Genomic DNA, 56,942 nt, shown 5'->3' on the forward strand with positions numbered 1-56,942 from the left:
AAGATCGCGGTGCTCGAGGACTACTCCGGTCGGCTCCTCGCCTCTGACGGTGTCGACCACGTGTCGGCGTGGCTGCACACGGCCAAGGAGCAGACGTTCTACGCCGACACCTTCGGCTCGTCGATCACCCAGCAGCGGGTACGCGTGCTGCCGCGCTTGGACGTCGTCACCGTCGACGCGGCAGCCGGGTCGTTCGACACCATGAGCACCCTGGCGCCCCCGACCGGCCGCGGCTGGGAAGCCGTCGTCGGCGACGAGGTATGGGATTGGACGGGTGAACTCGCCGAACTGCCGTCGCTGCTGGCCGAGAAGGCCAAGGCGCCCAGCGTCGTTGCCGGGCCCACCGATCTGGTCATCGACCCGACCAATCTCTGGTTGACGATCCACGAGTCCATCGGGCACGCCACCGAATACGATCGCGCGATCGGCTACGAAGCGGCGTATGCCGGAACCTCGTTCGCGACGCCGGACAAGCTGGGCCGGATGAGGTACGGGTCGCCGGTGATGAACGTGACGGCTGACCGCACCGTCGAGCACGGTCTGGCCAGCGTCGGCTTCGACGACGAAGGGGTGCGGGCGCAGAGCTGGGATCTGGTGCGCGACGGGCTGTTCGTCGGCTATCAACTCGACCGGGTGTTCGCGCCCCGGCTTGGCGTCGGTCGGTCCAACGGGTGTTCCTACGCCGACTCCGCACACCATGTCCCGATCCAGCGGATGGCCAACGTCTCCCTGCAGCCCGGCCCCGACGACATCAGCACCGACGAACTGATCAGCAGGGTCTCCGACGGCCTCTACATCGTCGGCGACAAGAGTTGGTCGATCGACATGCAGCGCTACAACTTCCAGTTCACCGGGCAGCGCTTCTTCCGGATCAGGGACGGCAAGCTCGACGGCCAGGTCCGCGACGTGGCTTATCAGGCAACCACCACCGACTTCTGGGGAGCGTTGGAAGCTGTTGGCGGGCAGTCCACCTGGCGGCTCGGCGGCGCATTCAACTGCGGCAAAGCGCAACCCGGCCAGGTCGCCGCGGTCAGCCACGGCTGTCCATCGGCACTGTTCCGCGGCATCAATGTTTTGAACACGCGTGAAGAGGGCGGGCGATGATCGGCGCACAACTGGTGATCGACGCCGCGCTGGCCGAAGCGCGCCGGCTGGGCGGAGCCGACGAGACCATCGTGGTGGTCACCGACCGGGTCGATGCGTCGCTACGGTGGGCCAACAACACGATGACGACCAACGGCGAGTCGACGAGCCGTTCGACCACCGTCATTTCGATTGTGCGGCAAGGGGACAACGCCCACGTCGGGTCGGTGCGCTCCAGCGCGGTCGACCCCGCCGTCGTCACCGATCTGGTGGCCGCGTCGCAGAGGGCCGCGGCGAGTGCACCTCCGGCGCGTGACGCTGCGCCGGCGCTGCCCGCCGGTGATCCCCCGTCGGACTGGGACGACGTGGTTCCGCGCACGGGTGCCGAGGCATTTGGGGGGGTTGCGAACTCCCTGACTCGCGGCTTCCGGGGCGCGAACACGTTGTTCGGCTATGCGCGGCACATCCTGGAGACGACGTTCGTGGCGACCTCGTCGGGTTTGCGCCGGCGGTTCACGCAGCCGAACGGTTCGGTGGAGATCAACGCCAAGCGTGACGGTGCCAGTGCCTGGGTCGGTGTCAGTACACCGGACTTCATCGACGTGCCAACGGATTCCATGCTCGACGAGCTGGGCGCCCGGCTCTCGTGGGCGAGCCGAACTGTCGAGCTTCCCGCCGGACGGTACGAGACGATCATGCCGCCCTCCACAGTGGCCGACATGATGATCTACCTGACCTGGACGATGGGTGGCCGGGGTGCGCAGGAGGGGCGCACCGCCCTGGCGGCGCCCGGCGGCGGAACCCGCGTGGGGGAGAAGCTGACATCGCTGCCGCTGACGCTGTACTCGGATCCCGCTGCGCCCGGCTTGGAATGCACGCCGTTCGTGACTGCGACGAGTTCCTCGGAGCGGTCCTCGGTGTTCGACAACGGCCTTCCGATCGAGAGACTCGACTGGATCCGTGACGGTGTCATCAATGCGCTGGCCTACCCCCGGGCCGCGGCCGCGGAGTTCGGCGCTCCGGTGGCGGTCGGCGCGGACAACCTGCTGATGACCGGGGGCGAGGCGAGCCTGCAGGACATGATCGCGGGCACCGAGCGCGGTCTGCTGCTCTCGACACTGTGGTACATCCGCGAGGTCGACCCGTCGGTGCTGTTGTTGACGGGCCTGACGCGCGATGGGGTGTATCTGATCGAGGACGGTCAGGTCACCGCCGCGGTGAACAATTTCCGATTCAACGAGAGCCCGCTGGACCTCCTGCGGCGCGCGAGCGAAGTAGGCGTCAGCGAGGTGACATTGCCGCGGGAGTGGGGCGACTGGGCGACTCGCGCGAAGATGCCGTCGCTGCGAATCCCCGACTTCCATATGTCTTCGGTCAGTCAGGCGCAATAATCACCGAATGACTGATGAGCTGTCCGCACGGCTGGCGCGGCTGGTCACGCTGTCCTCGGGAGACGAGCGCGCCGACACGCTGATTCGGCTGACGTGCGGGCGGACGCTGTCACTGCCGCCGTTGCCGTCTCCGGCAGATCTGCCCGATGGGCGCACCGACGCGGAAGCCGTCCTGGTGGCGTTCGCCGAGCAGTTCACCGTCGACGTGACGGGGATCGGGGACAACCAGCGCGCACGTTTTGTGGAAGCGTTCGGCGACAACGCTTTTCGGATCGTGGTGGCGATCTTCATCGCCGACTTCGTGCCGAGGGTCTGGGCGGGGTGCGAGGCCCTCGGCCTCGGTAAGCCGGGATTCGCCGTCGGCGTGGAAATGGACCGCGAGACGGATCTGGTAGGCAAATTACTGGGTGGGTTCGTGCCCGCGGTGGCGCGCCTGCACGACGTCGATGCGGTGACCACCGAGGTGGTCCGGCTGCGGGGAGCCGAGGCGCACAACTGCAGGCTGTGTAAGTCGCTGCGGGAAGCGCATGCGCTGGACGCGGGCGGGTCCGAAGACATGTACCAGCAGATCGCCGACTTCGAATCGGCCGCCGATCTGACCGAGTCGCACAAGGCGGCGCTGAGGTACGTGGATGCGCTGATATGGACGCCGTCGCGGATCGAGGCCGACGTCGCTGACGGGATGCGCAAGCATTTCAGCGAGAAGCAGATGTTCGAGATCACGCTCGACGTGATGCGCAATGCCTGCAACAAGATCGCGGTGTCGATGGCCGCTGATGCGCCTCGGGTGGCTGAGGGCACGGAGCGCTACGAGGTCGACGAGCAGGGGCAGACGATATTCGCCTGACACGGTGTGTGCGACCATGATGGCCGCGTTCTGCGCACTGGGGCGGTAGCTCAGTTGGTTAGAGCCGGGGACTCATAATCCCTTGGTCGCGGGTTCGAGCCCCGCCCGCCCCACTTCAAGCGTGTATTGCGTCGGGTGATGGGTGACATTTCGGCTTTGGTTGATGGCCGACAGTGTTTCGGCTGATGCTTGACAGTTGCTTCGGTTGATCCTTGACACTCCCTAAATGGGGGAGTTGAGCGTGGCCGAGCAGCGGTATCAGGCTGTGTGCTCCTACAAAAACAGGGCGCCGCTCGAGGCTTGCAGATGGCGACCCCGACCCCCGTTTGTCGCTGAGCATGCAGCGGACACAACGATGGTGGCGCTGCCATTGGCGGAGGGTCTAGGCGCCTCACGCGCCGGCTCGGACTGGATCAGCCGCAAGGCCACCAATGTCAGCTCGAAGTCTTCGATCCGCTAGAGGATATTTATATTTACGCTAACTTCAAATTCGGCGGCGGCAAACTGCGGCACCGAGTCGAGGCGGGGAGCAGACCATGCGTGATGTCAGGACGATCGGCCAGATCGGCGCGGCAACGGTGGCTCTCGGGTTCGGTCTGGCCGCGTCTCTACCGGCGGGCGCCTCGCCGACACCGCCCACGCCGGGGCATCTGGCCATCATGACCGCGCGCGGCGGCGAAACCTATGGCACCGCGCGCGCCGAAGTGGCCGGCTCAGCCAACGCGCGGGCACGTGCCACCGGCATCGACGCCTACGCCCTCGCCTTGAACGGGACACTCACGGCGATAGCGACCGGCGACGGGGCTCAGGCGGAGGGCCGGGGCAAGAACGGCCACATCGAAGTCGTGGGCGCCGGTGCGTCCGGAGTGATCGCGTTCGGTTCGCCCGACAACAAGATCGACATCCGGGGCGACGACAGCCGCGCGAACATCACGGGTGCGCGCAACAGCGTGACGATCATCGGAGTCGGTAACTTCTTCAGCGTCATCGGTTCGCGCAACACCGTCTATCTTGCGACGGACCACTTCCGAGGAGGAGTCGCAGGGGACGACCAAACCCGCTGCTATCCCGCGGGTTGTGGTGGTAGCGCACTGGCCCGCTCCGGCGGCGGCGACCGCGCCGGAGTCGGTGCCGCCGGGGTGCCGATGGGCCCAATGTTCGGATTGTTCGGCAACGGCGTCGATGCGTCCCCGGACTGCGTCGGCGCGGCGTGCGATGGCGGTCGCGGGGGCCTGTTGTGGGGCAGCGGCGGGGCCGGCGCCAACGGCGGATCCGGCGGTGCGGCAGGACTTTTCGGTAACGGCGGGCGCGGTGCGGATGCCGGCGAGACCACCGCCGCAGGTGCCGGCGGGCGCGGTGGCCTGCTGATCGGAAACGGTGGCGCGGGCGGCAACGCCAGCGACACGTTCACCACCGCGGGCCGGGGCGGTGACGCGGTCGGTATCGGTCGCGGCGGGCGCGGCGGCGACGCGCCGGTGGCCAACGGCGTCGGCGGCGCGGGCGGCAACGGCGGAATCATCGCGGGCAACGGCGGCGCCGGCGGCGATGCCCGAGGCGACAACGGTATCGGCGGCGAAGGCGGTCACGCCGTCACCATCGGTGACGGCGGCGCGGGGGGCCACGGCGGATCACCCGACGTCGGCGACGGCTTCGGCGGTGACGGCGGAAACGGCGGGTCTCTGGCCGGCAACGGCGGCGCGGGTGGCGCCGGCACCGGCATCTACACCGGCTGGGGCGGCATGGGGGGTGACGCATTCGGACGTGGAGACGGCGGAGACGGCGGCGCCGGAACCGCCTCCGATCCGTTCTCCGGAATGGGTGTCGGCGGCGACGGCGGCTACGCCGGCCAACACGGGAAAGGCGGTAACGGCGGCAGAGGCAGCGGCCCGTTCGGTGGCATCGGCGGTGACGGCGGCAACGGCGGCAACAAGTCCGGCCGGGGTGGAGACGGCGGCGACGGTATCTCGGACCCGGACATCGGAATCGGCGACGGCGGTGATGGCGGTGACGCCGGAAATCTCAGTCGGGACGACGGCGGCGCAGGTGGCACCGGCAGCGGCGGTAGCGACGGTGTCGGCGGCGCCGGGGGTAACGGCGGTGGCCGGGGCGGCAACGACGGTGCCGAGGGCGGCGGCAGCAGCGCTGGTGCCGGAGGGTCCGCCGCCGACTGACAGCTGGGCCCTAAGCTGCCAATTTCTCGGTGATGATGACCGACTCCAGTGCAGGTGGCAAGCCTGCGCAATCGTTCTGGATCAGTGTGCGCGTAAAGGGTTTCGACGGAGGCGTACACGATGGTCTGTTCGGGCGTCGTCCTCAGTGTGGGGCCCAGGACGTATTGGGGCGCAGACGGACTCTGAAGATACCAAAGGCAATAAGCTTACAAATGCATATTCACCATGCATGTACCGCTAGTCGCGCTTGCTAACCGCATGGTCGAGTAGCTTGGCAACCTGAGTATGGACGCGGCCACGGCCCACATAGCGGTCCTGGGTCATGCTGGCTGACGCGCGGCGCCGAAGCTGGTCGGTACCGATACGTGCTGACAAGCCTTCGTCGTCGATGAGGCGATTGCGACGGTCGTGCAAAAGCTATGCGCTGTATTTCACAAAGATTGTGTTCGTCCCGGCGAAAACTGTTGCGAAACGTATGAGCCGCGTGTCGATCAGTTGTCGCGCAAGATCGGTGAATAACGCCGGTAGTCCGGCCGCACCGTGATGGCGCTGGCAGTCACCGCGCTCACGTCGGTCCACAGTGCCAGGAATGTACCTCGGTGGCGCCAGCGCAACAGCGCGGCCACCAGCGCGGGCTGGCGGACCTGAGATCGTTCGTAGCCGAGGAACGAGGAACGGGTGCGCGGGCTGACGACCAGTCCGAAGACCGTGGGTGGCTCGGGTCCTCGGTTCACATCGCCGCTGACAGCCAGACGCACGTCGATCACGGTGCCCAGGCGCCGGTCTGTCGAATCGTGGACCGCGACACCGAGAAGTTCACTGAGCTGCATGGCGGCCCCCGGGAATGCGGCCGATGACGTGGTGGCGCAGCCAGTGTTCGACCCATTGCCCGTCGGTGGGTTCGGCGCCGCTGTGCAGGTGGATCGACGTACCGATCTTGGCTACGGACCGCCACGACACCATGGACAGATGGGACCGGGGCGGTTGTCCCCCGAAAACTCGGGTGAAGAGGACCTTGCCGGTGAGGATCGCGGTCACGCGGGGACCGGTGGGCGGTTGGTCGGCGGTGTTGTCGGTCAATTCGAGGTCGTCGACGATGCCGACGGGTTCGCCGTCGGCATCGAGGAGTTGACGGTCGAGCAGATGGAGCCGCGCATCGAGCAGGGTGATCCCTGGCGGGCGGGGCGCGTCGGGTAATTCGTTGTCTCGGTGTCTCATTGGCCTGCTCCGGTGACGATCATGAGGGGGATGGCCGCCAGGGAGGCGGCCAGGATGATGACGAGGTAGATCGAGGCGACCGCGTTGACGAGGCGACTGTTGACGTAGTCGCCCATGTAGGCGGGGTCGTTGGCGACGATGAGAATCGGCAGGTAGGTCAGAGGCAGCGCGATGGCGGAGAACACCACGGAGTATTCGGTCACCAGGATGGGATCGACACCGGTGAACAAGACTGCGCTGCACACGAGCAGGGCCACGAGCATCACGGTGTGGAACCGGGCGGCTTGTGCGGGCCGGCGGAACTTGCCCCAGGCCCAACCGAAGTACTGGGCGACGGTGTAGCCCGAGGACAGGGTGGTCTCCAAGGCTGCGCCGAAGGTGGCGGCGACGATGCCGATGATGACGAAGGCCAGCGCGAGTTTTCCGCCGGCTTCGATGACCGGCAGGGTGATCTGGGACAGCGAGGTCACTTCGATACCCGCGGGCATCAGGACGATGGCTGCGCAGGCGGCTATCGCGATCGACAGCAGTCCGCCCAAGGGGAATCCGACCAGGACGTTCAGTCGCGATGTGCCGAGATCGTCGACGCTCCAGCGCTCTTCGATCGCGCCGGAGGAGAAGAAGAACACCTCATACGGTGTCATCGCGGCGCCGAAGAGGGCGATGGCGAAATACCAGTACGTCGCCGCGGATTCGGTGCCGGGAATGATCGGGGTGAATGCCTGGTCGGCGAGAGCTGTCCAGTTGGGTTGCAGCAGAAACACGCTGACGGCGAAGACGATGAGGCAGAGGCCGAGGATACCGGTCACGTTCTCCATGACCGAGAACTTCACGCGCCAGATGACGATCCAGATTGCGAATGCCGCCACCGGTATCCACAGCAGCGGTCCGACGTCGGTCGCCAGCTGCAAGGCCAGAGCGACGCCGCCGATCTCGGCGGTGACGGTCATCAGATTGATGAAGAAGGAGGCGCCGAGGTTGGCGGCCGCGACACGTGGCCCGAGGCGCTCACGGATGATCTCGAAGGTCGCATGTCCGCTCACCGCTGCCACGCGTCCGGCCATGTTGGCATAGAGGCAGATGCCGAGCACACCTACCGGGATGACCCAGGCCAATCCGAGCCCGAAGCGCGACCCCACCACGGCATTGGTGACCATGTCGCCGATGTCGAGGAAGCCGCCGATGGCGGTGAGGACACCGAGTGCGACGGCGAAGAGCTTCTTCATCAACGGTAGTCGCGTTCCAACGCGGCGTCGGCGTCGACGAGGACGCCACGCAGCACGGCCGGATCTGCGCTGTCCGGTAGGGCGCGGACCGCCGCGTTGGCTTGGTTGAGCGTGGCGACGATGTCGGTCATCGATCGTGTCAGCAGGTTCTGTCGCGCCAGGTCCGCTGGGTCTTCGGCTTTCAGCACAGCGATTCCGTCGTAGGCTTTGGCCACCTCATCGCGGGCATCGGCAAGCTGCACCGCGACAAGCTGGCGCGTCGAGCGGTCCCGCTGCCACAGATCGAGCGCCAGCACCGCAGATCGGGTGGCCGACTGTGTCTCGTCCTTGGCGCTCGCCAACTGCCCGGGCATGCCGTCGCGGTTGGCGGGGCAACTTGTCAACACCAGCGCCAGAACCGCAACCAGGAGCGCTGGTAACGCGACCGCACGCGCCAGAGTGGACGGCGTCACTGAATTTCGCTGCGGCACATCGGTAGCCGAACCTTAATGGCCGAACCCTCTCCACTGCGAGTTCTGACGTCCTTGAGAATTTACTTCCTTCGCGGTGCTGCAGCCTGGTCAAAGAGTACCGTCGACGCGCCGGCCGAGCCTGTGATTCGGCTGCGAATCTGTGCGCTAATTGAGCGGGATGGAATGTACGACAGTGTGTTTGAGGTGACAGGTCGCTTCGCGAAGAGGCGCGCTCAGCGCATCTGCGAACGCTGGCCAAATGTGTGGGACACGATGGACGTCAACCGCATCGCACCGACAACGGGCTCTAACCGTTCGCCTGCCCAATTTGTGTACCAGGCACGGAGGTGTCAGCCGCCGTCTGCTGAGTTACCGCCCCGGCGAGGAGCCCGGATTGCCCGAACAGGGACCCCGCGGGACCCCCGAACAGCGCGCTGTCGATCGACGTGTCGAACGCCATGGTGGGTCCTGATCCCCTTTCGCTGCCGTCCTGCCGCGGTATTGCCGGGTTTGTGGACGGCTAATCGCTGTCGGCGTTAAATACCTGTGTCGGGCAGCGTGTGTTGTACAGCCTTCGAGTTCACCTGCTGCGGCGTGATTCTGAGGGCAACCCGGGGCTTGGGGCCTCGGGACAGGATTGCCTCGATCGTCGTGATGATGCGGACCTGAACACCGTATTTATCGCGGATCAACTGCTCGACTTTCGACACCTCAGCCGGTGACTCTTCGACGACAGCCGTGCCGAGAAGTTCGGGATCGACCGGATCGACCTTGCCCATGCGGCCGGAGCGGATCACCACGACGCGAGGATCGCGGCGGACTCGCTTGACCTTCCAGGCATCTGCGGGAGTCCAGACGACGAGATCCGCGCCGTCGGAAGCCACCCACATCGGTGACCCGACGGGAGTTCCGTCGCGCTTGAAGGTCACCAGAGAGACGAACGTCGTCGCCCCCAGTTGTTTCGCCAACGCCGTCGCGGTGGTGGTTTCGTCAGGCATGGGCTCAACATGCCCGTATCGGCCTCCGTCGAATCGCCGATCGCCTAGCTTTCATCTCCAGCAAGTTCGGCTGCCACACGTCGGCAAGACGCGGATCGATCTCCCTTGGGGGCGTCGTGAACAGACTGCTGAATCGCGCCTCGTAGCTGGGCGCCCCAGCGGCCGACGCCATGCGCGCAGCCGACTCCGGAAAGAGGGTCGCTCTCAGCGCAAATCAATCGATGCGGTGGCAAATATTTCTTCGACAATCTCCCAGCAAACTTGCTGCCGCCGCCGTACGATCCTAGCGACCCGACCGCGTTACCCGGGTGTCAATTTACGATCGTTGGGGGAACAGCTATGTCGCAGCAGGCTTCGTCGCGCCGATTTGAGGGAGTGGGATCCGAGAAAGCGCAGGGCGAGGTCGCCAGGCCCTCGCGGCGGAAAGCAGGAGCGCACCGGCGTCGGCGAGCCGCGGACTACCCGGTGCGACGCTGGCTGCAACTCGGCGCGGTGTCTGTCGGCGTCGGCACCGCTGCGATCGGCTTCTCGGTGCTCGGCCCGCAGGTGGCCGCCGCTGCGGCTGATAGCGGAGACTCGAGCGCATCGTCGTCGACGGCCGATTCGAACTCCGAGGCCGCTGACTCGACCACCAAGAAGTCGAGGACCGGCGCCCCGTCCTCCAAGAGAGACTCGGCGGATTCCGGCGACGAGGATTCCGCTGCCGCGGAATCAGCAAGCGACGACGACCCCGCCGATGACCCTGCCGACGACGTCGATGACGGTGATGACGGCGGGAACCTCGACGGCGACAGCGACGCAGGCGGATCGGATAGCGAGGACGTCGCCGAAGACACCGATGTCGAGGGCGCGCCAGAGGATGCGACGGCAGCAGTCTCGGTGATCCACGCAGACCGCAGGTCTGAGTCGGTGGCCGTCGCACCTCGCGGCGTGGCACCCCAGACGCCTCCGGCCGCAATCCTCGCCGCGCCGCAGGCTGTCGCGACACCACAGGACCGCTTTTGGCGCGTCTTCTTCGGCGACGGCACGGCAGACAATCCGAACGCCGGCATCATCATCGGCAACGGCTTCGACTGGACCGCGGACACCTGTGCTGCCGCCGTCCAGTGCAACGGCGGCAGGGGTGGCCTGTTCGGTGACGGCGGCGACGGCTGGAACGGCGGCAAGGGCGGTAACGCCGGCTGGTGGGGCGACGGCGGCATCGGCGGCAGCGGTGTCACCGGGATCAACGGCGGCAACGGAGGCGATGGCGGCAGAGGCGGCCTCATCTACGGAGAAGGCGGTGAGGGAGGCAAGGGAGCCCAAACCGTCGCGGGGTCGGCCGGCGGGCGTGGCGGCTCGGCGGGTCTGGCCGGACACGGGGGACGGGGCGGCAAAGGCGGGACGTCGACCGGTGCGTCGAACGGAGGCGTCGGCGGTCGAGGTGGTGACGGCGGCGCCTTCTGGGGTGACGGCGGACTCGGGGGTGACGGCGGGAACGCCATCACGCACGGACAGGTGGCCGGTGCCGGTGGGCGAGGCGGCAACACCGGCCTCGTGTCGCTGTGGGGCACAGCGGGCACGGGTGGCATCGGAGGGGCGGCCACGTTCGGTGGCCGCGGCGGCGACGGTGGCAGCGCCGGATCCCTGTCCGTGAACTCCACCGGAGGCGCTGGCGGCGAGGGCGGCGAGAGTCCCGTCAAGGGCGCCGGCTCCGATCATGGCGGCGACGGCGGCGATGGTGGTGCAGGCGGACTTCTGTTCGGCGATGGCGGTGCCGGCGGTGCGGGAGGCTTCGGGGGCGGTGACGGCGGGCGCGGCGGAAATGCCGGATTCCTGTCCCTCATCGGGCGAGGCGGAGTCGGCGGAGACGGCGGTGAAGGCCAGCAGGGCATCCCCGGTTTCAATGGCATCACCGGAGACATCCACGGCGGCACGGGGGCGACCGGCGGCCTCGGCGGAGAAGGCGGTGACGGCGGCAACGGCAGCCGGATCTTCGGCCGTGGAGGCGACGGCGGCAAGGGTGGCGAAGGCGGCAAGGGCGGCCAGGGCGGTTCCGGGGCCAACGGGACGAGAGTCGATGTCGGAAACGGTCTTTCGGGCGGCAACGGCGGCAGCGGCGGCACCGGCGGTGCCGGTGGAGCCGCGGGTGGTGAAGCCGGTACGGGCGGGTTCCTCTTCTTCGTTCCGCGTCATGGTGACGACGGGATCAGCGGTGCGGGTGGCGATGGCGGCGACGGCGGTGCCGGCGGCTGGGGCGGTTCAACGCGGGATGTGACCGCTGCTGGTGGCAACGGGGGCGACGGCGGAAAGGGCGGCGCGGGCGCGGTCGGCGCAGTGGGCAGTGCGGCAGGAAAAGGCGGTGCCGGCGGCGTGGGCGGTGACGGTGCCGATGCGACGGCCTCCGGTGGTCGTGGCGGCAACGGCGGAGATGCCGGAGTCGGCGGCGCAGGTGGACCGAGCTCGGGGAATGTCCAGGCCGGTCAGGGCGGACCGGGCGGCAAGGGTGGAGCCGGCGGCAACGGCGGTTGGGCTACAAACCCGGGTGCAGGTGGCGACGGCGGTAATGGTGGTGCCGGCGGAACGGGCGGCGCCACAGGAGGTTTGGGCGGTGTCGGCGGTGGATTCGGTGTCGGCGGGGTTGGCGGCACGAACGAGGAAGACCAGAGCAAGGGCGCGCCCGGTGATAACGGTCAGCCCGGCGCAACAGGCGCCCCGGGCGAGAGTGCGTCGAACGCTGTCACGCTTTCCCTGGCAGCCGCCTCTGCGGATGCCCCGTCTTCGGACTTCAATCTCTTCCGACAGGTCGCCTACATCTTCTTCAACAAGGCCCCGAGCATGGATCCGTCACCGGGAGTCCAGGACAGCTCGGGAACGATCACCGGTGACCTGAACGGTGAGAGCAACAACGGCTTCATCCCGACCTACACCGTGACTGTGGAGCCCAAGTACGGCACCGTGACGGTCCACGACGACGGGACGTACACCTACGTCCCGAAGGACGTGATGGTCAAGCCCGGGATCAGCGACTACTTCCGCATCACGATCGACAACGGGGCGTCGACCAAGCTGCCGGGATTGGCAGGCATCGTTCAGGATCTGCTGCACAAGTTCGCCGTCAGCATCGGCTTGGCGAAACCCGACACCTTCGAACAGGAAATCACCGTCACGGTGGTCGGTGACGGACGTTACGGAGACCCGGTGAAGGGCGCCGAATACTGGATCGGACAAAGCTATTCGAACTGCCAGCTGCAGGCAGCTGCGGCCGCGGTGGCGCAGGCCACGCAGAACGCCTACAAGCCGACCGAAGCGCAGATGGTGGCCTGGGCGAAGGAAACGCCCAGTGTGCAGAAGCCGGGATCGTTCATGTATCTGAGTGAGCGGACCAGTGAAGGTATCGGGGACGTGGATGCCAACGCCCTGTTGGAGATGAAGTTCCCCGTGACCACGACGTTCACGCGGTATGGCGAGTGGGACGAGTACAACAAACTGATCACCCCGCCGACCCTGGAGGACGGCCAGCGGGCGCTCAACGACCTGATGGCGGCACTGGCCGAGGGTAAGGCTCCCATCATCGGTTACCCGGTCGCGATCGTCTGGGCCGCTGTCACCGACTTCACGCCTTCGGAGGACACCACTCGCGACTACGCCGACCACGCCGCCGTCGTCACCGCGATCGACTGGAAGAAGGGCATCGTCTACGTCAACGACAGCTCGATGACCTACCGAGGCCAGAACAACGGGCAGAGCAAGGCGATCCCGTTGAACGTCTTCATGGAAGGCTGGCGGGTGGACAACTATCAGTTGATGACCGTGGCGGCAAAGCCGGCGGCTTCGGCGAGCGGTTCGCTGGCCGCCTGATCTGATCGAGACTGCGTCCGAGGTCGTGGATGTACGAGATCCACAGCCCTGGGCGCAGTTTCGTCATTGCCGACGGATCCTAGGCGGCGGCCGGCGACTTGGCGCGCATCGCCATCACACCGCCGCCGATGACCAAGGCCATCCCCAGATACGTGCTCGGCGACGGCGCATCGTCCCAGACGATCCAGTCGATCACCGCAGTGAAGACGATGACCGTGTAGATGAAAGGGCCGACCTTCTCCGCGGAGGCGTACCGGTAGGCCACCACGATCAGGATCTGTGAGAACAATTGCGCGAAACCGAGTCCGACGAGCCAGGGCCACGCAGCGACCGGAACCGGCGCCCAGTCCGCGACGGCAATGGGAATCGAGAGCAGCGTCGAGAGTGCGAAGTAGTAGAAGAGAATTCTGGTCACGGGTTCCGTCGCACCGAGCCAGCGCACGGTCATCATCGCGACCGCCAACAGCAAAGCGCCTGACACAGCGGAGATTTCACCGATGCTGAAGCCGTGCCCCTGTGGTTGCAGCACCAGCATGACACCGACGAAGCCGAGTCCGGCGCCGATCCAGGTGGCTGTGGCGACGCGGTGTCGCGTGACCGCCCATGCGATCAACGGCATCCACAGCGGCGCGCTGTAGGTCAGCAGGGTCGCGTTGGCGAGCGGGATCCGCTCGATAGCGAAGAAGAGGGCGTACCAGCACGCCGTACCGGCGCCGGCGCGCAACAGATGCAGACCGGCCCTGTCGGTCCGAAGGGATCGCCATCCGGTCCTCAGCGCCAGTGGCATCACGAACACCAAACAGAGGGCGTTCTGAAACAAAAGCAGCACACCGGTTGACGTGTACTGTCCCGAAACTTTCGCGAGAGTGCCCACCAGTGCGACACAGAAGAACGCCGCGGTGGTGAGAAACGCTCCCAGGCCCAGGTTTTCGGCGCGGTAGCCTGTTCCCTCAGCGGAGCTCACGGTGTTCCAGCTGCGGGGTGGAGCGCTTCATGACGCCGTTGAGCAGACGCGGAGACACGATGTCGAGCGCACGCAGGGGCAACATCTTGCGTGGCGCGATGCGAACCGGGCGGGTGCGCGCGGCCAGCACCATCCATTCGGCTGCTTCCTCGGCGCTGAGCGCGGCCAGTCCGTCATAGGCACGCGTAGGCGCGATCATCGGCGTCGCGACCAAGGGATAGTAGATCGTCGTCGAATGCACGCCGAACTCGGCCAACTCGTTGTCGATCACCCGGCTCACGGCGCTCAGCGCGGCTTTGGACGCGTTGTAGACACCGAAGAGCGGAGACGATTCCGGCATCACCCGCCAGCTCGAGACGTTGATGATGTGCCCTCCGCCCCGCTCGACCATCCCCGGGGCCAGTCCTCGGATCAGCCGAAGCGGCGCGTAGTAGTTCAGTGCGATGGTGCGCTCGACGTCGTGCCAGCGCTCCAGCGACTCCAGCAGCGGCCTGCGGATCGAGCGCGCCGCGTTGTTGATCAGGATGTCGACGGGGCCCACCGTGCGGACGAGGTCGTCGACGGCCTCGAGGTCGGCCAGGTTGGCCGGCATCGCGATCGCGTTGCCACCCTGTGCGGTGATCCGCGCGACCATGTCGTCGAGCAGGTGCCCGCGACGCGCCACCACGATCATCGTCGCGCCGCGAGCCGCCAGCTTCTCGGCAGCGGCTTCGCCGATGCCCGAGGATGCGCCCGTCAGCAGAATTCGCTTGCCGCGCAAATCGATTGAGGTCCGCGCCGGTAGGTGGGGAAGCGGTCGCATGCCGGTGAGGCGCAACGCCTTGCGCAGGCGATGGACGGTTTCCGTCCCCACGAGGACCCCCCTTCTCGCGGCGCGACGTGCGTCGCCCGCTCGCCGACCATTGTCGAAGATCGGGGGTGGTGAGGACGCGGAATCGCCAGTTGCGGCGTGCGCGGCGAGGGCGAAGGGCCACGACGGGAGACGGATGTGATGCGGCCCCATCGATGTTCGCAATACGTAATCACCCGGGGGTTCGCTCAGCGTGTTGCTCGGCCGTCGCGTGGCTGACAGAATCTCGGGCCGAATCGTTCCGCGGGGGAGCGGACCAAGCAAGGACATCACGATCACCGAGAGCCGCAACTATGACGACGCCGAACCGGCGCGGCTTGAGGCGGTGCACCGTTACCGCATCATCGACACGGCGCCCGGAGCAGTGCTCGCCCGCATCGCCGGATTGGCGGCACGTTCCCTGAACGCGCGAATGTCAGTCGTGTCGATCGTCGGCGAAGACGAGGTGTCCCTGATCGCGACATACGGCCTGGGTGACGACCCGCCTACTGTCCTTCCACGAGATCCCCTGCTGGTTTCCGCGATGACCGACGCCGTCGTCCTCGGCGACGCGCACACGGATCCGAGGAGTGCGGGCAGCCGATTCGTCCTCGACTACGGGATCCATCTGTACGTCGCGGCGCCGATCCTGACCTTCGACGGCCATCAACTGGGTGCTGTCGCAGTCATGGACACCGAGGCCCGGCAGGTCACCGACAACCACCTCATCATCCTGGAGGATCTGGCCGCGGTCGTGATGGAGCAGCTCGAGCTGCGCCTGTCCTCGCTGGATGCCGTCAGCCTCGAACGCCGCTTGCGTGGTGCCGCCGAGACAGCCCGCGACGCTGCCCGGCGAGATCGTGACACCGCCGAGACGGACCGCGACGTCGCACAACGGGACCGCGACAGCGCCGAAGAGGGCAGGGGTGCCGCTGAACGCGATCGCGACGAAGCCCGCAGGCAGCGGGACCAGGCCCGGACCGACCGCGGGATCGCCGAACGCGACCGCGACTCGATCGAGGAGTACGCCACCGCGCTGCAGCGCACCCTGTTGCCGCCGTCGCTTCCCCGCATCGACGGGCTGGCAGCGGCTGCCTATTTTCGTCCGATTTCGTCACGGCAGGTCGGCGGCGACTTCTACGACCTGTTCAGCCTGGGGGACAACCGGTGGGCGTTCTTCATCGGCGATGTGCTCGGTCACGGTGTCGATGCGGCGGTGGTGACCTCGTTGATCCGCTACACGCTGCGGTCGGCGGCACTGCACTACGACAATCCGACCTCCGGACTCTACGAACTCAACGCCGTGCTGCTGCGCGAGGTCGAACCGCGACGGTTCTGCACGGTGCACTTCGGAACTCTGCAGCCTGCTGCGGACGGCGACGGATTCGACGTGACGATCGCCACCGGGGGACACCCGCCGGCTCTACTCGCCGATCCGGCCAGTGGACGGGTCCAATCCATCCGGCCCGGTGAAGGAATGCTCGTCGGTGCACTGCCGAACGCCGTCTTCGACGTCTGTTCGGTGACGGTGCGTCGCGGTCAGGCCCTCGTGTTCTTCACCGATGGGCTGATCGAGGCGCGCCTCGGCGATGCCCCGTTCGACGAATCGGCGCTGTCGGCGTTCGTCGCTGAGCGGGCGGGGATGGGCCTGCAGGCTCTGATGGACGAATTCGCCGTGCTGGCACCCAAACTGGACCAGCGCGACGACATTGCGGTGCTGGCGTTCGAGGCCGTGGCCGGCATTTCCGCGTAACGGGGACGCCGCCGGCGATTCCGTGTACAGCTTCTAGTCGACAATCACGCGACCGAGGAGCACATGTTGACGACGAGATCGGCGATCGGCGCCCTGTTGGCGGCGGCGCTGCTGCTGACCGGATGCCAGGAGTCCGAACAGCCGCCCGCCGCGCCCGCCTATCCGTCCGGGCCGGTCACCATGACAGCGGGTGCGAATCCGGGCAGCGGATTCGACATCACCATCCGCGCGGTCGTCGACGCCCTCGAAAAGGAGGGGATCGTCGATGTGCCACTGCCGGTCGAGAACCGACCCGGAAACATCGGTGCCGACTTCCTCGCAACGATGGTCGACCAGTACCGGGGGCGCGACGACCAGGTGTCGGTGACGTCGCTGTCGATGATGATGAACGAGTTCCGCGGCATCTCCGAGTACGGATACCGCGACGTCACGATGATCGCGCGCCTGATGACCGAGTACTACATCGTCGTCACCGCACCCGGTGCGCCGTACCGGAACCTGAGTGATCTCCTCGACGCAGTCCGCGCCGATCCTGCCGGTGTCTCAGTCGGTGCCGCCACCGACGATCAGGCCCCGTTCGATCTCCTGGTGTCCGCGGCGGGCGCAGATCCGGCACGCATCAACTACGTCAGCTTCGAGGGCGGAGCGGAGCAGTCCGCTGCGCTGGCCGGTGGCGAGATCGACGTCGCCGTCACCGGTGTCAGTGAGGTGGTCGAGGCCGTCACGTCGGGCACCCTCCGGCCCCTGGGCGTCCTGTCCGAGGAGCGGTTGCCCGGGCTCGACACACCGACGGCACGGGAACAGGGATTCGACGTCACACTCTCCAACTGGCGCGGGCTCTACGGCCCTCCGGGAATGCCGCAGGTCGCCGTCGAGTACTGGCAGTCAGCTCTGGGCCGGATGGTGGACACGTCCACGTGGAAGCAGATCGCCGACCGCAACCAGTTCACCACCACGTTCATGATCGGTGACGAGTTCCAGAACTTCCTGGCCGAAACGCAGGCCGACCTCGATGCCGCTCTGGCGAGTTAGCTTTGCGCGTCGCCGAAGAGTTGATCGAGGGCGTTGTGTTCGAGCTCGATCCATCGGCTCACGTGGCGCCGCACCTCGGCGATCTCCTCCTCGCTGAGATGCTGGGCGCCCTCGGGTGTGATCCGGCAGATGTCCATGGGGCCGCCGACACTGGGCGAGGAAGCGTCCAGGGCGTCGAGGACACGTAACGCGGCGACCACACCGTAATCGACGTCACGTTCCGACATCCGGAAGGACGCGAGCAGGGCATGGGCCTGCTGGGCCATCGCGGCCCCACTGCCGACGGCCTGAAATCCCGTCTCTTCGTGGTGGCCGATCAGCCCGTTGGGATCCACGTCGATGATGAACGGGTCGTCTCCGTCATAGCCCGCCGCCAGCACGTACGTCGCCGGGGTTCCGCCGGTCTCCTGGCCGGGGACGTCGGCGATGAAGGTGTCGTAGTGGTGCTTGAAAATCGGCAGGATCCTGGCCTGAATCGCGTGCCCGGTGTTCTTGGCCTCCACGATCGCGTCTGCTTCATCGTTGAACACCTGCTCGATGTCGTACAGAACAGCCCGTGATCCGCTTCCTCCCCACGCCGCGTGCTCGCCCAGCGGGTGCAACTTCTGAGCCGGGTAGGTGAGCCCCCGTCCGGGATCGGTGATCTGCGAATCAGACGCCAGGACAACTCCATTTGCGCATCGCAGCGCGAGAACAACGGTCACCTCTTGATCGTGCCACGGCCCCGGCCGGGCACCCGGGGCCGTGCGGGGGTGCGCAAGGACGCAACCCCGCCGCCGTATGGTGGTAACACATGGATGTCTCTCTCTTGGCTTTCGAATGGACGGACACCAGCCGGCATTGGCTCATCGAAGTCCCGATCAGGATCGTCGCCTATATCGCCGTCGTTCTCGTCATTCGGTACGTCGCACACCGGATGATCGATCAGATGACGACGGCCCGGAGCCGCAAGGAGCGTGGCGCCGCCGAGGACGGACGGTTGTCGCGGACTCCGCCGATCGTGCGCCGTCTGCGCGACCGCGTGCCGTCCTCGGCAACCAGTGATCAGGTCATCGCCCGTCGCCAGCAGCGTGCCCAGACCATCGGCTCGGTGCTGAAGTCGACGGTGTCGATCGTCCTGTTGGTCTGGGTCGTGCTGGCAGTGCTGAATGTGCTCGGCGTGAACATCGCCCCGTTCATCGCGTCGGCCGGCGTGGTGGGCCTCGCCATCGGCTTCGGCGCGCAGAATCTGGTGCGCGATTTCGTGACCGGGGTGTTCATGCTGCTGGAGGACCAGTACGGCGTCGGCGACACCGTCGACCTCGGTGACGCGGTGGGCGAGGTGGAAAGCGTCGGGCTGCGGGTCACCACGGTCCGCGACATCGACGGCACGCTCTGGTACGTCCGCAACGGCGAGATCGCCCGGGTCGGAAACATGAGCCAGGAGTACGCCGTGGCCCGTATCGAGGTGCCGGTCGCGCTGAGCGCCGACGTCGACCGTGCGGAGCAGGTCGCCGTCGAGGCCGCTGAAGAGGCGGTCGCGGACCCGGCCCTGGCCGGCAAGGTCCTCGGCGAGCCCGAGATGCTCGGTGTGCAGGAACTCTCGCCGGACCTCATCAAGCTGCGGATGACGGTGAAGGTGCGCCCGAACGCGCAGTGGTCCGTGCAACGCAAACTGCGGCGCGCGATCCTGCGCGCCTATGACGAGCACGGTATCGACCTGCCCTACCCGACCGGGCGCATGCTGGCCGTCGGCGACCAGGCCGTCTGAGGGCGGTTCACCAGCCTGCAGAACCGGGCCCGCCCTTGAAGGGCCCGGCTATCCAGCTGGTGATCCAGCCTCCGTAGAAGCCGCCCGGCTGCGGCACGACCTCCTCGCCGTTGACCGTGCATCGGTCGACCAGGCTCGCCATCACCGCGACGGCTCCGGTGAGCTGGACGAATGCGGGTGACGGCGCAGGATAAGTCCACGCGGCACGCCGGGCCACGGCGGCCGGGGTCACCAGGTCGAAGTAGCTGGCCTGACCCTTCCATTCGCACCACGAGGATCCGGCCGCCGGGCGCAACGCCCCTTCGAGGAAGCAACCCGGTGGCAGGTAGTAGGTCGGTGGGTGGCTGGTTTCGAGAACCCGCCACGCGGCGTCGGTGGACGCCACCGTCTGCCCGCCGAGTTCCACCGTGATCGAGCCGGCGAAGGCTTCCAACCGAGGCGGGCGGGGGTAGTCCCACACCGACTCTTGACCTGGGCGTGGCTTCTCGGGAGCAGGCATGTCCTGAGTCTAGGAACTCGCTGTGAGGGGTGCGAACAAGGCAGGCTGACCCTATGGCGACTCGTGAGCACACCACATCACGCACGTTGTTCGGTCATCCGATCGGGCTGACCAATCTGTTCGGCGTCGAGCTCTGGGAACGGTTCTCCTTTTACGGGATGCTCACCATCCTGGGCTACTACCTGTACTACTCGGTGACCAATGGCGGGCTGGCCCTGCCGCAATCCACCGCGACGGGCATCGTCGGCGCCTACGGCGGCCTGGTGTATCTGTCGACGGTGCTCGGCGGTTGGATCGCCGACCGGCTCCTCGGCATGGAGCGCACGGTGTTCTACGGCGGCGTCGTCGTGATGGTCGGCCACATCGCCCTGGCTGTCCTGCCGGGCTTGGCGGGAGTGGGCGTAGGGCTCGTGTTCGTCGCGCTCGGCTCGGGTGCGCTGAAAGCCAACGCTTCTTCACTGCTGGGCACGCTGTACGCCAAGGGCGACGCGCGCGCCGACGGCGGGTTCACGCTGTTCTACCTCGGCATCAACCTCGGCGCCTTCATCGGCCCGCTGATCACCGGGCTGCTGCAGACGCGGATCGGGTTCCACTACGGATTCGGCGCGGCCGCGATCGGGATGGCGCTGGGTCTGATCCAGTACGTCGCGTTCCGGCGCAACCTGGAGGGGCACGGCCGAGAGGTGCCGAACCCGTTGCCACGCAGCGCGATCGGCAAGGCTGTCGCGGTTTTCGTTGCGGTGCTCGTCGTCATCGCGGCCGCGGCGGCGCTGAAACTGGTGACACTGGCGAACCTGTCCCAGGTCACGACCGGCGTCATCGTGGTCGCCTCGATCGCGTACTTCGCCATCATGCTGCGAAGCCCGCATGTCGAGGCACCGGAGCGGGTGCGGGTCCGCGCGTTCGTCCCGCTGTTCATCGCGAACGCCGTCTTCTGGTCGTTGTTCCAGCAGATCTTCACCGTGCTGGCGGTGTATTCCGACGAGCGCATGAACTGGTCGATCTTCGGGTGGGTCGCACCGTCGAGCTGGATCGGATCGATCGAACCGATCTGGATCATCGCCCTCTCACCGCTGTTCGCCATCCTGTGGACGCGGTTGGGCAACCGTGCGCCGACCACGCCGCGCAAATTCTCCTACGGCGTCATCGGCATGGGCCTGGCGTTCCTGTGTTTCGTGCCGCTGGCCGGGGTCAGCGCGGTGCCCGCGTTGGTGGTGTTGGTGATCCTGGGCGTGTTCGCGGTGTCGGAACTGCTGTTATCACCGATCGGACTGTCGGTCACCACCAAGCTCGCGCCGGAGGCATTCCGCGCGCAGATGATGGCGCTGTACTTTTTCTCGGTCGGTCTGGGCACGTCGATGTCCGGTGTTCTCGCGGGCTACTACGACACCGCCCGCGAAGCAGCGTATTTCGGCATCCTCGGCGCCGTCGCGGTCGCGGCCGGCGTCGTCGTGTTCGTCATCGCACCGTGGATCAGCCGCCAGATGGAGGGCGTGCACTAGCCGGAGAGTTTGACCTGCGCCACCGTAGACAGCTCCCCGTTGTCCTCGGGTTGCTCGAAGAAGACCTCCGCGACGCGGCCCTTGGCTTCGAAGCTGGCGATGGTGTTGCCGAACTGCGGTCCGCTGAGGTTCGCCCATGACATCGGCAGATCCGGTGAACCCGCGCGCTTGGCCCACCGCCGGGTCAGCCGGGCGACCCGCGCCGACCACGCGAACTTGAACGCGGGCTTGACGGGGGCGGGCACATAGTTGTGGACGGGGGAGCACACCAGTTGGTGCACCGTGGTCTCACCCGTCCCACGGAACAGCGCACGCGCAGCGTAGCTGTGGTGGACATCCCCGGAAAGCACCGAGATGGTAGCCGGCGAACCCTGTGCCGCCGCTTCGATCATCCCGCTGAACCGTAGGAAGGACTGCAGGAATGCCGGCCAGTGCTCCAGATCGGCTGCCTGACGGATCTTTTCGGCGATCGTCCCGCGCAGGCCGGGTCGGTCGGCGGCGATCTCGTTGATGATTTGGATGTCACCGAGCGCCGGCGGAAGCAGCCAGGGCAGTGACGAGCCGATCAGCAGGTGGTCGACCGAGTCCAGATCATCAGCGACCTGCTCTTCCACCCAGCGGAACTCGCGGTCTCCGAGCATCTTCCGATCGCCGCTGTCGAGAATCCGGGCGTTGCGGGAATCCACCATGACGAGACGGCTGCGTCCCAGATCCCACCGGAAGCTGAAGCGCAGACCCTTGTCACCGTCGACCTCGTAATCGGCGCGGTCGGCGAGCTCGACCAGATGCGGCCAGCAGTCGCCCTCGATGGCCAGCACCTTCTGATAGTCGTCGTCGGCGGCCAATTCGGCGGGACTGAGATTCCCCAGATGCTGGTAAACCCAATAGGATCCGAGCCCCGCATGGATCCGGTCGCGCCACCACGGCTTCTTGTTGACCTCCGCCCTCCAGGGGGCGGAGGTGTTCCAGTCGTCCCGGATGTCGTGATCGTCGAAGATCATCGCGGTCGGCAGCGTGGACAGGATCCACCGGATCTCGGGGTCGCCCCATGTGTGCCGGTAGAGCCGCTCGTACTCGGTATACGTCACGACCTCGTCCGGTGGGCGCCGCTTCGACTTCCGATGGCCGGCCAACTGGCGGCGCGCCTCCGGGGTCAGCTCGTCGGCGTAGACCTGGTCCCCGAGCAGTAGCAGCGCGTCGGGCCACTCCTCGACCGGCATCGCGGTCAGGCGCGTGGCGAAACAGTCCAACGCGTCGAGCCCGAGCTTGTCGTCGATCTTCGGGTCGCCGGTTTTCGGGTAACGGCAGGATCCGAAGATCACCTTCAGCCGGTCGGCGGTCTTGGGACCGCGGGTCCTGATGACGCTGGGCGGAAATTCAGAACCGGGCTCGGGCCAGGCCTTCACACCGTCGATGTGCACCTCGTACTGGAACACCGAGTCGGGCGTCAGACCTTCGACGACCACCAACGCGTAGTGACAGTCGTCGACTTCGAACGTCGTCGCCGAGCAGCCGAGTATCTCCACCTCCGCCGGCGCTTCGGTCTGCACCCACACCACGGCGGTCGTCTCGGCGACATGGCGAAGCACCGGGCCCAGAGCAAGAGTCACCGGTCCACCCTAGGCCACTACAGCCCGAGCGCCAGCGGAGTTGTCGGAGGCCCATCGGTGAGCAACTCTCGCAACAGTTTTGGTAAGGCCCGGGGGGAGAACAGTTCACCGGCTGCGTGGGCGGCCTCGATGGCCTCCAGCGCCCACCACCGCTGGGTCAGGATCCCCTCGGAATCGGGGTGGCCGGGCGCCTCGGGTGTGACACCGCTCGCCGGTTCGAAGGCGACGACCGGGATGAGGAAGTAGTGGTTGACGAGGCCGGCGAGGCCCTGTCCGCGCATCCACGGCATCGTGGCGGTCTGGATCCACACCAGCTGCGGTGTGTGCTCGGCGGTGATGATCAGCCCGGTTTCCTCGTGGAGTTCCCGGCTCAGCGCCGCCAGGTGCGTCTCGCCGGGCTCGACGCCGCCGCCGGGGCCCGCCCATACGGCGTAGTCGTCGACGACGCGATGCTGTGCGAGCAGGATGCTGTCGCCGTCGATGAGAAGCGCGCGACACGAATGACGCAACGGCGGGTCGGCCACAGTGTCGACGGTAATCGAGAGCGGGGCGATGATTCTCGCGGTCCGGGCTTGTCCTTACTTGCGACTACGGAAAGGAGCGAGTCCATGGTGATCGTTTCGGGGCATCTCGCCGTCGAGCCCGAGTTGCGCGAGGCCTACCTCCGCGGGTGCGTGGCCGTCGTGGAGCAGGCACGCCGCACGCCGGGCTGTCTCGACTTCGCCATCAGCGCCGATCTGATCGACGCCCGGCGGATCAACGTCTATGAGCGCTGGGAGTCCCAGGCCGCGGTCAACGAGTTCCGCGGCAGCGGGCCGAGCGACGAGCAGCAGGTGACGATGCTGTCGGCAGCTGTGTCGGAGTACGACGTCGCGGACGTTCGCGTGCTGTCCGGCGACGACGGGTGAGGGCCCGGTGAACGGTGATCCCCACGGGGCGCGGCAGCCAGTGGTCGAATTTGCGTCTGCAACGTGACGGTTGCGGCTTTCCGCAGGCCGCGGGTCGTGCGCACGTGTGCATCGCCGGATTGTCACCTTTGTTTGCTGAGCGGTGGTACGTTCCTCGCTTAGCGCAGCATTGGGGGTTACTGTGGAGTGGTGCCTGGATCCGCGGGCTCTGAGCGGTCCGCGCCGGGGGTTGTACTCGGGGATCGTCCTCGCCGGCATCGGCGTGGGCATGGTCGTGGGGCAGGGAGTCGCCGTCGCGAGTCCGTCCGACGATACGGGCGTCTCGCAATCCGACGACACGTCGGACGCCGCGCCGAGTGACACCGGCGCGGAACCCGAAACCGAATCCACCGACGCCGCGGAGAGCGAATCGCCGGACGTCGACGACGCCGATTTTCCCGAAGTCGACGCCGAACCCGAAGCCGAGGTGCGTACGCAGTCGCACAAGCGGTCGCGCGCTGCAGCACTCGACGACGACGCGCCTGCCGAATCCGATGAGCTGCACACCGCGGACATCACCGAACAGTCCGACGAACCGGCCGAGGCCGAGGCGCCCGAAGCCGCCGTCGCACCCGAACCTGCCGTCGCACCCGAACCTGCCGTCGCACCCGTTTCCTCGGTACGCAGCCTCGTCAGTGCACGCCCGGTCACCACCGAGAGCATCGCGACCGACGTGCTGACCTGGGTGGGGCTGCGCTCTGCCCGCGAAGACGTACCCGCCCCCGCCACTCCGGTGTCGGCGCTGGTCGAGTCCCTCTGGCTGGCGGTCCGGCAGGCCCAGTACACCTGGAACAACCAGCGCCCGCTCGCCGACGTCACCATCTCCGGCCCCGGTCCCGACGGTGCTGTCGCCGGCACCGTCAACGCCGTCGACTACGACGATGCGGCACTCACCTACGTCCTCGTCTCCGGTCCCACCTACGGACGAGTGGTCATGGACACGAGCGGGCGCTTCACCTACAGCCCCGGGGCCGCGGCTGCAGGTCGTGCCGACCGGTTCATCGTCCGCGTCGACGACACCTCCGGCAATCCGTTCCACGTGCACGGTCTGCTCGGACTCCTCGGTATCGCCAGGCCGACCGAAGTCACCGTGTCCATCGCCGCCAATAGTCCTGCACGCCTTGGCATTCCACCCACCCTGGACATCGACGGGCTGACCGCGCGTGACGGCGTTGACATCACCACCGACAGCACGGGTGTGGTGAGCGTGATCGAGGGCGCGTTCACCGATCAGGTGGTCGTGAACGCGGCGGACGCCGCCGCTGTGCTGAACTCCCTCGCGCCCGTGCTCGGTGCGCCCACCGGGTTCGCCGATATCGCCGAAGTCTCCGCATCGACTGCAGGCGACGGCGGCACCCTCGAGCGTTTCTATCGCTTCACCGAAACCATCGGCGGAATCAGGGTTCTGGGCAGTGAGGTCATACTGGTCACCGACGCCGATGGCGATGTCACGAGCGTGTTCAACTACTACCGCGCGCTCGCAGAGAATTTCAACATCACTCCCGACGAGTCGGTCGACGAGGCCGCCGAGGTCCGCGTGGTCGCCGCGAGCGCCTACCTCGGTCCGAACGCGGACCCGGCATCGATCGGGTCCTTCATCACCGCAAGCGCATTCACCAACGAGCTGGTGGTCTTCACGGTGACCGAGGACGCCGATCCCGAACTGGCCTGGCGAGTGGTGGTTCACGTCCCCGACACCGGCGAGCTCGCACCGTCGGGGGCGACATTCCTGATCCACGCAGACGGCGCGGAAGCCGGCACCGTCATCATCAGCGTCTCCAACGCTCACGGTGCCGCCGCGGTCACCACAGCCAAGGACTGGCTGGGCGACACCCGGACCATCACCATCGACACCCGGAAAGTGTTGTGGTTCAGCTCCTCCGAGATGTCTGACCCCACCCGGAACATCACGACGTACAAGACGTCGTACGGTCTGTTCGGGCTGGGTTCACCGGTGCTGCCCGGCAGGGTGGTCAAGCGGAGCCTGTTCGGCTGGGACACCTCGGCGGTGTCCGCGCACGCCAATGCCGCCGTGGTCTACGACTACTTCAAGAACGTGCTCGGCCGCGAGTCGTTCGACGGTGCCGGCGCAAAGGTCGTCATCAGCATTCGCTACCGGCCGAGCTCATCGCCTTTGGGGTACTCGAATGCGTTCTGGGACCCGACGATCCAGCAGTTCGCGTTCGGCGACAAGGGATATCTCCAGGCCGATGTCGACATTGTCGCCCATGAGTTCACCCATGCGGTCATCAGCAGCATCCTCGGCGATTCGGCGCTGGACTCCGGTCAGCCCGGGGCGCTCAACGAGGCCTACGCAGACATCTTCGGGGTCCTGGTCGAGGGAGCGACCGGCGCCGATCGGTGGCTGATCGCGGAGGACTCCGGAAACGGCATTGTGCGCAATCTCGCCGACCCGACGTCGGTCACGACCTCCTACGGGCCGTATCGGGATCGCCTCAGCAAGGAATACACCGGGAGCGGCGACGATCACGGCGAGCATATCAACAGCACGATCTTCAGCCACGCCGCGTATCTGATGATGACCGACTCGGCGACCGCCGGAGTTTCGGACGTGACCTGGGCCAAGGTGTTCTACCACTCGATCCCGCGGTTGAGCTCGACGGCGCGCTTCGCCGACGCCCGCGCGGCGGTGCTCAGCTCAGCGCTCGAGCAGGGGCTCAGCCCGGCTCAGCGCGAGGCGATCGCGCGCGCCTTCGACGCCGTCGAGATCTATGGTGCGCCAGTGTCATCCGTCGCGGTCTGATCGGTCAACCAGCACCGCACCCTCGGGGCGGCCGCCGAGTGTCTGCAGGTCGGTGGCTTCGCCCCGCGCGGTCAGGCGGATGATCTGTGCCAATTGGTCAGGGGCGTCGCACTGCAGGTAATGATCGGCGGTGGGCACCACCCAGTACCGGTTACGGCCGGGTTTGGGCTTCAGGTAGGTCTGCCAGACGTGGTTGGCGACGCGCAGGGGAGCGACACCGTCGTGCAGACCCCAGATCAGCGTGGTGTCGACGTCGAGGGTCGACAACCGATCCAGCCAACCGGTCTCGTCGGCGGCACGCTCGTGCAGATATCTGATGGTGTCGGGCAGTACGCGGATGCCGTCGTTATATGCGAAACAGCGTGCGAGAGCGGCGATCTCAGGATCATTGCCGCTACGACGAGGCATGAACGTCGTCGCACCGAGACCTGCGGCCAACATGTCCGGCGTCGTGGCGGCGACGGTCGCGCGTCCGGTGCCCTCGTCGAGCAGCGCTACCTGGAATGCGGTCAAGTTTGCCAACGGCAGGTAGATGTTCGCATTGGTCAGGAACACGTCCACCGGCAGCGAACCGCGTTCGTCCAGCATTCCCAGTGCGATCATGCCGACGCTGCTGCCGCGGTCGTGGGTGATCATCCGGAACCGGTCCAGTTTCCACACGTGGGTGATCGCGTGCACCAGCAGTCGGGCGTCGTCGTAGAGCGAATAGGTATAGGGCGCCGACGGTTTACCGGACAGGCCGTACCCCGGGAAGTCCAGCACGTAGATGTCGAACTCGGTCGCCAGTTCGCGCGCCAGCCCGTGGTAGTCGATTCCCGACGTCGGGAAGCCGTGCACACAGACCAGTGCCGGGGCGCCCGGTGTGCCCGCACGGCGCCAAAACACCTCCACCTCGGCCCCGGCGTTGGATGCGGTGGTGGAGACCCAGGTGAAGGCGGTGCCGTCGCGGTGCCAGTCCTCGAAGATGTCCACCCGTGGAAAGCTAGTTCCCTGATCGACATTCAGGAGGTGATTTCGGTGCCGGCGAGCTCTGCTTCTCCGAACCCCGCGCCCGACCACTCACTACGCAGCGTCGTATCGTTGTCGGCCCCCATCGGGCTTGCGTTCATCCCGCTCGGTATGGCGCTGGGGTTCCTGGTGGTCCACGCAGGGCTCGCATGGTGGTGGGCGCCTGTGTTCGCCGCCGTCATCTACGCGGGTTCGCTGGAGTTCCTGATGGTTCACCTGGCCGCGACGACCGCTCCGATCGTGACGGTCGCGCTGACGACGTTCGTGGTCAACTCGCGGCACGTGTTCTATGCGCTGTCTTTCCCACTGCACCGCGTCCGCGGGTTGCTCGGCAAGACCTACAGCACCTACACGCTGTCCGACGAGGCTTACGCGGTCGGGGTCAGCCCCGAGGCGCGTACATGGACCACCCGTCCGATCCTGCTCATGCAGCTGCTGTTTCATCTCCTATGGGTCACCGGTGCGATGCTCGGCGGCCTTGTCGGGGAGGCGCTGCCGATCGATCGCCTCGTCGGCCTGGACTTCGCATTGACCGCACTGTTCATCGTGCTCGGCATCGACGCGTTCCGTCAGCGCCCCGACTGGCTGACCGCGGCGAGTGCATCGGCGTGCGCGATCGTGGCGTGGCTGGTGGTGCCCGGCCAGCTGCTGGTGTCGGCCTTCGCCGCATTCACCGGTGTGCTGCTGATGCGAATGTTGGTGCAGCGCAGACGAGAGCGTGCCTGACCATGCCGGACAACGGATACATCGCGCTGCTCGTGGCGGTCAGCGCAGGCATCACCTGGGCGCTGCGTGCCCTCCCGTTCGCCGTGCTGGCGCCACTCCGGGAAAGCGCTGTCGTCACGTACGTGAGCGTCCACATGCCCCTCGGGGTCATGGCGATCCTGGCGATCTACACGCTGACCACAGTGGCAGGCGACACGCCGGCTCAGCTGCTGTGGCTGGTCGTCGCCGTGGCGACGACGGCGGGGTTGCACCTGTGGCGCGGACAGGCCCTGCTCAGCATCCTGGTCGGCACGGCGACCTATGTGACGCTGATGTCCGCGTGGGCTCAGTCCTGAGCCTGCAGGTAGGCAACCAGTGCGTTGGTCAGCCCGCGCCGTGCGACGTCGAGATCGGCGTAGGAACCGAGTTGGCGTTCCGACACCAGACCCCGCATCGCACCGGGGATCAACGTCGCGACCTCACGGACCCGCTCCGGGTCGACGCCCAGGCCGGAGAATGCGCTGCGACAGATCTCCAGCCACGACTGCCCCCACGAATACAGCTCGGCCGCGGTCTGCGGATACAGCCGCTCGAGCTCGGCGTGGTCGCGGGGCAGTGCCGCCCTCAGGTTCTCGATGGCCCGTGAATCTGGTTCTGCCAAACCGTCATACAGCGTGTCGATGATGCTCGCGACCCGGTCGCGCAACGACGCGTCGGTCTCGACCGCCGCGAACACATCGGCTCGGCGCTCGGCGGTGCGGTGCAGGACTGCGGCCCAGAAGCCGTCCGCGTCCCCGAACTGGTATTGAACCGCGCCCCAGGTCGCGCCGATGTCTTTGGCAATACGGTTCGCCGACACCGAACCGGGATCGCCCGAGGCCAAGGACTTCAGTGCCGCCTCGAGCATGTTCTGCCGAGTGGCCTGGCCGCGCCGATTGGGTCGCCGGGCGGGCGCATCGACGTCGGTCATGAAGAGCAGACTACAGAGTTTTCGTAGAGCCCACTATGTTTCTTTCATTGAGTGCTCTACGATTCGGTTCATGGCCAAACCGCCCCTGTCGATGAAACCGACCGGCTGGTTCCAGGTCGCGTGGTCCGACGACATCGCGATCGGTGACGTCCACACCATGAAGTACTTCGGCCAGGAGATGATCGCGTGGCGCGCGGAGTCCGGTCAGCTGACGGTGATGAACGCATACTGCGAACATCTGGGCGCGCACCTGGGTTTCGGCGGCACCGTTCACGGCGAGGTGCTGCAGTGCCCGTTCCACGGATGGCAGTGGAATCAGCAGGGCCGCAACGTCTGTATCCCCTACGAGGACCGTCCCAACCGGGGCCGGCGCATCAAGACCTACCCCGTCGTCGAGCGCAACGAGTCCGTGTACATCTGGCACGACACCGAAAACCGCGACCCCTTCTTCGACGCTCCGGACATCTTCGCCAGCTTCGGTGACGACTCGACGATCGACGACTACTACCCGCAGCAGCGGCTGTTCGAGCAGGGGCATGAGATGCACCCCCAGTACGTGCTCGAAAACGGGGTCGACTTCGCGCATTTCAAGTACGTGCACGGTACGCCGATCAACCCGATCTTCACCCGCCACGACTTCGACGAGCCCATCTCCTACGTCGACTTCACGATCACGTTCGAAGGTGACGACGCGCAGAAGATCGAGGACGTCGGCAGCGGCGTCGAGGCGATCAACGGCGGACTCGGGATCGCGGTGACCAAGAGCTGGGGGATGATCGACAATCGCACCATCTCGGCGATCACCCCGGTCGACGACCGCACCTCCGACGTGCGGTTCATGGTCTACATCGGCAGACCGAAAGGCCAGGTGCGCAATCCCGAGCGCGCCCGCCTCAAGGCCGAGGAGTTCGGCCTCGAAGTGATCCGCCAGTTCCGCCAGGACATCCACATCTGGTCTCATCAGCGTTACTCCGATCCGCCGGCTCTGTCGAGCTCGGAATTGCAAGGCTTCACCGCGATCCGCGAATGGGCCAAGAAGTTCTATCCGGACGGCCTGGGTGGCAGCGCCGCCGAGCTGGCCGCCCGATCCGCTCACTGACTCTCCGAGAAAGGCTTTCGATGACGATCAAGGTTTTCCAGGTCGCGACCGGCAACGTCGGGTCCGAGATGATCAAGCGGATGGCTGACCAGCCCGACCTCGAACTGATTGGCGTGCACTGCTATTCGCCCGACAAGGTGGGCAGGGATGCCGGTGAGCTCGCCGGCATCGCACCGAATGGCGTGACCGCGACGGGCACGATCGAGGAGATCATCGCCGCCAAACCGGACGTGGTCACGTTCCACGGTGTGTTTCCCGACGAGGACCTCTACGTCTCGGTTCTGGAGGCCGGGATCAACATCGTCACCACCGCGGACTGGATCACCGGATGGCACCGCGACCGCAACCATCCGCACCATTCCGGCAAGCCGGTCACCCAGCTACTCCAAGAGGCGTGCGAGAAAGGCGGTTCGACGTTCTACGGAACCGGCATGAACCCCGGCCTCAACCAGATTCTCGGGGTGGTCTGCTCCGCTGATGTCGCCGAGATCGAGAACATCACGACGATCGAATCCGTCGATGTGTCCTGCCATCACTCGAAGGACACCTGGATCGAGGTCGGATACGGCGCCCCGGTCGACGATCCCGAGATCCCGGGCAAGCTGGAGAAGTACACGCGCGTGTTCGCCGACAGTGTCTACATGATGGCCGACTGTTTCGATCTGGCCCTCGACGAGGTGAAGTTCTCCTATGAGCTCGGTGCATGCACCAAAGACGTCGACCTCGGCTGGTACAAGCTGCCGAAGGGATCGTTGGGCGGTAACTACATCAAGTACCAGGGCATGGTCGACGGGGTCCCGCGGGTCGAAACACACCTCGAGTGGCAGATGACGCCGCACACCGATCCGAGCTGGGATATCAAGGGCTGCTACATCACCCAGATCAAGGGCGATCCCAACATCTACAACAAGCACATGATCTTCCCGAAGCCCGGCGTGGATCTCTCCGACCCGGCCAACTTCGCCTCCATCGGGATGACGGTCACCGGAATGCCTGCGCTCGCGTCGATAAAGTCCGTGGTGGCAGCCCGGCCCGGCATCATCACCTCCGCCGACCTGCCGCTGCGCGGCTTCGCGGGACGGTTCAAGCTGTAGCGCTATCCGCGTCGTCGTCGCCCTCGTTGCTGCCGGCGTCCTCGGATTTCACGTTGCCGCCGGCGTCCTCAGCGTCCTCGGAATCGACGGGCTGGTCTGCCTTCTTGTCGTTGTCGGCCTTGGTCGTCTTGCGGGTGGGTGCGTCCTGTTCGGGGGCATCTTCGCCGCCGGCCTGCGAGGTGGTCGGAGGCCGTGAGGTCGTCGGGTTGTCCTCGGCGAACTCCTGGGTTTCTTCGCTGCCTGACTCCCTGCCGTCGGGTTCGTCGCGGGTCGCCGTTGCCTCGGGGCGCAGGTCGCCGACGTAGGGGACCGGGACGACGAGGTCGCGACCGGGCTGCGGCGGCAGCGGTCGACGCCACCCCTGCGGGGCGTCCGCGGGACCACGGTTGGGCAGGACGTCGATCGGCGGCAGCCCCGGCACGTGGAGGTAAAGTTCGTCGGCACCGATCCAGAGGCCGGACACGAGGACGTCGGAGCCGATCTCGCCCAGATTCTTCAAAAATCCCTCGCCGCGAAGTATGTCGGTGCCGTTGAACACGACACTGGCGACCAGGCTTTCGACGAAGTTGGCGGCGATGTAGAGCTGCTTACCCACGTAGCCGAGCTGGTTGGCCAACGGCGTGAAGGCAGTGCGGAATTCGTGGCGGGCCTCGATGAAGGACTGGTCGACTTCGTCTGCGAATGCGCTCGGCTCCTCGACGTCCGCGTCGGTGACGGCGGCGGCCGCGTCCGGTTCGGGGACGAGGGGCCGGACCGGGTCGGGTGGCTGAGGCCGTGTCCAGCCGGGCGCGGCATCGCGCGGTGGGCGGTTGAGAAGGATCTCGATCGGCGGCAGATCCTCGATGTGGAGGTACAACTCGTCGGCCACGACCCACGCGGCGGCCAAGGCGATGTCGACGGCGAATTCGCTCAGGTTCTCGAACAAGCCCTCGCCGCGGAGGATGTCGGTGCCGTTGAAGACGGCGCTCGCCAACACGCTCTCGCCGAAGTTGAATCCGATGTGCATCTGCTTGCCTAGGTAGCCCAGACGGTTGGCGAAAGCGTTGAACTCCTCGCGAACTCCCGTGCGGAAGTCGAGAAACGACTCGTCGATCTGATCCGCTGCGAGTCCGGGCTCCACCAGCGAAGAGGACGAGGCGGTCAAATTAACCGCAGCGGAATTTTCTGCACTCGGCGCTGCCGTTGCGGGCGGATCGACCGGTCCGGCTACCGCGGTCGCGCCGGTGACTGCGGTGATGGCCAGCGCCGCGCTTGAGCGAACCAGTGAAACCATGTCTTTCCCCCTTTTCTTGGTAACCCCTGTGAGGGAACCTAGCACCACGGACTGTCGACAACCAGCCCTTCAACGAGTTTGCTGCAACCTCTCCAAGGCCGTTCTGCACAGAATGCCAAGACGTTGCTGCAAACCTATTTGATCTGCAGTGGCAGCTTCTCCGGTCGACGCACCAGCAGGCTCGGCAGCCACCTGCCGGGTTCGGCCATCTCGACATGCGACGTGCGTTCCAGCAGGTGTTGCAGAACGATCCTTGCCTCCAGTCGGGCCAGCGCCGCCCCGACGCAGAAGTGTGCGCCTCTGCCGAAAGCCAGGTGTGCCTTGCTGTCCGGGCGATCGATCCGGAATTCGTCGGGATCGTCGACATGGGCGGGATCCCGGTTGGCGGCTCCCCACAGCAGCAGGAGGCGAGAGCCTTCGGGGAGGCGCGCACCGGCCAGGTCACAGTCGGTGAGGACGTGGCGGTAGTGGCCGCGGAAGGGTGGCTCGTAGCGCAGCACCTCTTCCAGAAAGGCAGGGATACGCGCGGGATCGGCGCGCAGCTCGCTCTGCAGTTCGGGCCGGGTGGCCAGGATTCCCACCGCGGATCCGATCAGCGACGCCGTCGACTCACCGCCGGCCCCGAACAGTGTGAGCATGATCGCCAAACCGGTCACCAACTCCAATTCGCCTGCGGCGCAGGCTGTTGCGATCACGCCGAGAAGGTTGTCAGGCGGGTCGTCGGCCACATCGGTCATGTGCCCGGCAATGTAGGCGCCTAGTTCGAGCGCTGCGGCACCGGCGGAGGCCAGCGTTGAATCGTCGACGCGACCTTCGAGGATCTGGGTGCTCGCGTACGCCCAGGCGGTGATCCGGTCGACGTCCACGCCGGGGACGCCGATCAGGTGGCACACCACCATCATCGGCAGCCGGTTGGCGACGGTGCTCATCCATTCCACGCGGTCGCCGGCGACACCGCTCCAGAGTTCGTCCATCGTGTCGGTGACGTACGCCTCGAGGGCGCGGATACGTCGGCCGGACAACTGGGGAAGAAGCATTCTGCGGTGGACGGCATGTGCCGGGTCATCGGCGGTCGCGAGCGCGTGGGAGGGACTGCCGAGACCGTCCATCGGCAGCAGGCCCACGGTGCCGTCGGGCTGAACTCTCATCGCCCCGGTGAGATTCGACGAGAAGTCCTCGGTGCGTGCGAGCGCTTCGGTGACGGCATCCCACCCGCAGACCACGTAGAAGTCCGAGTCGGCGACGCGGTGCAGTGGCGCGCGGGCGTGCATGCGCGCGTACAGCGGATACGGATCCTGCAGGAATTCTTCGTCGAACAGCGCCGCACCCAGATCGGTCATCGCCTCAGACAACGGCCTGGTCTCGCGGCGTGTCAACGAGGATGTCAAAGTCGAAACCGGGGACCGACCACCCCAGCGCAGGACGTCTCACCGCGGTGCGCCGAACACCTGCGATGCCGAGATTTCGCGCGCAGAATGTCTCAAGCTGAGATTCGCGATCGCAAGCATCTCAAGGAGGAGCGGGTGGCGCAGGGCGACTGGCTGATCGGTGACCGGCGTGCCCAAGCCGCCGAACGCATCTACTCGGCGGCCACCGAGCTGATAGTCCGGCACGGGCTGGAGGCGTTCGACATCCCCACGCTGCAGCAGAAGGTGCACTGTTCGCGGGCGACGATCTACCGTCATGTGGGAGGCAAGGCCCAGATCCGAGAAGTGGTGCTCCTGCGGGAGGCGGAACGGATCATCGAATCGGTGCGTGCCGCAGTCGACGGGCTGCGCGGTGACGAGCGCACCGTCACGGCGGTGCTGGTCGCACTCGACCGAATCCGGGCCGATCCGCTCGGACGCACGCTGTTGAACTCGATGCGCAGGGGAGAGCTGGCATGGATCGGTACGTCGCCGATTCCTCCGGCTCTGGCAACGGAACTCACCGGTATCGCCGACGGCGATTCCCAGGCGGCCCAATGGATCGTTCGGGTTGTTCTGTCACTGCTGTTCTGGCCGATCGAGGACCCCGACACCGAACGCGCGATGCTGCAGCGGTTCCTTCTCCTGGAGCCGACCGCCCGGCATCGAGTTCAGCCGGCGCCCTTGCCGTTGTCCACCCGATAGATGGCGCCGTGCACCGCGGCAGCGTCGTCGCTGGCAAGGAATGCGATCGTCTTGGCGACGTCCTCGGTCTCCATGAACCCGCGCGGTGAGGCGATCCGCAGGATCAGATCCCAGTCGGCGTTTTCCGGCGCCTCGAACTCGGTGCTCTGCGCGGTCGGCATCCCGCCGGGGCAGATCGCGTTGACGCGCAACTTCTCCTTGGTGAACTCCACGGCCAGCGCACGCGTGAGGCCGATCAGCCCGTGCTTGGCAGCGCAGTAGCCGGCTGAATAGACCTCCCCCTCGACCCCGGCGATGGACGCCACGTTGACGATGTTTCCGCCCGTCTCCAGCAGATGGGGCAGCGCCGCGCGGCACAGGAAGAACGGCCCGTTCAAATTCACCGAGAGATCGGCCGTCCAGTCGTCGTCGGTGACGGACACCGTGTGCCGCATCTTGTGGTAGCCGGCGATGTTGGCCAGCACGTCGAGCCTGCCGAACTGGTTGACGCAGTCGGCGACCGCCTGCGCGCACGCCTCCGAGGACGTCACGTCGACCGACGCGAAGCGCCCGTTCGGGATGTCGGCGAACACCTCGGCCATGCGGGAGGCGTCCCGTGCGATGCCGAAGACGGTCGCGCCGCGCTGCGCGAAAAGTTTTGCCGTGGCGGCACCCAACCCCGCCGACGCCCCTGTGACCAGTGCGACCTTGCCGCTCAGTTGACTCATGCCCATGACTTTCTCATGGGGTATCGGATCAGACGGCGGCGCGTGGTTTCACCGGCGGCACGGCCGCCAGGAGGTGCCGGGTGTATTCCTGTTCAGGCGAGGCGAACAACTCGTCGGCGGGCCGGTTCTCGACGACGCCGCCGTCGCGCATCACCAGCACCTGATGGCTGAGCCGCCGGATGACGGCCAGATCGTGACCGATGAGCAGATATGTCAGCCCGAGATCTGACTGCAAGCGCAGCAACAGGTCCAGCACCCGAGCCTGAACGGAGACGTCCAGAGACGCGGTTGCCTCGTCGAGGATCAGCAGGTCCGGCTCGGCGGCGAGCGCGCGGGCGATGCTGACGCGCTGGCGCTGCCCGCCGGACAACTCGTGCGGATAGCGCTGGGCGAATTCGGCCGGCAGACCTACGAGGTCGAGCAATTCCTCGACGCGACGCCGTCGGCCGTCCTTGCCGTCGGCCAGCTTGTGCACGACCAGTGGCTCGGCGATCGAAGTGTCCACGCGGGCACGCGGATTGAGCGAGGCGAACGGATCCTGGAACACCAACCCGATGCGGCGCCGCATCTTCTTGGCGGCGCCGCCCTTGACGTGCAGGACGTCGTCCCCGGCCAAGGTCGCCTCACCCGAGTCAGGGGTGACCAGACCCGTCAACGTCGCGGCGACGGTCGACTTGCCCGAACCTGACTCTCCGACCAGGCCCAGCGTCGTCCCGCGCCGGATCTGGAACGACACATCTTTGACCGCGTGCACGGTCGAGCGGCCCACCGGGGTGGACACGGTGAACCGGACATCGAGACCGTCGATCTTCAGTAGTTCCTCCGCGTCGGGGACGGCGGGCGGCCCGGACCGGTCGAGGACGGGCCGCGCGGCCAACAGGTCTCGGGTGTACTCGTCGCGGGGGTGGTCGAAGACATCCACGATCGGTGCCTGCTCGACCGCCGCGCCGTCCCGCATCACCGTGACGTCGTCGGCCACCTGACCGATGACGCCGAGGTCGTGGCTGATCCACACCACGGCGGTGCCGAAGTCGCGCTGCAGCGTCCGGACGAGCTCGATGATCTGCGCCTGCGTCGTGACGTCCAGCGCGGTGGTGGGTTCGTCGGCGATCAGCAGCTCGGGGTCGCATGCCAGCGCGATCGCGATCATTACCCGCTGGCGCTGCCCGCCCGAGAGCTGATGGGGGTAGGCGTGCAGCCGCATGTCGGGGTCGGGCAATCCGACGGCCTCAAGCAGTTCCAGAGCTCGCGCCTTGGCCGCCCGCCGAGTCAGCTCTCGGTGTGTCTCCAGCGATTCCGTGATCTGACGTTCCAGAGTCAGCAGCGGGTTGAGCGAGGTGCCGGGATCCTGGAACACGAATCCGATCCGCGCACCGTGCACGCTGCGCAGCACGCGCTGGGTGGCGCCCACCAGCTGCACCTCGTCAGCCAGCGTGCTTGATCCCGAGACACGGGCTCCTGGCGCGTCCAGCAGACCGGTCGCGGCCAGCACGGTCATCGTCTTGCCCGAACCGGATTCGCCGACGATGCCGACGGTCTTCTCCCGGTCGACGTCGAAGGACACTCCGTCGACGATGGTGCGCCCGCCGATGCGAACCCCGAGATCGTCGACACTCAGGACGGTCACCGTTCCCGCCTCCGTGCCTCTATCGTGGTGCGCTGCTTGGGATCCAGCACGTCGCGCAGCCCGTCGCCGAACAAATTGAACGCCAGCACGATCACGAAGATCGCGGCGCCGGGAAACACCGCCATCCACCACGCCATCGTGACGAAACCCTGGGAGTCGAAGATCATCCGGCCCAGCGACGGCTGCGGCGGCTGAATTCCCAAGCCCAGGAACGACAGTGCGGCCTCCGAGAGGATCGCGAATGCCAACGACAGAGAGGTCTGAACAATCAGGGGACCCGCGATGTTCGGCAGGACATGGCGCGACAGGATGTACAGGTCGCCGGCCCCCATGGCGCGCGACACCGACACGTACGGTTCGGTGCGCACACCCAGCGTGCTGGCCCGGGCCACCCGCGCGAAGATCGGCGTGTACACGATGCCGATCGCCAGGATCGTCGTCGTCACCCCGGGCCCGAGGATGGCCACCACCGCCAACGCGAGCAGCAGCACCGGGAACGCGAACATCACATCGACGACACGCATCAGCACCGTGTCGAGCCAGCCGCCGCGGTACCCGGCGATGAGGCCGACCGCCACGCCGACGACCACGGCGAACGCCACGCTCACCACCGCGATCCGCATCGACGCCTGCGTCGCGGCGAGGACCCGGGACAGTACGTCGCGGCCCAGTTCATCGGTGCCGAACCAGTGCGAGCTGCTGGGCGGCGCAAGCGCATTGGGCACGTCGACGTCGTTGATGCCGTAGGGCACGATCCAATTCGCCGTCACCGCAACGACAGCCACCACCACGAGAACCACGGAGCTGACCAGTGTCACCGGGTTGCGGGCGAGCAGTCGCCACGACGCCGGCCTGCCGGTGTCGTGGTCGGAATCGGTGGCGTGGACAGTCATCCCAATCGGATCCTCGGGTCTACGACGGCGTAGAGCACGTCGACGAGCAGGTTGATCACCAGGAACAACGCGGCGATCAACAGGACCGCGCCCTGAATCAGCGGATAGTCGCGAGCTGCAACGGCGTTGAACACCAGACGCCCCAAGCCCGGCCACGCGAACACCACCTCGACGACGATGACGCCGCCCAGCAGGGTCGCCAGCTGGATACCCGTGATCGTCAGGATCGGGACCAGGGCGTTGCGCACGGTGTGGCGGAACGTCACCACCCGCGGCGGTAGCCCTTTGGATCGGGCCGTGCGTACGTAACCGGACGCGGCCACCTCGAGAACGGCCGATCGCACGTAGCGGGTCAGGATCGCCGCTGCGACGAGGCCGATCGTCACGCCGGGCAGGATGATGTGCCGCAGCCATCCAGCCGGATCTTCGAACAGCGGCCGATATCCCGACGTCGGTAGCCACCCGAGCACCGTCGAGAACAGCGCGATCAACAGGATTCCCATCCAGAAATCCGGGATCGACACGCCGAACTGACTGGTGACCCGCACGAGGACGTCGCTGATCTTGCCTTCGCGCAACGCGGAGTAGATGCCCGCGGGCAGGGCAAGCGCCAGCGCGATGACGATGCCGGCGAAACCCAGTGACAGGGTGGCGGGCAGGCGCTCCAGCAACGTGACGGTGACGGGGTCGCCGTTGCGGAAGCTGACACCCAGATCTCCGGTCAGGGCCGAGCCGATGTAGCCGAAGAACTGTGAGACCAGCGGGCGGTCGAGACCGCTGGCCGACCGGAGCGCCTCATAGGCTTCCGGTGTGTAGCGCGTGCCGAGCGCGATCCGCACCGGATCCCCGGGAACCAGGTGTACGAGCGCGAAGACCACCACCAGGACGCCGAACATGACGACGGCCGAATACAGCAGCCGGCGTGCGACGAACCGGAGGACCACGGCTACGCCCCCCCGCCGTCCGTGTTCAGCGTCGCGCCGCGGAACCGCACCGCGCCGTCGCGTCGCGCCTCATAGCCCGACAACGCGGGATTCCAGGCCTGGATGACCGACGGGTTGTACAGATAGATGTAGCTGACCTCGTCGGCGATCAACGTCGCCGCCTCGGCGTAGACCGCTTTCCGGCTGGCTTCGTCGGTATCGACCCGGCCCTCGTCGAGAAGGCGGTCGACCTCGGGGTTGGAGTACTTCTGCGCGTTGCTTGTGCCGTCGGTGTGGTGCTGGGCGTAGTAGAAGTCGTCGGGATCGATGTTGCCGAGCCAGCCCATCATGAGCATGTCGAAGTTGCCCGAGTTCTGCTCATCGAGCCACGTCGCGAAATCGACCGTACGGATGTTCACCGTGATGCCAAGGGGCCCAAGGTTGTCGGCGATGATCTGGGCCGCGGTCACCGTCTCCGGATATTCGGTGGTGGCCAGCATGTCGAGGGCGGTCGGGGCAGCGTCGGCCTCCTCCAACAACTCTCGCGCCCTGTCGAGACCACCCGAGCTGTACCTGTCATACGGCGTGAACCATGGGTTGCCCTCGGGGATCGCGAGCTGGTTCTGCGCGGCGGTGCCATAGCTGGTCGCCTGCACGATGGCATCGCGGTCGATGGCGTACGCGACTGCCTGGCGCACACGCACGTCGTCCCAGGGTGCGCGCGCCTCGTTGAGCGCCAGGTACCAGTAGTCGTTGCTGGGGGTGACCGCCAACTCCACCGACTCGTCGTCGCGAAGCTGGTTGACGCGTTGCGGCGGGACGGAGTCGGTCCAGTCGATCTCGCCGGCCTGCAGTGCCGACAGTGCTGTCGACGGCTCCGAGATGAACCTGAACGTCACACCCGAGACGCCGGGCGGGCCGCCCCAGTAGGTCGGATTGGCGCCCAGCGAGATCGAGTCTCCACTTTTCTGCCCGAGAAAGCTGAACGGCCCGGTGCCGATCGGATGCGTCGCGATCTGACCGCTCTCGACGTTGGCGCGCGACACGATCGCCATGCCCTTGAACCCGCCGAGATTGGTCAGCATGTTCGGCGTCGGCCGGTCGACCCGCAGCACCACCGTGCCCGGGTCGGGCGCCTCGATCGCGGTCACCGAGCTGAACTTGTCGGAGTTGGTGAGCTGCTCGTCGATGATCCGCCGGTACGAGAAGACGACATCATCGGCGGTCAGCGGGGCGCCGTCGTGGAACGTGACGCCGGGGCGCAGATAAAAAGTCCAGGTCAGCTGGTCGGGGCTGACGTCCCACGACTGGGCCAGCGCGGGTCGCATCTCGAGGTTGGCGTCTGGTTCGACGAGCGTGTCGTACACGTTCTCCAACACCTCGAATGAGAAGTACGCGGAGGTTTTGTGGGGGTCGAGTTGATCGGGTTCGCCCGCGATCGCGGCGATGAGGCCGCTGCCGGCACCCTCGCCGAGGTTCACGCGCTCACCGGTCGAGCATCCGGTCAGACCGGCCATGACGGCACATATGACGAGAACAGCGGCGCGAACCGCCATTCCCGCCATATGCGACCACCCCGGACTCGAGCCTGCTCCGGGGTGTCTACCCGGTGCTCCGCCGGGTAAAACGCGTCGTCTGGCGCGGCGGGCGACAAACCCGTGACTTTGTCCACCGGGGGCTGAAATACTGCCTGGCATGACAATGCTGCGCGGTCTGGCCGCGGTCGCCGTCCTGACCGGAACAGCGGTGGGAGCTGCCGGACCCGCGCAGGCGGACACCCCGGTGATGGAGGGCGTCTACAACTATGTGTCCGAGGGGCAGACGGGGTCGTGGACGCTGTACCCGTCGTGCGTCCCCACCGTCGGAGACCTGCGGGTGAACCTTGAGCTGCCCGTGGCGTGCCAGATACACGTCGGGCCGTCGGACGGCCTCACCGGTGGTGACGCCCGGATGGTCGGCGGAAGGTGGAGCTTCACCACGCCGAAGAACGACGGCATGGAATGCCCGGACGGCACCTTCGCGCCGACGGTCGAGGTGTTCACGTTCGACGAGACTTCGGGCACGCGCAGCATCTCTCACAGCGGTGGCTGCGGCATGCCGCCGGGCATCATCAACATTCCGTTCACACTGACCTACAAAGAGCCGCTGGCGATCCCGGTCGACCGGTACCCGTTGATCTGTGAGCCGGGCGGCCTGCGACGCTGCTTCTGAGCTCGGCCTGTCGACTCGACGAAAGGTGTTGTGCGTGGCTGGATCCGACGTGAAGCGTGTGGTGATCTGGGGTACCGGTTTCGTCGGCAGGATGGTGATCGCCGAAGTGATCGAACATCCCCGCTTCGAGCTCGTCGGCGTCGGGGTCAGCAACCCCGACAAGGTCGGCCGCGACGTCGGTGAGATCTGCGGGCTCGGCCGCGATGTCGGGCTCATCGCGACCGACGACGTCGACACGCTGATCGGCCTCAAACCGGACGCGCTGGTGCACTACGGTCCCACTGCCGCGCGCGCCGATGCCAACATCGAGCTGATCACGCGATTCCTACGCGCCGGGATCGACGTCTGCTCCACCGCGATGACGCCCTGGATCTGGCCCACGATGCACCTGAATCCACCCAACTGGATCGAACCTGTCACGGTGGCCTGTGAGCTGGGGGAGTCCTCGTGTTTCACCACAGGTATCGATCCCGGATTCGCCAACGACCTCTTCCCCATGACGCTGATGGGTCTGTGCTCTGAAGTTCGCAAGGTCCGCGCGTCTGAGCTGCTCGACTACACGAACTACGAAGGCGACTACGACCGTGAGATGGGCATCGGGAAGCCGCCGGAGTTCAAGCCCATGCTGGAGAATCCCGACATCCTGGTTTTCGCCTGGGGCGCAACAGTTCCGATGATCGCGCACGCGGCGGGCATCATGCTCGACGAGATCACCACGACGTGGGAGAAGTGGGTGACACCCGATGAGCGCAAGACGGCGAAGGGCATCATCGCGCCGGGTAACGTCGCCGCGGTCCGCTTCACGATCAACGGTGTGTACCAGGGGGAGACGCGCATCCAGCTCGAGCACGTCAACCGGATCGGAAACGACGCCGCACCGGACTGGCCGTCCGGAAACGAGAACGACGTCTACCGGGTCGACATCGAGGGCACGCCGAGCATCTTCCAGGAGACGGCGTTCCGGTTCACCGACGGTTCGGGACGCGACGCCGCGGCCGCCGGGTGCCTGGCCACCGGACTGCGCGCCCTCAACGCCGTACCTGCAGTCAACGACCTGTCGCCGGGCTGGGTCACCGCGCTGGACCTGCCTCTGATCCCGGGAGTCGGGACGATTCGCTAGGCCAGACCGTCAAGCCTGCGCTGCAGGAATCGCCGGGTCTGGCTGTTCTGTACACGGCTGATGGCCAGCCGGTACTGGACTGCGGCTTCCGACGAGCGTCCCAGCCGGCGCAGCATGTCGGCGCGCGCTGCCGCCAGCGTATGTCCCTCCGCGACACGCGGATCGGTGGACAGCGTGTCGAGTTCGTCGAGCCCCGCCTCGAAGCCGTGGAGAAATCCCAGTGCGACAGCGCGATTGAGCCGAGCCACCGGCGAAGGCGACCACGAGAGCAGCTTGTCGTAGGCCGCCACGATGTACCTCCAATCCGTCGCCTCCCACGTCGGGGCCGTCGCGTGGGCGGCGGCCAGGGCGGCCTGCGCGAGGTACGGGCCGCCGCCGAGTGACGCCGCACGGCGAAAGTGGTTCACCGCCTGCGCAATCGACGGACGATCCCACTTGCTGCGGTCCTGCTCCTCCAGCGTCACCAGCTCGCCGGACGCATCGGAGCGCTGCCCCCGCCTGCTGTCGTCGAAAAGCATGAGGGCCAGCAGAGCGTGAGCCTCGGCCTCGTCGGGCATCAGGTCGCACAGCAGCCGACCGAGTCGCACCGCTTCTAAGCACAACTCCGTGCGCACGGCGTCCTCGCCCGCGGACGCGAAATAGCCTTCCGCGAAGACCAGGTAGATGCACGCGAGAACATCGTCGATACGGTCGCGCAGCAGGTGAGCAGGCGGCACGCGCAACGGAATCCGCGAAGCCCGTATCTTGGCCTTCGCCCTCGTGAGGCGTTGTGCGACGGTGCCTTCCGGCTGCAGGAAGGCGCGCGCGATCTCCGTAGTGCTCAACCCGCAGACCAGTCGCAGCGTGAGAGCGACACGGGCTTGCGGGGACAGGGCCGGATGGCAGCACGTGAACATCAGCCGCAGTTGGTCGTCCGCCACGGGGTGCACCTCCTCGTCGACCGGCGGGGGTTGCAGCAGAGACGCTCCCGCCTCTTTTCCGGCGCGCAGAGACTCACGCCGCAGACGATCGAGAGCGCGATTGCGCGCCGCCGTCGTGATCCATGCCCCTGGGTTGTCCGGTGTCCCCGTCGCCGGCCAGGAACGCAGCGCGTCGGCGAACGCGTCCTGCACCGCGTCCTCGGCCAGGCCCACGTCGCCGACGAGCCGGGCGACCGTCGCGACGGCACGCCCGAACTCGTCCCGGTAGACGCGGCCGACGCTCACTGGGTCATGTCGACGACCTGGCGCACCTCGACGCCGCCCTTCGGGCCGATCGGGATCTGTGCAGCGACCGCGACAGCGTCGTCACGGTTCGGCGCGGCGATGAAATAGAGTCCGTTGACGATCTCCGCCGTCTCGCTGAACGGACCATCGGTGATCAGCATCCTGGCATCCCGGACGCGGACGGTCGTCGCCGTCTGTGGCGGATACAGGGCGCCTCCACCGCGTAGTGAATCTCCGTGTGTAGCACCGAATCTCGCGTGTTCTGCGACGCCTGCCTGCCACTCGGTGGACGAGGGCTCGAGCGCCGCATCCTGCGGTTCGTACAGCAGGGCGGCCCACCAGTCGGCCTGTGCACCCTCGTGCTGGTGGAACTCGACCATCGGCCACAGCTCGACGGCGCCACCGTCGTCGCTCGCCGCGGGAATCTGGGCGGCCACCTCGAGTGCGTCGTCGAGATTCTGGCAGTCGAGCACCATGATGCCGCCGATCACCTCGGCTTGTTCGGTGAACGGCCCATCGGTGACCAGAGGTGCGGCCGGCCCGGGACGCACCGAGATCGCGTCGGAGGACGGGTGCAGCGCGCCGCCGCCGACAACGGCTGCGCCCGCCTTTTCGTCGAAGGCTGCATACCGTGCCACGTCCGCGGCGAACTCCGGGCTCTGGGGGTCGGCCGTCGCCGGGTCTTCGCGCCAGTAGAGCAGGGCCAAGTAATGCATGTCGATCGATCCTTCCTAGTTGTGGGCGTCGCCGTCAGCGCCCCTACCGAGACGACGAACGAGCGCGGCGGATCTCTACATGCGGGGTCCGGCTATTTCGCCCGTTTGACCAGAACCACGTGCGCGAGCGGGATCTGTATCTGTTCAGGCGCGGCGGCAAGGCGCTCGGCGACGCCCGCCTCGAGGCGGTCGAACAACTCTGCCGCGCGAGAGGGTGCATCGTCTTCGAGCGCCACCAGCAGCGCCGGGAACACCGCGACCCGCGCGAACTCGGCCCATTTGGCGCCGAAAGCCCGTGCGTCGCCGTCGATCCGATACCGGTTCCAGAATCGGTCCTCGCCGTCGAAAACCTCGACGTGGTCGATGGCCAGCTGCTCGAACCGTCCGGATGGAGCGAACGGCGCCGCGAAATCGGCGGCGCGGCGCCCGACCGTGGGAATGCACATGGCGGCCACTTCGCTGTCGGTGATCAGCCCGCCGCCGACCAGCTCGGCCAGCGCGTCCACGATCGCCGCGAGCAGCGGCCGATAGCCGAACTCGCCGTCCTCGGCGATCGCCATCGTCATCACCACCAGCCGACCGCCCGGACACAGTTCGCGGCCACGGAACGCGACGAACTCGTGCCAGTCATGCGCCGCCTGCCTGGCGAACGCCGATCGCACCTTCTCATCGGAGCAATGGTTGACCTGGATGTGGTCCCCGATGCCGCAGGGGACCCGGCTGAGCCAGTGGATCGCCCACGAACTCCACCCCAGATTGACGCTGTTCGACGGCAGTATCTGGGAGTAGAAGGACCTGCCGACGGCGGAGGCGAACGTTGCCCGGTCCTTGCGTAGGTAGGCGTCCGGATCGTTCTCCAGGTTGGCGAACATCTCGGAGAAGTCGTTGTCCGGACGGTCGGTATGTGCGACCAGCACCGAATGGTCAGGGCGGGTTCGTTTGCGCAGCACGGCTATTGCCGCGCCGATCGGCAGCAGTGAGTTCAGTCCGTTGGACGCACCGTAGTCGGCGATCACGATCGGTTGCGGCGGTTTGGGGATCGGCACCTCGGCAGCGGCCTTCTCGAATACGGCGATCGCAGGGGTGAGTCCGGGAGCCTGAAGCCGGGTGGCGGCGCTGTAGGAGCCGCTGTCCGTCGGCTCCGGCCGCACGACGATGCTCGACTCAGCCATCCTCCGACGGTAATACCCGTGCGGCAAACGCGCCGCCGAACGTGAGGCCGTGAAACACTTCGCGGGTGAAAGGACGCCTGGGGCCGCGGATCGCCGCCATCGCCGCGGTGTGCCTGCTGGTCGTCGGCGGCGGAGGGCTGATCGTGTCGTTGGTGCTCAGCGCTCTGGTATTCGACGATTTCGACGCCTACGGCGAAGTCCCGATTCCCGGATCGGGCAGCGTCGAACTGCCCGCCGGCGAGGTGACAGTCAATTTCCACACGGCCGTGACAGGCACCTCCGGCGGCGGATTCCCCGTCCCCCCGCTGCGGATCAGCATCGCGGGCCGGAACGGACTGCCCGATCCGGTCCTGACCCAGGTGGACGGTTCGGTCACGTCGGTGAACAACGATGTGCGCGTGCGGGTGTGGGCACTTGAGGTCTTCGAGGCAGGCGTTTACGACATCGACACCGGGGGAGAGGTCAACGGCTATATCAACCCGCAGCTGGCCTTCGGGCGGGACAGCGCGCCGGGGTGGATGCCGTGGGCCTTCGGTGCCGCTCTTGCCGCCGGCATCGCCGGGCTCGCTGCCGCGCTGACCTGGCGGTCTCGGGCGGGGCGCACCCCGCAGCCGCCGCGCGCGCCCATCAGTCTCGACGGGCCCACATGGCCCGGCCCGACGCCGCCGCCGGTGGCCAGCTACCAACCCACCGACCACGGGGTGCGGGTCGAACAGCTCAAGACGCTGGCCGCCCTACGCGACTCCGGCGCGCTGACCGAGGCTGAATTCGAAGCCGAGAAGCGGCGCGTCCTGGACGGTTAGCTGCCTCTCGCGACCCATTCGTCGTAGTGCACGATCTCCTCACCGACGGTCGTCGTATCGCCGTGTCCGGTGTAGACGACGGTCTCGCCTGGCAACGTCCCGAGGCGCCCCGAGATCGACTCGAGGATGGTCGGGAAGTCAGAGAACGACCGACCCGTCGCGCCTGGCCCGCCCTGGAACAGGGTGTCCCCGCTGAACACCGCGTTGAGCTCCGGCGCGTGCCAACACACCGAGCCGGGGGAGTGCCCCGGCGTGTGGAGCCCGCGTATCTCGGTGCCGGCGACGTGCAGGGTCTCGCCATCGTTCACGGTGCGAAACTCGCTGTCCGGGTGCGTCATTCGCCACAGCACCTCGTCGGCCGGATGGAGAAGCACCGGCGCGTCCAGGGCTCGGCCGAGCTGCGGCGCAACTGTCACGTGATCGTTGTGTCCGTGCGTGCACACCACGGCGACCACGTGACGGCCGCGGACAGCCTCGATGATCGGGTCGGCGGTGTGGGCCGCGTCGAAGACGATCACTTCCTTGTCATCGCCGACGAGCCAGATGTTGTTGTCGACGTCCCAGCTGCCGCCGTCGAGTTCGAAGGTGCCGCTGGTGACGAGACGCTCGATCGAGCTCACAGGACCACCACCGAGCGCAGGACCTCACCGGCGTGCATTTTGTGGAAGGCGTCTTCGATCTGGTCGAGGCCGATGCGTTCGGAGACGAATTTGTCGAGGGGAAAGCGGCCTTGGAGATGCAGCGAGATGAGGGTCGGGAAGTCACGTTCGGGCAGGCAGTCGCCGTACCACGAAGACTTCAAAGACCCGCCGCGGCTGAAGAAGTCGATCAACGGCATCTCCAGCGTCATGTCCGGTGTCGGTACGCCGACCAGCACGACGGTTCCGGCGAGGTCGCGCGCATAGAACGCCTGTTTCCACGTTTCGGGACGGCCGACGGCGTCGATGACGACGTCGGCGCCGAAGCCGTCGGTCAGATCCTGAATCGTCTCGACCGCATCCAACTCGGTGGCGTTGATCGTGTGCGTGGCGCCGAATTCACGTGACCAGTCGAGTTTGCGGTTGTCGGTGTCGACGGCGATGATGCGCTTGGCGCCGACCAGGCGCGCACCGGCGATCGCGGCGTCACCGACGCCGCCGCAGCCGATCACCGCGACGGTGTCGTCCCGGTTGATCGCGCCGGTGTTGATGGCTGCACCGAGGCCTGCCATGACGCCGCAGCCGAGCAGGCCCGCTGCGGCCGGGTCGGCGGCAGGGTCGACCTTGGTGCATTGGCCTTCGTGGACGAGGGTTTTGTCGGCGAAGGCGCCGATGCCCAGCGCCGGGGTCAACTCGGTGCCGTCGGTCAACGTCATCTTCTGGGCGGCGTTGTGGGTGTCGAAGCACAGATGCGGGCGGCCGCGTTTGCAGGCGCGGCATTGGCCGCATACGGCGCGCCAGTTCAGGATCACGAAGTCGCCCGGTTCGACGTTGGTGACGCCCGCACCGACGGCCTCGACGATGCCTGCGGCCTCGTGGCCGAGCAGGAACGGGAACTCGTCGTTGATGCCGCCCTCGCGGTAGGTCAGATCGGTATGGCACACGCCGCAGGCTTGGATGTCGACGACCACCTCGCCCGGGCCGGGGTCGGGGATGACAATGTCCACCACCTCGACCGGTTGAGCCTTCGAACGAGAGATCACACCGCGCACCGTCTGAGACATGCCCCAACCCTAATGGGTCGACCGGGAGTTGGAACATTGTCCAAACGGTTGTCCATCCGTCGAAATTTGACGAGCGCGAACCGGGTTGTCTCTACCGTCATCGACATGACAACTGTGAACGAGAACGCGGCGCTCACCGACGAGTCCACCGAGGACTTCGCGCAACGCATCGTCGGAACCATCGACGCCGCCAGCGTCGCGCTGCTGCTGTCGATCGGCCATCAGACGGCGCTGTTCGACACCATGGCCACGCTGCCGCCCGCCACCAGCACCCAGATCGCCGATGCGGCAGGCCTCAACGAGCGCTATGTGCGGGAGTGGCTCGGCGGCATGGTTGCTGCTCGCATCGTGGCTTACGATGCTGCGGCCCTGACGTATTCGCTCGGCCAGGAGCGCGCGGCCGTGCTGACACGGACGGCCGGCCCGGACAACCTCGCCTGCCTGGCGCAGTTCATCCCGCTACTCGGGGAGGTCGAGCAGAAGGTCATCGACTGCTTCCGCAACGGCGGCGGCCTGTCCTACTCCGAGTATCCGCGGTTTCACAGGCTGATGGCCGAGCAGAGCGGCGAGGTGTTCGATGCCGCGCTCGTCGACGGCATCCTGCCGATGGTCGACGGCCTCCCCGAACGCCTGAGGGCAGGCGCCGATGTCGCGGACTTCGGTTGCGGCAGTGGACATGCCGTCAACGTGATGGCTCAGGCATTCCCCGCCAGTCGTTTCGTCGGTATCGATTTCTCCGACGAGGGGCTCGGCGCTGGCGTGCGCGAGGCCCGCGAGCTCGGGCTGGGCAACGCGGACTTTCAGGCATGCGACGTCGCCGAGTACGGCGAAGCCGAGGTGTTCGACGTGATCACCGCCTTCGACGCCATCCACGACCAGGCGCACCCCGGCCGTGTGCTGGAGAACATCCACCGGGCGTTGCGCCCCGGGGGCACGTTCCTGATGGTCGACATCAAATCGTCGAGCCGCGTCGAGGAGAACGTGGGCGTGCCGCTGGCCACCTACCTCTACACCGTGTCGACGATGCACTGCATGAGCGTGTCGCTGGGCCTCGATGGTGACGGGCTCGGGACATGCTGGGGCCGCGAGCTGGCCCTGTCGATGCTCTCCGATGCCGGGTTCGGGGACGTGGAGGTGCGTGAGATCGACTCCGATCCGATCAACTTCTATTACATCGCCCGCAAGTAGGCTCATCTCCCTGTGAGCGCACTCGACGTCCTCGACGACTGGCCGGTCCCCACCGTCGCTGCTGCGGTGGTGGGGCCGTCCGGTGTTCTGAGCCGCCACGGCGACGGCGGCCGGCGCTTCCCGCTGGCCTCGGTGACCAAGCCGCTTGTCGCTCGCGCAGCACAGGTGGCCGTCGAGGAAGGCGCCGTCGAACTGGACGCGCAGGCAGGCCCGCCCGGCGCGACGGTGCGCCATCTGCTCGCCCATGCCGCCGGCTATGAGATGACGTCGTCGAAGGTGATCGCCGCACCGGGCACGCGGCGTATCTACTCCAACTACGGCTTCACCGCGCTCGCCGAGGCGATCGAGGCCGGTTCGTCGATCTCGTTCGCCACCTACCTGACCGAGGCGGTCTTCGAGCCGCTCGGGCTGACCGACACCGAGCTCGACGGGGGAAACGGTGCCGCGGGGTACGGGGTGACGTCGACCGTCGACGATCTCGTCGCGTTCGCCGGAGACCTGCTCGCGCCGGTCACGGTGTCCGAGCAGATGCATGCCGAGGCGACCGGCGTGCAGTTCCCTGGACTCGACGGTGTCCTGCCCGGGTTCGGCGTTCAGCGCCCGAACGACTGGGGCCTCGGATTCGAGATCCGCGGTGGCAAATCTCCGCACTGGACCGGCTCGGCCAACTCGTCACGCACGTTCGGTCATTTCGGCCAGTCAGGGACATTTTTGTGGGTCGATCCTGCCGCCGCGCTCGCTCTGGTGGTGCTGACCGACCGCAAATTCGGGGAGTGGGCGCATTCGGTGATGCCTGCGCTGTCTGATGAAGTCCTAAGAGAGTTCGGGGCGGACTAGCGCAACACACGTCTCACGAGGCACAATAGACCCGCGAGTCACAAAATTTTATACAACCGGTTCGGCTGAATCATCTGCTGCTCGGAAACCACCAGGTCGTTGGGGAAGACGTCCCTCGTGGAACCGAAGGAGTAGAGGATGCGTGCAGCGAACCAATTCGCCGACGCGACGACCGGCGTGGTGTACATCCACGCCTCACCCGCTGCGGTGTGCCCGCATGTGGAGTGGGCTCTGTCGTCGACCCTCAACTCGAGGGCGAATCTGAAGTGGACCCCGCAGCCGGCGATGCCCGGCCAACTGCGCGCCGTCACCAACTGGGTCGGGCCGGTCGGCACCGGAGGTCAGCTGGCAAACGCGCTGCGCTCGTGGTCGGTCCTGCGTTTCGAGGTGACCGAGGACCCCAGCAGCGGCGTCGACGGGCACCGCTGGTGCCACACGCCGCAACTCGGCCTGTGGAGCGGCGCGATGAGCGCGAACGGCGACGTGATGGTCGGCGAGATGCGACTGCGGGCCCTGATGGCCGGTGGTGCCGACATGCTTGCGGCTGATCTGGATTCGGTGCTCGGCACCGCCTGGGACGAGGCCCTGGAGGCCTACCGCGACGGTGGCGAGGGCGCCGAGGTCAGCTGGCTGAGCCGGGGAGTCGGCTAGGCCGAAGGATCTTGAGCGCCCTGGGTACCGCGGACACCTCCACGGGAAGAGGACACACGTACTCGCCATCGGCGTAGGCATTTATCCCGGGGCATTCCACGGTGACAGTGCGCGCCCTCTTCGTGCTCACCTCGGCGAGGTCGACGTGCGTGCCCTTGAACACCGTCGGGAACAACCGGATCAACCGGGTGCGCGACGCCGAGGCCACCATCGTCGCGTCGAGCAGCCCGTCCCTGGGATCAGCACCGGGGCAGATCTTCATTCCGCCGCCGTAGCTCTTCGTGTTGCCGAACGCGGCGAGCGTCAGCTCGGTGTCGACCTCGGCGCCGCCGTCGAACGACAGCCGGAACGGCAGCAGCCGCAGCTTCGAGATCTCGGCCACCATCGCCAGGTTGTACCGCATCCGGCCGTGCGGCCACGTCATCCGGTTGGTCCGGTCGGTCACCAGCGAGTCGAAGCCCGCGGCCATCACGGTGCCGAACCATCTGTCGGTACCGTCTGCGCCCGAGATGCGGCCCAGATCCACCTCGTCGGTGACCCCGTCGACGATGACGTCGGCCGCAGCCTCGGGCTCCCTGGTGGGGATACCGAATTCGCGGGCGTGGTCGTTGCCGGTGCCCGCCGGGATCAGACCGAGTGGAATGTCGGTCTGCGCCAGCACCTGCAGAGCCAGCGAGATGATGCCGTCGCCGCCGACGACGACGAGCGCGTCCATGCCGCGCTCCAGGGCGCCTTCGACCAGCTGACGTGCGTGGGCGGAATCGCGGCCCGCGATCGCGACGACGTCGACGCCGCGCTTGTGCAGCTGCGTGATCGCCCGCTCGGCGGCATGCGGTGCGCTGCCGTGCCCCGACGCCGGGTTGGTCAGCACCGTCACGCGTGTCATGGAATCAGCTTGCCCGGGTTCAGGATTCCGGCGGGATCGAGCGCGGCCTTGACGGCCCGCAGCACCGCGACGCCGAGGTCGCCGATCTCGTCGCGCATCCATGGCCGGTGATCGGCGCCCACCGCGTGATGATGGGTGATCGTGGCGCCGGTGCGCACCATCGCGTCCGACGCGGCGGCTTTCGCGTTGCGCCACTGCTCGATCGGGTTTCCCCGCTGTGCGGCGACGACGGTGAAGTACAGCGAGGCGCCGGTCGGATACACATGCGAGATGTGGCACAGCACCAGCGCCGGCGTTCCCGAATCGGCCAGTGATCGCGTCAGCGCCTCGGTGACGGCGGCCTTGAGCGCGGGCACGTTGGACCAGTTGGTGGCGGTCTCCAGCGTTTCGCACAGGGCGCCCGCCGACAGCAGGGCATCGCGCAGGTAAGGAGCGTTGAACCGGCCGTGCTCCCAGGCCCGCGCGGGCCCTTCGCCCAGGGATGTTCCGCCCTTGGCGGCCAGCAGGTCCCGGGTCTCGGCATGTCTGCTGGCCACGTGCGATTCGGTGCCCTCGAACGCCGTGATCGCCAGGCAGCCGCCGGTGTGTGTCTGCTCGCCGATGCTCTCCGTGGTCGCGAGGTTGACCCCGGTCTCGGCCTCGTCGGACAACCGGATCACCGTGGGGCCGGCACCGGTCTGCACGACGGCGCGCAGCGCGTCGGCACCGGTCGCGAAGTCAGGGAACGACCACGCCTCGTAGCGCGTCGTCTCGGGCACCGGATGTACGCGGACGCGGACGCGGGTGATGATGCCAAGAGTGCCCTCCGACCCGATCAGCAGCTGGCGCAGATCCGGGCCGGCAGCGGATTCGGGTGCGCGGCCGAGATCCAGCACGCCGGCCGGGGTCACGGCGCGCAGGCCGCGCACCATGTCGTTGAATCTGCCGTAGCCGGCTGAATCCTGGCCGGAGGAGCGCGTCGCGGCGAAACCACCGATCGTCGCGAACAGGAAGCTCTGTGGGAAGTGTCCGAGGGAGAAGCCGCGCTCTCCGAGCAGCCGCTCGGCTTCCGGACCGGTCAGCCCGGCGCCGAGCTCCGCCTCCCACGACACCTCGTCGAGGGAGTGCAGTTGGTCGAGCCTGCGCAGATCCAATGAGATGACGGCCTTGAAGTCGCCGCGCGCCGGGTCGAGCCCGCCGACCACGCTGGTTCCGCCCCCGAACGGCACGACCGCGATGCTGCGGTCGCCGCAATAGCGGAGAATCTCGGCTATGTCGCCCTCGGTGCCGGGAACGAGCACCGCGTCAGGTGCGTCCTGGACTCCGAAGTCTCTGCGGCGCAACAGATCCAGGGTCGACTTGCCGCCCGCGCGCAGCAGCCGGGCGCGGTCGTCGACCGTCACGTGTGCGTCGCCGACGATCGCGCTCAACCCGTCGCGGTCGGCCCCCGACAGTGCCGACGGTCGAAGCCGGACCTGTTCGAGTGTGGGCTCCTCGGCGTGGGCGCCCTCGATTCCCAACGCCTGGTCGAGCAGCGACCGAATACCGGGGGAGAGCGGCTTGGCCGCCGCCGGGTCGCCCCATGCGTTCCACTGCATCGGCGGGTCGCTGGGATGGGCATCGGCCACAGTCATGCGTTACAGTATTACAGATGGTGTCAATCCGTAACCCTGAGGCAAGCGTCGAGAAGCGAATTCTCGACGCGGCCGCGGCGTGCATCCTCGCCTACGGCGTCGAGCGCACCACCATGACCGAGATCGCCCGCCGTGCCCGGGTGAGCAGGCCCACCATCTACCGTCGCTGGCCCGATATTCGCTGGGTGATCGCCGAACTCCTGACGGTGCGGATCTCGGGCGTACTCGAAGCCGTGCCGCACGTCGGGGTCGGCCGTGAAGACCTGGTCGACCGGGTCGTCGCGATCGCCGAGCACCTCCGTGGCGACGAGATCGTGATGTCGGTGATCTTCAATGCGCCCACGCTGGCGATGGTGTACATCACCGAACGCCTCGGCACCAGCCAGCAGATGCTGGTGGATGCCCTCGCCGTGGCGATCAAGGCCGGCCAGGGCGACGGCAGTGTGCGCGACGGCGATCCGTACCAGATGGCCGCGATGTGCCTGCTCATCGCACAGTCGACCATCCAGTCGGCGCAGATGGTCGAGAAGATCCTCGACCGCGACGCGCTCAACGTGGAGCTCGCCCAGTCGCTCAACGGATATCTGAAACCATGACGGGCTCAACGGCTTTGAACGCATCGCGGCGATCGGCGGATTTGGCGGCGCTGTCCGACGGTGCGACTGTCGACCTCGTCGTCATCGGCGGCGGCATCACCGGAACGGGCATCGCCCTCGACGCCGCGACGCGAGGGCTGTCCGTCGTGCTCGCCGAGAAACACGACCTGGCTTTCGGCACCAGCCGGTGGAGCTCCAAGCTTGTCCACGGCGGGCTGCGGTATCTGGCCACCGGCAATGTCGGCATCGCCAGGAGAAGTGCCATCGAGCGCGGGATATTGATGACCCGCAATGCGCCGCACCTGGTTCACGCGATGCCGCAACTGGTTCCGCTGCTTCCCGAGATGAACGCGGCGTCGCGGGCCTTGGTGCGTGTCGGATTCGCCGCCGGAGACGGTCTGCGCAGGCTCGCGGGTACGCCGGCGAGCACACTGCCGAGGTCGCGACGGGTCGACGCGGCGTCAGCGATTTCGCTGGCTCCCACGGTGCGCAGAAACGGCCTCGACGGGGCGTTGCTCGCCTACGACGGACAGCTCATCGACGACGCCCGCCTGGTGACCGCCGTCGCGCGCACCGCGGCACAGCACGGCGCGCGGATACTGACGCGCGTCGCCGCCTCCGATGCCTCGCACGACTCGGTGACTCTGACCGACACCCTGACGGGTGAATCGATGTCGGTGTCGGCCCGCGCCGTCGTCAACGCCACCGGTGTGTGGGCGGGGGAGGTCGACGGATCGCTGAAGCTACGGCCCAGCCGCGGAACTCATCTGGTGTTCGACGCCTCGGCATTCGGCAATCCGACTGCCGCACTGACGGTTCCGATCCCCGGCGAAATCAACCGTTTCGTCTTCGCGATGCCCGAACAACTCGGCAGGGTGTATCTCGGACTGACCGACGAAGACGCGCCGGGTCCCATTCCCGATGTGCCCGAACCCACCTCGGCCGAGGTGGCGTTCCTGCTCGACACGGTGAACACCGCGCTGGACACCGCCCTGCGGCCGGACGACGTCAAGGGCTCCTATGCAGGACTGCGTCCGCTGATCGACCTGGGCGGTGCGGGGCGGACCGCGGATGTCTCGCGCGAACATGCCGTCACCGAATCACCGTCGGGCGTCATCAGCGTCATCGGCGGCAAGCTCACGGAATACCGCTACATGGCAGAAGATGTGGTCGACCGCACGGTGGAGCTGCGCGGTCTGACGGCGGGGAGATGTCGGACCCGCAACCTGCCGATGGTCGGCGCGCCGTCGAATCCCGTTGCGACGCTGCGGTCGTCGTCCGAACTGCCGGGAGCGCTGGTGGCGAGATTCGGCGCCGAGGCGCCGAACGTCATCGCGCGAGCCACCTGCTCAAAGCCCACCGAACACGTCGCCGACGGGATCGATGTCACCAGAGCCGAGTTCGAGTATGCGATCACGCACGAGGGCGCGCTGACGGTCGAGGACATCCTCGACCGCCGCACCCGAATCGGCCTGGTCTGCGAAGACCGTGACCGAGCCGAGGCGACGGCCGCAGAAATGCTCTCGACCTCGCACTGAGGCTTACAGCGGGATGTTCTTGTGGCGGCCGCGGCGCGCGGGCGCCTCAGCCAGCGCCTGGGTCACCTTCGACCGCGTGTGCGCCGGATCGATCTTCTCGTCGACCACACCGATCTCGATGGCGGAATCGACACCGCCGGCGATCTTCTCGTGTTCGATGGCCAGCGCCTCGTGCAGCGCTTCGCGCTCCTCGGGGGCGGCAGCGGCCAGCTTCTTCTTGTGCAGGATGCCGACCGCGGCCTTGGCGCCCATCACCGCGACCTCGGCCTCGGGCCACGCGAACACCTTGGTGGCATTCAACGAGCGCGAGTTCATCGCGATGTAGGCACCGCCGTAGATCTTGCGGGTGACCAGCGTGACGCGGGGCACCGAGCTCTCGCCGAACGCATGCAGCAACTTGGCGCCGCGGCGGACCACGCCGCCCCATTCCTGGTCCACACCCGGCAGGTAGCCGGGCACATCGACGATGACCACCAGCGGGATGCCGAAGGCATCGCACAAGCGCACGAACCGTGCTGACTTCTCGGCACTTTCGGAGTTCAGGCAGCCACCCAGGCGCAGCGGGTTGTTGGCGATGACGCCGACGGTGCGGCCTGCGAGACGGCCGAGGCCGACCACGATCGACGGCGCCCAGCGGGACTGGAACTCCTCGAACGGCACGCCCTCGTCCAGGAGGGCCTCGACGAGCGGGTGCACGTCGTAGGCGCGCCGGGCCGATTCGGGCAGCAGCGCCTTGAGGTCGGTGTCACCGGCTTCGGCCTTCGAGCGGTCGAAATGACCCTGCTGGCAGAACAATCCGACCAGGCGGCGGCCGCGCTCGTAGGCGTCGAGCTCGTCGTCGGCGACGATGTGGCACACGCCGGACTTCTTGTGGTGGGCCTCGGGTCCGCCCAGGGAGACCATGTCGACGTCCTCACCGGTGACGCTGCGCACCACGTCCGGACCGGTGACGAAGACCTTGCTGTCCGGGGCCATGACGATCACGTCGGTCAGCGCCGGGCCGTAGGCGGCGCCGCCGGCGGCGAAGCCGACGACCACCGAGATCTGGGGAATGTAGCCGGAGGCGCGGATCATCGCCTCGAAGACCAGACCGACCGCGTGTAGCGCCTTCACGCCCTCGGCGAGACGCGCGCCGCCCGAGTGCCAGATGCCGACGATCGGGCTCTGCTCCTCGATCGCGACGTCGTAGGCGTCGACGATGTGCTTGCAGCCCTCGATGCCCATTGCGCCACCCATGACGGTGCCGTCGGTGCAGAAGGCGATGGTGCGCACGCCGTTGACGGTGCCCGCTGCGGCGAGGACGCCCGACTTGTCGCGCTCGTGCAGCAACTCGACGGTGCCGTCGTCGAAGAATGTCGACAGGCGCAGCAGCGGATCGCGGGGGTCGAGGGATTCGTTCGCGTCGAGGGCCGGGCGGT

52 protein-coding genes and 1 tRNA gene (2 of these 53 running past the window's edge) are annotated in these 56,942 nt (G+C 66.9%); 25 read left to right on the top strand and 28 right to left on the bottom strand.

Annotation, left to right across the window (positions count from 1 at the left end; all coding sequences use genetic code 11):
• From ACAG24_RS16275 to ACAG24_RS16295, 5 genes are all read left to right on the top strand, one after another.
• Window positions 1-1,104, top strand: the 3' portion of a protein-coding gene (locus ACAG24_RS16275; protein ID WP_370473672.1) for a TldD/PmbA family protein. 411 nt of this gene lie to the left of the window's left edge; the window shows 1,104 of its 1,515 coding nt (coding positions 412-1,515); its start codon lies off the left edge, out of view; its stop codon occupies window positions 1,102-1,104.
• Entirely contained in the window at window positions 1,101-2,474 is a 1,374-nt protein-coding gene (locus ACAG24_RS16280) for a metallopeptidase TldD-related protein (RefSeq protein WP_370473671.1), read from the top strand. The genes ACAG24_RS16275 and ACAG24_RS16280 overlap by 4 nt, the downstream gene beginning before the upstream one ends.
• 7 nt (window positions 2,475-2,481) lie before the next feature.
• The gene (locus ACAG24_RS16285) at window positions 2,482-3,321 is read left to right on the top strand and encodes a carboxymuconolactone decarboxylase family protein (RefSeq protein WP_370473670.1); all 840 of its coding nucleotides are present in this window, start codon (window positions 2,482-2,484) and stop codon (window positions 3,319-3,321) included.
• Window positions 3,322-3,360: 39 nt separating this feature from the next.
• Window positions 3,361-3,434 (top strand) — tRNA-Ile (locus tag ACAG24_RS16290).
• A 423-nt stretch (window positions 3,435-3,857) separates the two neighbouring features.
• Window positions 3,858-5,492 (top strand): hypothetical protein, encoded by a 1,635-nt coding sequence (locus ACAG24_RS16295; protein WP_370473669.1) that lies wholly within the window; start codon window positions 3,858-3,860, stop codon window positions 5,490-5,492.
• Window positions 5,493-5,983: 491 nt separating this feature from the next.
• Here ACAG24_RS16295 and ACAG24_RS16300 read toward each other — a convergent pair whose 3' ends face one another.
• The 5 genes from ACAG24_RS16300 to ACAG24_RS16320 form a co-directional block, all read right to left on the bottom strand.
• Window positions 5,984-6,322 carry a PRC-barrel domain-containing protein gene (locus tag ACAG24_RS16300; RefSeq protein WP_370473668.1) on the bottom strand — a complete coding sequence of 113 codons (339 nt, stop codon included), beginning with the start codon at window positions 6,320-6,322 and terminating at the stop codon, window positions 5,984-5,986.
• Window positions 6,309-6,710: a PRC-barrel domain-containing protein gene (locus ACAG24_RS16305; RefSeq protein ID WP_370473667.1), complete on the bottom strand. Its 402-nt coding sequence runs from the start codon at window positions 6,708-6,710 to the stop codon at window positions 6,309-6,311. The genes ACAG24_RS16300 and ACAG24_RS16305 overlap by 14 nt, the downstream gene beginning before the upstream one ends.
• Complete coding sequence (locus ACAG24_RS16310; protein ID WP_370473666.1) at window positions 6,707-7,936, bottom strand: NRAMP family divalent metal transporter; 1,230 nt, start codon at window positions 7,934-7,936, stop codon at window positions 6,707-6,709. Before ACAG24_RS16310 ends, ACAG24_RS16305 begins: the two co-directional genes overlap by 4 nt.
• Window positions 7,936-8,388 (bottom strand): hypothetical protein, encoded by a 453-nt coding sequence (locus tag ACAG24_RS16315; RefSeq protein WP_370473665.1) that lies wholly within the window; start codon window positions 8,386-8,388, stop codon window positions 7,936-7,938. Before ACAG24_RS16315 ends, ACAG24_RS16310 begins: the two co-directional genes overlap by 1 nt.
• Before the next feature lie 536 nt (window positions 8,389-8,924).
• Window positions 8,925-9,386, bottom strand: coding sequence for a PPOX class F420-dependent oxidoreductase (locus ACAG24_RS16320; protein ID WP_370473664.1), 462 nt, complete (start codon window positions 9,384-9,386; stop codon window positions 8,925-8,927).
• A gap of 465 nt (window positions 9,387-9,851) precedes the next feature.
• Here ACAG24_RS16320 and ACAG24_RS16325 point away from each other — a divergent pair, with 465 nt between their 5' ends.
• Window positions 9,852-13,226 carry a hypothetical protein gene (locus tag ACAG24_RS16325; protein WP_374150784.1) on the top strand — a complete coding sequence of 1,125 codons (3,375 nt, stop codon included), beginning with the start codon at window positions 9,852-9,854 and terminating at the stop codon, window positions 13,224-13,226.
• A gap of 79 nt (window positions 13,227-13,305) precedes the next feature.
• Here the strand turns inward: ACAG24_RS16325 and ACAG24_RS16330 are convergent, their stop codons facing one another.
• Together ACAG24_RS16330 and ACAG24_RS16335 are read right to left on the bottom strand one after the other, a co-directional pair.
• Entirely contained in the window at window positions 13,306-14,190 is an 885-nt protein-coding gene (locus tag ACAG24_RS16330) for a DMT family transporter (RefSeq protein WP_370473662.1), read from the bottom strand.
• Window positions 14,177-15,043: an SDR family oxidoreductase gene (locus tag ACAG24_RS16335; RefSeq protein ID WP_370473661.1), complete on the bottom strand. Its 867-nt coding sequence runs from the start codon at window positions 15,041-15,043 to the stop codon at window positions 14,177-14,179. The genes ACAG24_RS16330 and ACAG24_RS16335 overlap by 14 nt, the downstream gene beginning before the upstream one ends.
• Before the next feature lie 208 nt (window positions 15,044-15,251).
• Between ACAG24_RS16335 and ACAG24_RS16340 the strand changes: the two genes are divergently transcribed.
• On the top strand, window positions 15,252-16,772 hold the full coding sequence (locus ACAG24_RS16340) for a PP2C family protein-serine/threonine phosphatase (protein WP_370473660.1): 1,521 nt from the start codon (window positions 15,252-15,254) through the stop codon (window positions 16,770-16,772).
• A 63-nt stretch (window positions 16,773-16,835) separates the two neighbouring features.
• Window positions 16,836-17,804: a tripartite tricarboxylate transporter substrate binding protein gene (locus tag ACAG24_RS16345; protein WP_370473659.1), complete on the top strand. Its 969-nt coding sequence runs from the start codon at window positions 16,836-16,838 to the stop codon at window positions 17,802-17,804.
• Here ACAG24_RS16345 and ACAG24_RS16350 read toward each other — a convergent pair.
• A complete protein-coding gene (locus tag ACAG24_RS16350) occupies window positions 17,801-18,508 on the bottom strand; it encodes an Ntn hydrolase family protein (protein ID WP_370473658.1) in 708 nt (235 codons plus the stop codon). The genes ACAG24_RS16345 and ACAG24_RS16350 overlap by 4 nt on opposite strands.
• Before the next feature lie 89 nt (window positions 18,509-18,597).
• Between ACAG24_RS16350 and ACAG24_RS16355 the strand changes: the two genes are divergently transcribed.
• Window positions 18,598-19,554, top strand: coding sequence for a mechanosensitive ion channel family protein (locus ACAG24_RS16355; RefSeq protein ID WP_370473657.1), 957 nt, complete (start codon window positions 18,598-18,600; stop codon window positions 19,552-19,554).
• 7 nt (window positions 19,555-19,561) lie between these two features.
• On the opposite strand, the gene ACAG24_RS16360 is transcribed toward ACAG24_RS16355, so the two are convergent.
• Window positions 19,562-20,053, bottom strand: coding sequence for a DUF427 domain-containing protein (locus ACAG24_RS16360; RefSeq protein WP_370473656.1), 492 nt, complete (start codon window positions 20,051-20,053; stop codon window positions 19,562-19,564).
• Between the two features lie 53 nt (window positions 20,054-20,106).
• Between ACAG24_RS16360 and ACAG24_RS16365 the strand changes: the two genes are divergently transcribed.
• Window positions 20,107-21,555: a peptide MFS transporter gene (locus ACAG24_RS16365; RefSeq protein WP_370473655.1), complete on the top strand. Its 1,449-nt coding sequence runs from the start codon at window positions 20,107-20,109 to the stop codon at window positions 21,553-21,555.
• Here the strand turns inward: ACAG24_RS16365 and ACAG24_RS16370 are convergent.
• Together ACAG24_RS16370 and ACAG24_RS16375 are read right to left on the bottom strand one after the other, a co-directional pair.
• Window positions 21,552-23,165 (bottom strand): alkaline phosphatase D family protein, encoded by a 1,614-nt coding sequence (locus ACAG24_RS16370; protein ID WP_370473654.1) that lies wholly within the window; start codon window positions 23,163-23,165, stop codon window positions 21,552-21,554. The genes ACAG24_RS16365 and ACAG24_RS16370 overlap by 4 nt on opposite strands.
• Window positions 23,166-23,182: 17 nt before the next feature.
• Window positions 23,183-23,689: an NUDIX domain-containing protein gene (locus ACAG24_RS16375; protein WP_370473653.1), complete on the bottom strand. Its 507-nt coding sequence runs from the start codon at window positions 23,687-23,689 to the stop codon at window positions 23,183-23,185.
• A gap of 84 nt (window positions 23,690-23,773) precedes the next feature.
• Between ACAG24_RS16375 and ACAG24_RS16380 the strand changes: the two genes are divergently transcribed.
• Window positions 23,774-24,073 (top strand): putative quinol monooxygenase, encoded by a 300-nt coding sequence (locus ACAG24_RS16380; protein WP_370473652.1) that lies wholly within the window; start codon window positions 23,774-23,776, stop codon window positions 24,071-24,073.
• 181 nt (window positions 24,074-24,254) lie between these two features.
• Window positions 24,255-26,876 carry a M4 family metallopeptidase gene (locus ACAG24_RS16385; RefSeq protein WP_370473651.1) on the top strand — a complete coding sequence of 874 codons (2,622 nt, stop codon included), beginning with the start codon at window positions 24,255-24,257 and terminating at the stop codon, window positions 26,874-26,876.
• Here the strand turns inward: ACAG24_RS16385 and ACAG24_RS16390 are convergent.
• Window positions 26,859-27,848: an alpha/beta fold hydrolase gene (locus ACAG24_RS16390; protein ID WP_370473649.1), complete on the bottom strand. Its 990-nt coding sequence runs from the start codon at window positions 27,846-27,848 to the stop codon at window positions 26,859-26,861. The two genes, ACAG24_RS16385 and ACAG24_RS16390, sit on opposite strands and share 18 nt — an antisense overlap.
• A gap of 45 nt (window positions 27,849-27,893) precedes the next feature.
• On the opposite strand from ACAG24_RS16390, the gene ACAG24_RS16395 reads away from it, so the two are divergent.
• Both ACAG24_RS16395 and ACAG24_RS16400 read left to right on the top strand, forming a co-directional pair.
• Window positions 27,894-28,610 (top strand): AzlC family ABC transporter permease, encoded by a 717-nt coding sequence (locus tag ACAG24_RS16395; RefSeq protein ID WP_370473648.1) that lies wholly within the window; start codon window positions 27,894-27,896, stop codon window positions 28,608-28,610.
• A 2-nt stretch (window positions 28,611-28,612) separates the two neighbouring features.
• Entirely contained in the window at window positions 28,613-28,945 is a 333-nt protein-coding gene (locus ACAG24_RS16400) for a branched-chain amino acid transport AzlD family protein (protein ID WP_370473647.1), read from the top strand.
• Here ACAG24_RS16400 and ACAG24_RS16405 read toward each other — a convergent pair.
• Complete coding sequence (locus tag ACAG24_RS16405) at window positions 28,936-29,559, bottom strand: TetR/AcrR family transcriptional regulator (protein ID WP_370473646.1); 624 nt, start codon at window positions 29,557-29,559, stop codon at window positions 28,936-28,938. The genes ACAG24_RS16400 and ACAG24_RS16405 overlap by 10 nt on opposite strands.
• 70 nt (window positions 29,560-29,629) lie before the next feature.
• Between ACAG24_RS16405 and ACAG24_RS16410 the strand changes: the two genes are divergently transcribed.
• The gene (locus ACAG24_RS16410) at window positions 29,630-30,658 is read left to right on the top strand and encodes an aromatic ring-hydroxylating dioxygenase subunit alpha (RefSeq protein WP_370473645.1); all 1,029 of its coding nucleotides are present in this window, start codon (window positions 29,630-29,632) and stop codon (window positions 30,656-30,658) included.
• Window positions 30,659-30,678: 20 nt separating this feature from the next.
• Window positions 30,679-31,752 (top strand): NAD(P)H-dependent amine dehydrogenase family protein, encoded by a 1,074-nt coding sequence (locus tag ACAG24_RS16415; protein ID WP_370473644.1) that lies wholly within the window; start codon window positions 30,679-30,681, stop codon window positions 31,750-31,752.
• Here the strand turns inward: ACAG24_RS16415 and ACAG24_RS16420 are convergent.
• Together ACAG24_RS16420 and ACAG24_RS16425 are read right to left on the bottom strand one after the other, a co-directional pair.
• On the bottom strand, window positions 31,742-33,025 hold the full coding sequence (locus ACAG24_RS16420) for a hypothetical protein (protein ID WP_370473643.1): 1,284 nt from the start codon (window positions 33,023-33,025) through the stop codon (window positions 31,742-31,744). The two genes, ACAG24_RS16415 and ACAG24_RS16420, sit on opposite strands and share 11 nt — an antisense overlap.
• Before the next feature lie 134 nt (window positions 33,026-33,159).
• A complete protein-coding gene (locus ACAG24_RS16425) occupies window positions 33,160-34,365 on the bottom strand; it encodes a cytochrome P450 (protein ID WP_370473642.1) in 1,206 nt (401 codons plus the stop codon).
• 183 nt (window positions 34,366-34,548) lie between these two features.
• Here ACAG24_RS16425 and ACAG24_RS16430 point away from each other — a divergent pair, with 183 nt between their 5' ends.
• Complete coding sequence (locus tag ACAG24_RS16430; protein WP_370473864.1) at window positions 34,549-35,136, top strand: TetR/AcrR family transcriptional regulator; 588 nt, start codon at window positions 34,549-34,551, stop codon at window positions 35,134-35,136.
• Here ACAG24_RS16430 and ACAG24_RS16435 read toward each other — a convergent pair.
• Genes ACAG24_RS16435 through ACAG24_RS16455 form a run of 5 tightly spaced genes read right to left on the bottom strand, consistent with a single transcriptional unit; the run spans window position 35,103 to window position 40,851 of the window.
• Window positions 35,103-35,843: an SDR family NAD(P)-dependent oxidoreductase gene (locus ACAG24_RS16435; RefSeq protein ID WP_370473641.1), complete on the bottom strand. Its 741-nt coding sequence runs from the start codon at window positions 35,841-35,843 to the stop codon at window positions 35,103-35,105. The genes ACAG24_RS16430 and ACAG24_RS16435 overlap by 34 nt on opposite strands.
• A gap of 28 nt (window positions 35,844-35,871) precedes the next feature.
• Window positions 35,872-37,470: a dipeptide ABC transporter ATP-binding protein gene (locus tag ACAG24_RS16440; RefSeq protein WP_370473640.1), complete on the bottom strand. Its 1,599-nt coding sequence runs from the start codon at window positions 37,468-37,470 to the stop codon at window positions 35,872-35,874.
• Window positions 37,467-38,363, bottom strand: a complete 897-nt coding sequence (locus ACAG24_RS16445) for an ABC transporter permease (RefSeq protein ID WP_370473639.1) — start codon at window positions 38,361-38,363, stop codon at window positions 37,467-37,469. The genes ACAG24_RS16440 and ACAG24_RS16445 overlap by 4 nt, the downstream gene beginning before the upstream one ends.
• On the bottom strand, window positions 38,360-39,307 hold the full coding sequence (locus tag ACAG24_RS16450; protein ID WP_370473638.1) for an ABC transporter permease: 948 nt from the start codon (window positions 39,305-39,307) through the stop codon (window positions 38,360-38,362). The genes ACAG24_RS16445 and ACAG24_RS16450 overlap by 4 nt, the downstream gene beginning before the upstream one ends.
• Before the next feature lie 2 nt (window positions 39,308-39,309).
• Window positions 39,310-40,851, bottom strand: a complete 1,542-nt coding sequence (locus tag ACAG24_RS16455; protein ID WP_370473637.1) for an ABC transporter substrate-binding protein — start codon at window positions 40,849-40,851, stop codon at window positions 39,310-39,312.
• Window positions 40,852-40,981: 130 nt separating this feature from the next.
• Between ACAG24_RS16455 and ACAG24_RS16460 the strand changes: the two genes are divergently transcribed.
• Window positions 40,982-41,497 (top strand): hypothetical protein, encoded by a 516-nt coding sequence (locus ACAG24_RS16460; protein WP_370473636.1) that lies wholly within the window; start codon window positions 40,982-40,984, stop codon window positions 41,495-41,497.
• A gap of 34 nt (window positions 41,498-41,531) precedes the next feature.
• Window positions 41,532-42,617 carry an NAD(P)H-dependent amine dehydrogenase family protein gene (locus tag ACAG24_RS16465; RefSeq protein WP_370473635.1) on the top strand — a complete coding sequence of 362 codons (1,086 nt, stop codon included), beginning with the start codon at window positions 41,532-41,534 and terminating at the stop codon, window positions 42,615-42,617.
• Here ACAG24_RS16465 and ACAG24_RS16470 read toward each other — a convergent pair.
• The 3 genes from ACAG24_RS16470 to ACAG24_RS16480 form a co-directional block, all read right to left on the bottom strand.
• Window positions 42,614-43,822 (bottom strand): RNA polymerase sigma factor, encoded by a 1,209-nt coding sequence (locus ACAG24_RS16470; protein ID WP_370473634.1) that lies wholly within the window; start codon window positions 43,820-43,822, stop codon window positions 42,614-42,616. The genes ACAG24_RS16465 and ACAG24_RS16470 overlap by 4 nt on opposite strands.
• The gene (locus ACAG24_RS16475; RefSeq protein ID WP_370473633.1) at window positions 43,819-44,538 is read right to left on the bottom strand and encodes a YciI family protein; all 720 of its coding nucleotides are present in this window, start codon (window positions 44,536-44,538) and stop codon (window positions 43,819-43,821) included. The genes ACAG24_RS16470 and ACAG24_RS16475 overlap by 4 nt, the downstream gene beginning before the upstream one ends.
• A 92-nt stretch (window positions 44,539-44,630) precedes the next feature.
• Window positions 44,631-45,710: a class I SAM-dependent methyltransferase gene (locus tag ACAG24_RS16480; RefSeq protein ID WP_370473632.1), complete on the bottom strand. Its 1,080-nt coding sequence runs from the start codon at window positions 45,708-45,710 to the stop codon at window positions 44,631-44,633.
• Window positions 45,711-45,775: 65 nt separating this feature from the next.
• Here ACAG24_RS16480 and ACAG24_RS16485 point away from each other — a divergent pair, with 65 nt between their 5' ends.
• Window positions 45,776-46,513 carry an SHOCT domain-containing protein gene (locus ACAG24_RS16485; RefSeq protein WP_370473631.1) on the top strand — a complete coding sequence of 246 codons (738 nt, stop codon included), beginning with the start codon at window positions 45,776-45,778 and terminating at the stop codon, window positions 46,511-46,513.
• Here the strand turns inward: ACAG24_RS16485 and ACAG24_RS16490 are convergent.
• Both ACAG24_RS16490 and ACAG24_RS16495 read right to left on the bottom strand, forming a co-directional pair.
• On the bottom strand, window positions 46,510-47,133 hold the full coding sequence (locus ACAG24_RS16490) for an MBL fold metallo-hydrolase (protein ID WP_370473630.1): 624 nt from the start codon (window positions 47,131-47,133) through the stop codon (window positions 46,510-46,512). The genes ACAG24_RS16485 and ACAG24_RS16490 overlap by 4 nt on opposite strands.
• The gene (locus ACAG24_RS16495; protein ID WP_370473629.1) at window positions 47,130-48,215 is read right to left on the bottom strand and encodes an S-(hydroxymethyl)mycothiol dehydrogenase; all 1,086 of its coding nucleotides are present in this window, start codon (window positions 48,213-48,215) and stop codon (window positions 47,130-47,132) included. The genes ACAG24_RS16490 and ACAG24_RS16495 overlap by 4 nt, the downstream gene beginning before the upstream one ends.
• A 105-nt stretch (window positions 48,216-48,320) precedes the next feature.
• On the opposite strand from ACAG24_RS16495, the gene ACAG24_RS16500 reads away from it, so the two are divergent.
• From ACAG24_RS16500 to ACAG24_RS16510, 3 genes are all read left to right on the top strand, one after another.
• Window positions 48,321-49,403: a class I SAM-dependent methyltransferase gene (locus ACAG24_RS16500; RefSeq protein ID WP_370473628.1), complete on the top strand. Its 1,083-nt coding sequence runs from the start codon at window positions 48,321-48,323 to the stop codon at window positions 49,401-49,403.
• Between the two features lie 12 nt (window positions 49,404-49,415).
• Entirely contained in the window at window positions 49,416-50,240 is an 825-nt protein-coding gene (locus tag ACAG24_RS16505; protein WP_370473627.1) for a serine hydrolase domain-containing protein, read from the top strand.
• A gap of 138 nt (window positions 50,241-50,378) precedes the next feature.
• Window positions 50,379-50,891: a DUF3145 domain-containing protein gene (locus ACAG24_RS16510; RefSeq protein ID WP_370473626.1), complete on the top strand. Its 513-nt coding sequence runs from the start codon at window positions 50,379-50,381 to the stop codon at window positions 50,889-50,891.
• On the opposite strand, the gene ACAG24_RS16515 is transcribed toward ACAG24_RS16510, so the two are convergent.
• On the bottom strand, window positions 50,863-51,777 hold the full coding sequence (locus ACAG24_RS16515) for a diacylglycerol kinase (protein ID WP_370473625.1): 915 nt from the start codon (window positions 51,775-51,777) through the stop codon (window positions 50,863-50,865). The genes ACAG24_RS16510 and ACAG24_RS16515 overlap by 29 nt on opposite strands.
• A complete protein-coding gene (locus ACAG24_RS16520; protein WP_370473863.1) occupies window positions 51,774-53,354 on the bottom strand; it encodes an FAD-binding oxidoreductase in 1,581 nt (526 codons plus the stop codon). Before ACAG24_RS16520 ends, ACAG24_RS16515 begins: the two co-directional genes overlap by 4 nt.
• Before the next feature lie 53 nt (window positions 53,355-53,407).
• Between ACAG24_RS16520 and ACAG24_RS16525 the strand changes: the two genes are divergently transcribed.
• Window positions 53,408-53,986 carry a TetR/AcrR family transcriptional regulator gene (locus ACAG24_RS16525; RefSeq protein ID WP_370473624.1) on the top strand — a complete coding sequence of 193 codons (579 nt, stop codon included), beginning with the start codon at window positions 53,408-53,410 and terminating at the stop codon, window positions 53,984-53,986.
• Window positions 53,983-55,524 carry a glycerol-3-phosphate dehydrogenase/oxidase gene (locus ACAG24_RS16530; RefSeq protein ID WP_370473623.1) on the top strand — a complete coding sequence of 514 codons (1,542 nt, stop codon included), beginning with the start codon at window positions 53,983-53,985 and terminating at the stop codon, window positions 55,522-55,524. The genes ACAG24_RS16525 and ACAG24_RS16530 overlap by 4 nt, the downstream gene beginning before the upstream one ends.
• Before the next feature lie 3 nt (window positions 55,525-55,527).
• Here ACAG24_RS16530 and ACAG24_RS16535 read toward each other — a convergent pair whose 3' ends face one another.
• On the bottom strand, window positions 55,528-56,942 hold the 3' portion of the coding sequence (locus ACAG24_RS16535) for an acyl-CoA carboxylase subunit beta (protein WP_370473622.1). The gene runs 16 nt beyond the window's last position; the window shows 1,415 of its 1,431 coding nt (coding positions 17-1,431); its start codon lies beyond the right edge, outside the window; the stop codon is at window positions 55,528-55,530.

It is taken from the genome of Mycobacterium bulgaricum (assembly GCF_041287165.2).
GTDB lineage: Bacteria > Actinomycetota > Actinomycetes > Mycobacteriales > Mycobacteriaceae > Mycobacterium > Mycobacterium bulgaricum.

What these genes read in the sequence shown, in the direction of transcription:
- ACAG24_RS16280 (WP_370473671.1), top strand. Translation starts at nt 1,101, where the DNA reads ATGATCGGCGCACAACTGGTGATCGACGCCGCGCTGGCCGAAGCGCGC.
- ACAG24_RS16285 (WP_370473670.1), top strand. Translation starts at nt 2,482, where the DNA reads ATGACTGATGAGCTGTCCGCACGGCTGGCGCGGCTGGTCACGCTGTCC.
- ACAG24_RS16295 (WP_370473669.1), top strand. Translation starts at nt 3,858, where the DNA reads ATGCGTGATGTCAGGACGATCGGCCAGATCGGCGCGGCAACGGTGGCT.
- ACAG24_RS16300 (WP_370473668.1), bottom strand. Translation starts at nt 6,322, where the DNA reads ATGCAGCTCAGTGAACTTCTCGGTGTCGCGGTCCACGATTCGACAGAC.
- ACAG24_RS16305 (WP_370473667.1), bottom strand. Translation starts at nt 6,710, where the DNA reads ATGAGACACCGAGACAACGAATTACCCGACGCGCCCCGCCCGCCAGGG.
- ACAG24_RS16310 (WP_370473666.1), bottom strand. Translation starts at nt 7,936, where the DNA reads ATGAAGAAGCTCTTCGCCGTCGCACTCGGTGTCCTCACCGCCATCGGC.
- ACAG24_RS16320 (WP_370473664.1), bottom strand. Translation starts at nt 9,386, where the DNA reads ATGCCTGACGAAACCACCACCGCGACGGCGTTGGCGAAACAACTGGGG.
- ACAG24_RS16345 (WP_370473659.1), top strand. Translation starts at nt 16,836, where the DNA reads ATGTTGACGACGAGATCGGCGATCGGCGCCCTGTTGGCGGCGGCGCTG.
- ACAG24_RS16355 (WP_370473657.1), top strand. Translation starts at nt 18,598, where the DNA reads ATGGATGTCTCTCTCTTGGCTTTCGAATGGACGGACACCAGCCGGCAT.
- ACAG24_RS16360 (WP_370473656.1), bottom strand. Translation starts at nt 20,053, where the DNA reads ATGCCTGCTCCCGAGAAGCCACGCCCAGGTCAAGAGTCGGTGTGGGAC.
- ACAG24_RS16365 (WP_370473655.1), top strand. Translation starts at nt 20,107, where the DNA reads ATGGCGACTCGTGAGCACACCACATCACGCACGTTGTTCGGTCATCCG.
- ACAG24_RS16380 (WP_370473652.1), top strand. Translation starts at nt 23,774, where the DNA reads ATGGTGATCGTTTCGGGGCATCTCGCCGTCGAGCCCGAGTTGCGCGAG.
- ACAG24_RS16400 (WP_370473647.1), top strand. Translation starts at nt 28,613, where the DNA reads ATGCCGGACAACGGATACATCGCGCTGCTCGTGGCGGTCAGCGCAGGC.
- ACAG24_RS16405 (WP_370473646.1), bottom strand. Translation starts at nt 29,559, where the DNA reads ATGACCGACGTCGATGCGCCCGCCCGGCGACCCAATCGGCGCGGCCAG.
- ACAG24_RS16410 (WP_370473645.1), top strand. Translation starts at nt 29,630, where the DNA reads ATGGCCAAACCGCCCCTGTCGATGAAACCGACCGGCTGGTTCCAGGTC.
- ACAG24_RS16415 (WP_370473644.1), top strand. Translation starts at nt 30,679, where the DNA reads ATGACGATCAAGGTTTTCCAGGTCGCGACCGGCAACGTCGGGTCCGAG.
- ACAG24_RS16420 (WP_370473643.1), bottom strand. Translation starts at nt 33,025, where the DNA reads ATGGTTTCACTGGTTCGCTCAAGCGCGGCGCTGGCCATCACCGCAGTC.
- ACAG24_RS16425 (WP_370473642.1), bottom strand. Translation starts at nt 34,365, where the DNA reads ATGACCGATCTGGGTGCGGCGCTGTTCGACGAAGAATTCCTGCAGGAT.
- ACAG24_RS16435 (WP_370473641.1), bottom strand. Translation starts at nt 35,843, where the DNA reads ATGAGTCAACTGAGCGGCAAGGTCGCACTGGTCACAGGGGCGTCGGCG.
- ACAG24_RS16445 (WP_370473639.1), bottom strand. Translation starts at nt 38,363, where the DNA reads ATGACTGTCCACGCCACCGATTCCGACCACGACACCGGCAGGCCGGCG.
- ACAG24_RS16455 (WP_370473637.1), bottom strand. Translation starts at nt 40,851, where the DNA reads ATGGCGGGAATGGCGGTTCGCGCCGCTGTTCTCGTCATATGTGCCGTC.
- ACAG24_RS16460 (WP_370473636.1), top strand. Translation starts at nt 40,982, where the DNA reads ATGACAATGCTGCGCGGTCTGGCCGCGGTCGCCGTCCTGACCGGAACA.
- ACAG24_RS16475 (WP_370473633.1), bottom strand. Translation starts at nt 44,538, where the DNA reads ATGCATTACTTGGCCCTGCTCTACTGGCGCGAAGACCCGGCGACGGCC.
- ACAG24_RS16480 (WP_370473632.1), bottom strand. Translation starts at nt 45,710, where the DNA reads ATGGCTGAGTCGAGCATCGTCGTGCGGCCGGAGCCGACGGACAGCGGC.
- ACAG24_RS16495 (WP_370473629.1), bottom strand. Translation starts at nt 48,215, where the DNA reads ATGTCTCAGACGGTGCGCGGTGTGATCTCTCGTTCGAAGGCTCAACCG.
- ACAG24_RS16500 (WP_370473628.1), top strand. Translation starts at nt 48,321, where the DNA reads ATGACAACTGTGAACGAGAACGCGGCGCTCACCGACGAGTCCACCGAG.
- ACAG24_RS16510 (WP_370473626.1), top strand. Translation starts at nt 50,379, where the DNA reads ATGCGTGCAGCGAACCAATTCGCCGACGCGACGACCGGCGTGGTGTAC.
- ACAG24_RS16515 (WP_370473625.1), bottom strand. Translation starts at nt 51,777, where the DNA reads ATGACACGCGTGACGGTGCTGACCAACCCGGCGTCGGGGCACGGCAGC.
- ACAG24_RS16520 (WP_370473863.1), bottom strand. Translation starts at nt 53,354, where the DNA reads ATGCAGTGGAACGCATGGGGCGACCCGGCGGCGGCCAAGCCGCTCTCC.
- ACAG24_RS16525 (WP_370473624.1), top strand. Translation starts at nt 53,408, where the DNA reads ATGGTGTCAATCCGTAACCCTGAGGCAAGCGTCGAGAAGCGAATTCTC.
- ACAG24_RS16530 (WP_370473623.1), top strand. Translation starts at nt 53,983, where the DNA reads ATGACGGGCTCAACGGCTTTGAACGCATCGCGGCGATCGGCGGATTTG.